The following is a 57,238-nucleotide window of genomic DNA, read 5'->3' as shown; positions in this document are numbered from 1 at the left end:
CGGCCGTTCCCACCGTGAACCGCGCGTGGGGCAGGTCACGCAGGTCCGCGTAGAGGGGGGAGATGTCGGGATCGAGGCGTTCGTCGGGCGAAAGTCCCGGAAACTGCTTGCTCCGGAACCATTCCTGGATCGGCCGGTTGATCAGCCGGTTCCGGTCGCCCGACGCGCGGCTGCTCGGCGTGCCATGGCCCAGGTCATAGCCGCCGAAGGAGAGCTGTGCGGCCAGGAACGCCTCGGCGGGTGTCACGGCGTGCCGGTCACGCAGCCGCAGGAGCGTGGTGACGGCCAGCCGCGCCCCGGCCGACTCGCCGCCGACGAGCAGCCGTTCCGTGCCGAACTCGGCGGCGGCGTTCGCCAGCAGCCAGAGGGCCGCCTGCTCGGCGTCGTCGTTCCCGGCGGGATAGGGGTGCTCCGGGGCGAGCCGGTACTCGACGCTGACCACTGCCACCCCGCAGTTGGCGGCCACGTCGCGCAGGCGCGGATCCTGCCCGTCCGCCGAGCCGATCACCCCGCCACCGCCGTGGAAGTGCAGGAACACGCCCTCCGGCGCGCGCCCGTCCGGCGGCAGGAAGACCCGGAGCGGGAGCCGGCCGCCGTCGGAGGTGGTCACGGTGCGCCAGCTCGCCTCGGGAACCCGCGGCAGGGTGGGGAACCCGCCTCCGCCCGTGCGCTGGAACTCGCGGGCCGCCACGGGGTCGTCCTGGACGTGCAGCGGCACCTGACCGTCGAGCAGCTTCTCCATGCGGTCGTTGACGGCGACGGTCTCGGCCAGCTCGTCGGGGTCCTGACCGATCAGGTGAATGGTGGGTACGTTCATGCGGCCCAGCGTGTCGCGAGGCCGCGACACCGTTGTGTCACGGTTGGCGGGTGATGTCGCTCACATCGTGGTGCCGCGTTTCCGCCGGTCCGACGGGGAACAGGTCGGGCATGGAGGTGCTGAGCAATCGAGTGCTGCTGCGTCCGAAGGATCTCGCCCGGAGCCTCGGCTTCTACCGTGAGACGCTCGGCCTGGCCGTCTATCGCGAGTTCGGCCCCGCCGACCACCCGGGCGTGGTCTTCTTCCTCGGCCAGGGGTTCCTGGAGATCTCCGGGCACTCCGACGACGGGGCCGTTTCTGGGCTGTCGCTGTGGCTGCAGGTACGCGATGTGGCGCAGGAGGAGGGACGGCTCCGGGAGGCGGGGGTCACGGTGGTGCGTGAGGCGCGGCTGGAGCCGTGGGGCCTCATCGAGCTGTGGATCGAGGACCCCGACGGGCACCGCATCGTGCTGGTCGAGGTCCCGTCCGATCATCCGCTGCGCCGTGACACCCGCTGACGGAGCCGGGCGCCGCGACCCCCGCTGACGGGGCCGGGTGCCGTGACACCCGGCGACAGGGCCGGGTGAAGGTCAGGCCATCGCGCGCTCGATGGCCTCGATGATCCGCGGCCGCAGCTCGGCGGCGCTGATGATCGCGTCCACCGAGCCGACCTCGACCGCGCGCTGGATGCTGTGCACCCGGTCGAACTCCGCGGCGACCTCGCCGAGCCTCTCCGCCCGGACGGCGGCCTGCACCTCGGCGAGCTGGGCGTTGAGCGCCGCCCGCTCGGCGCCGCTGGCCGCCGAGACCCGCGTCTGCAACTCGGTCACCCGCGGGTCGGTCGCGGTGCGGTTGTTCACCTCGCCGGAGAACACCACGGCGGCGGCCGGGGCGCCGCCGAGCACCGAGGCGAACGAGCCTTCCAGCGCCAGCACGGTCATGTTCGGGTTGAGCGCCTTGGAGAACACCACGAACGCGCCGCCGTGGTAACGGGAGATCACGCAGAACACGATCGGCCCGTCGAAGTTGACGATCGCCCGGCCGATCTCCGCGCCGTACTCCAGCTGGAGCTTGCGCATCGACTCCGGCGAGCCGTCGAACCCGGACAGGTTGGCCAGCACCACCAGCGGCCGGTTGCCCGACGCGGAGTTGATCGCCCGCGCGGTCTTCTTCGACGACCGCGGGAACAGCGTGCCCGCGGTGTAGGTGTCGGGGCCGTCGGTGGGCGGGAAGCCGCGCCGCGGCACCGAGCGCGACTCGATGCCGATCAGGCAGACCGGCCGGCCGCCGATGTGCACGTCCTGTACGGCGGACGTCTCCGCGTCGGCCATGCCCGCCCAGCGCTCCAGCACCGGGTGGTCCTGGTCGGACACGGCACGCATCACGGTGCGGATGTCGAACGGCTTCTTGCGGTCGGGGTTGTGTTCGGCGGAGAAGATCTGGCCGACGGTGGCAAAGTCGCTGCCGTCGATCATGTGCGGGAACTCGGTGATGTCGCGGTCGGCCGGGTCGATGGTGTGCGCCCGCCGCGGCGCGGTCTCGCCGGGCACGACGTAGGTGTGGTCGTAGTGCGCCATGAGCACGTCGCGGGCGGCCGGCAGGTTGGGCGCCCAGTATTGCGCCTGGCCGTTCGGCCCCATGACGCGGTCGTAACCGCCGATGCCGAAGTTGTCCTCGGCCGACACGCCGCCGGAGAAGTCGAGTGACTGCTTGCCGGTGAGCACCATCGCCGAGTCCGGCGTCATCACCAGGATGCCCTTGGTGTGCATGAGCATCGTGGCCTCGGCGTTCCAGTACGGCTGGGCGCCGACGGTGATCCCGGCGACCACGATGTTGATCTCGCCGCCGTCCTGGGTGAACGTGACGATCCGCTTGAGCGCGGCCGCGACCCAGTCCATGTTCTCGGTGCCCGAGGTCATCGAGATCCGCGCGCCGGCCGACAGCGCGTACCACTCCAGCGGGACCCGCATCCGTTCGGCGAGGTCGAGGGCGGCGATCACCCGCGAGCACTCGGGCTCCGACAGCGCGCCCAGCGCCTTCGTCGGGTCGCCGAGCAGGACCACTCGGGTGACGCCTTCGGGGTGCCGCTCGGTCGGCGTCGTGACGACGCCCGCCACGATCGCCGCGGAGTTCTTGCCCTTGGGCCGGTCGACCGGCACGAGCGCGCCGCCCTCGTCGAGGTCGTGCTCGGCGAAGCTGCCCTCCGGCCCGGCGAGCAGGCCGGTCAGCTCGTACGGGTAGACGTTTCCGCGCCGGGCCGCGCGCAGCACCTTCTGGCGGTAGTCGTCCAGCGGCTGGACCGGCTCCGTCGACGGCTTGCCGACGTCGAGGCTCGCGCCGTGGCCCGGGTCGAGGGTGATCCGCACGGCGACCTCGGCCAGCTCGCCGGCGGCGTTGCGCTGGCGGGCCACGAACTGGACCTCCTCCAGCCCCGCGCCCGCCGTGGTCGGCAGGATGCGCTGGACCAGCATGTTGAGCTCGTCGGTGGACAGCTCGGTCGACGGCCAGACGTACATCATGATCCGGTTGGTGTCGAAGCGCTTGTTCTGGGGGCGCTGCGCCTGGATGTTGCGGATCGCGTCGAGGCCCGCGGTGAGCGCGTCCTCCACGGCGGGCAGCGCGATCAGCCTGCCGTCGGCCTCGCGCAGCGGCGTCAGGTCGCGGACCTGGCCCATCGCGATGAGCCGCTCGTCGGCCGGGTTGCTCCGCGCCACGGCCTTGAACAGGTAGACCTCCTCGTCGGCCGACGGCAGCCGGGTGAGGTCGAACTCACGCAGCCGCTGCAGTTGCAGGCGCTCCGCGATCTGCGGGTGCAGGCCGCGGATCAGCCGGTCCTCGGCGAAGCCCGCGCCGTCGGGGCGGAAGGTGAAGTGGTGATGCATCACGGCGCCGCTGGTGCCGACGACGGTGGTGGTGACCCGGCTGACGCCCGCGGGCCGCGAGTGCTCGGCGAGGAGCTGCCCGATCCGCGCAGCCATGGCGTCGGCGTCCGGCTGGTCCTCCCAGGTGACGTAGAGGTCGGCGACCAACCCCCCATCGGTGGCGCTGCCGGTGGCGAACGTGCCGACGGCGCCGATGGCCGCGGGCAGGGCGGCGATGTCGACCGCCGTGGTGACCACGCGGGTCACGCCGTCCGCGCCGGTGCGCTCGGCGGTGACGAACGGGCAGCCCGCCACCTCGCGCGCGGTGACCTCGGACAGCCCGCGGTTGCCGTAGTAGCGGCGGGTCAGCACCTCCAGCAGCGGCGCGTGGTCCAGCCCGGGCCGGCCGATCCGCTGGCCGATCAGCCGGACCAGCGGCTCGGAGCTGGCCACCATGGCCTGGATCCGCTCGGCGCGGTCCGGCGCGTCGGGGTCGGCGTCCAGGTAGCGCAGGTCGTCACGTACGGCGGCGTAGACCTTGGCGCGGTTGCGGCGCAGCAGCGGCTGGGCGAACCAGCGGAACACCACGCCGCGGGCCAGGTCGGACACCGTGGGGAAGCGCACCTGCGTGGCCTCGACCAGGTGCTCCAGGCCGAGCCCGGCGCGCTCGTTGAGCGACTCGAACGGCGGCGCGCCGGCCAGCCAATGGCGCAGCAGCTCCGACACGATCGCGACGCCGGCGCTCATCTGCTGCTGGGCCAGGAAGATCCGGAAGACCGCCGCCTCCAGCTCAGGCGTGCGGTCGAGGTCGTGGACGCCGTAGTGGGCGAGGACCCTGGTGAGCTTGGCCTGGAAGCTCTGGGTGACGCCGGCGCGCTCGACGTCGAGGCTCTGCAGGTAGCTGTGGAAGAACTCGCGCGGGCTGTGCACGGGGTTGCCCGGCTCGACGTCGAGCGCGCCGCCCGGCTTGTTGCGGCTCAGCTCGGCCAGATCGGCGAACACGGTGAGCAGGTCGAGCTCGCCCTCGATCGGCTGCCTGCCCAGCTCGGCGCGGGCGTCCAGGTACGAGGTCAGCACCTGCTTGCGGTCGTCGGGCCCGCCGTCGAAGCCGAGCAGCAGGCCACGCAGGTCCTGCAGGCCGCGCTCGACCCGGTCGGCCGCGGACACGTCCGACGGCACGGCGGGCAGGTCGATCTCGACGGTGCCCGCGGCCTCCTCGTCGGGGCCTTCGTCGGCGAGGGGCTCCAGGCGCATCAGCGGCGCGCCGGTCTCGACCTGGCTGCCCACCGACACCGGGCACTCACGGACGCGGGCGCGGAACGGCGCGCGCAGCACCGTCTCCATCTTCATGCTCTCCAGCACCAGGATCGGCGCGCCCGCCTCGACCTCGTCGCCGGCCGACAGCGGCGTCGCGACCACCAGCGCCGGCGCGGGCGAGCGGACGACGCCGCCCTCGTCGCGGCTGATCCGGTGCGTCACGCCGTCGACCTCGACCAGGTGGATCGGCCCGTGCGTGGCCGACACCACCCGGAACCGGCGGCCGTTGACCACGATCTGGCCGCTGTGCTCGTCGAACCGCTCCACCTCGACGTCCGCCGGGTGCACGTCGCCGCCGCCGGAGATCCCGACGCGGAAGCGCCGGTGCCCGACGCGGGCCACGCTCACCCGGTAGCCGACGCCACGGAGCTTGAGGTCCAGCGGGCGGCCCGAGTCGTGCTGCACCTGCGGGCGGCCGCCGTGCGCGGTGGACAGCAGCCGCCGGCGGCCGACCTCCTCCTCGTCCTGGTAGGCCTCGATCGCGGCGGCGGCCAGGGCGATCGCGGAGTGGCGGTGGCTGATCAGGCGGCCCTTGGCGCGTACGCGGTCGATCCAGCCCGTGTCGGCGCTCGCGTCGATCACCTCGGGCTGGTCGAGCAGGTCGAGCACGAAGCTCTTGTTGGTGGCGCCGCCCTCGATGATCACCGTGGTGTCGGCCATCGCGCGTCGCAGCCGGCCCAGCGCCTGCTCGCGGTCGCGGCCGTAGGCGATGATCTTCGCGATCATCGAGTCGAAGTCGGCCGGGATGGTGTCGCCCTCGCTGACGCCGGTGTCGACGCGGATGCCGGGCCCGGTGGGCAGGATCAGGCGGGCGATGCGGCCAGGAGCGGGCGCGAAGTCGCGGTCGGGGTCCTCGGCGTTGAGCCGGGCCTCGACGGCGTGGCCGGCCTCGGCCGGCTGGGGGCCCTCGAGCTTCCCGCCGCCGGCCACGTGCAGCTGCAGCCGGACCAGGTCGGTGCCGGTGGTGATCTCGGTGATCGGGTGCTCGACCTGCAGCCGGGTGTTGACCTCGAGGAAGGCGAACAGCTTCTCGCCGGGGTGGTAGAGGAACTCGACGGTGCAGGCGCCGCAGTAGCCGACCGCCACGGCGAGCCGCTCGGCCGACGCCTTCAGCTCGGCCGTCTGCTCGATCCCCAGCACCGGCGAGGCGGACTCCTCGATGATCTTCTGGTTGCGCCGCTGCACCGAGCAGTCCCGCACGCCCAGCGCCCACGCGGTGCCCTGACCGTCGGCGATGACCTGGACCTCGACGTGGCGGGCGCCGGTGACCAGCCGCTCCAGGAAGACCACCCCGGAGCCGAACGCGCGCAGCGCCTCCTGGCTCGTGCGCTCGTAGGCGTCGGTCAGGTCCTCCTTCGAGGCGACCATGCGGATGCCGCGCCCGCCGCCGCCCGCGGTCGCCTTGAGCATCAGCGGGTAGCCGATCTCGTCGCCGGCGCGCAGCGCGTCCTCCAGGGTGGCGACCTCGCCGCGGCTCCACGGCGCGACGGGGACGCCGACCTTCTCGGCGATGAGCTTGGCGCCGATCTTGTCGCCCAGCTTGCGCATCGCCTCCGCGCTCGGCCCGACGAAGGTGACGCCGATCTTCTCGCACAACTCGGCGAACGCCGGGTCCTCGGCGACGAACCCCCAGCCGACCCACGCGGCGTCGGCGCCCGTCTCCACCAGTGCCCGCTCCAGGACGGCGTGGTCGAGGTACGGGCGGGCGGAGGCGGGGCCCAGCGGATAGGCGAGATCCGCTTCGCGGACGAAGGTCGCGTGGCGGTCGGCGTCGGTGTAGAGCGCCACCGTCTCGATCCGGGCCCCGGTCTCCGCGCAGAGGTCCCGGACGGCGTGGATGAGGCGCATCGCTGCCTCTCCACGGTTGACGATGGCGACACGACTGAACACCGGCTGAGCCTCCCCATACTCACGCACAAAGGCGACGCCCGAGTCCGGAGCGCCGCCTGCACCTTTCTACACCCTGCTCGATCGCCGCCCGCTACACCAATGGCCCGCATCGCTCATGGCGAAGCCGCTGCGTTGTGGAAACCCCACAAAAGGTGCCCGGCCCCCTCCCGCCCCGCCGCCGCCCTCCGAAGCCTCCGGAACCGGACGGGCACACGCCTCGGCGAATGAGCCGAAATTTCGTTGCGACAATTATCGAGGCAACCGCCACAGAAGCACCATAAAGCCACCATAAATTCCTTGGGAAAAGCAGGTGGAACGCCTGGCCAATTTTTCTCCAGAGTCCTTTTTTTGGGCATCTGACCTGGCTATACAGTGCGAAGCAAGGATGCGGAACGGTGCTCGCCGCAGACACCGAGGATGCAGCTCCGTATGCGATTTGAGCACCGTGCAGAACATCTGTCCAGGCCCTTGCCGGGCGCTTTTCGAGCACTTACTGTCCAGGTGATCAAATCACCATGAAGGAGGCCTGGTTGCGCCGATTAACGTCCACGGTCGCCGCCGCGGCGACGCCGCTCCCTCTGTTGCTCGTCGTCATCATGGCCTTGGCGGCCACGGCGGTCGCGAGCGTACCGGCTCGCGCCGCGCCGGTGGACGAACGGACCACGGCGGCGGCGCCGCCGTCGATAGAGCCGGGGTTACGCGCGCGGGCCGCCGCCGGCAAGATCAGAGTGAACGTCGTCACCAGAACGCGGGCCGATCTGCCCGACGCCGCGAGCGCCGGCCAGGTGCTGCAGTCGTTGTCCCGGTTCCCCATGGTGACCTTGCGTGTCGACGCCGCGGCGCTGGACCGGCTGGCCGCCCGGCCGGGCGTCGTGAGCGTGTCGGAGGACCGGCCGGTGCCGCCGGTGCTGGCCGAGAGCGTCCCGTTGATCGGCGGCGATCGCACCCGGGCCGCGGGCCTGACCGGCGCGGGCAGCGCGGTGGCCGTCCTGGACACCGGCGTCGCGACCGGCCACCCCTTCCTGGGCGGACGGGTGCTCGACGAGGCCTGCTTCTCCCCCATCGACGCCGACTACGGCGCCACCAGCCTGTGCCCCGACGGCACCGCCCAGCAGGAGGGGCCCGGGGCGGCCGACGCCGAACAGGGGCCCTGCGCGGACCCCGCCCTCGACTGCGATCACGGCACGCACGTGGCCGGCATCGCCGCCGGCGACGGCAAGGGCGTGACCGGAGCACCACCGGCCGGTGTCGCACCCGGAGCCGACCTGGTCGCCATTCAGGTGTTCAGCAAGTTCACGTCGGAGGACTTCTGCGGCGCGGGCGCCGCGCCGTGCGTGCTGAGCTTCACCAGCGCCCAGGTGGCGGGCCTGGAGAAGGCCCTGGAGCTGAAGGAGGCCGGTACGCCGCTGGTGGCCGCCAACCTGAGTCTGGGCGGCGGCCGGTACACCGCGACGTGTGACACCGATCCGCGCAAGCCCGCCATCGACGGCCTCCTGGCGGCCGGGGTGGCGACGGTGGTGGCGGCCGGGAACAACGGGTACGGCGACGCGGTGAGCGCACCGGCCTGCGTGTCCTCCGCCATCACGGTGGGCAGCACCACCGACGACGACACCGTGTCCACTTTCAGCAACCGCGGCCCTCTCCTGGACCTCTTCGCCCCCGGGACCTCGATCATCTCCTCCGTGCCCGGGGACAAGTGGGCGCCGCTGAGCGGCACCTCGATGGCCGCTCCCCACGTGAGCGGCGCGCTGGCCGTGCTCCGCCAGGCCTTCCCCCAGTCGAGCATCGCGGAGCTGGAATCGGCCATGAAGACCACGGGCAAGGCCATCACCTACACCGGCGCCACCACTCCGCGGCTCCGGCTGGACAGTGCCGCCCTCCCCCAGAACCCGACCCCCACGCCCACCCCCACTCCGCCGGACGATCCGAAGGGCGTCTGGCCGCCGTACTTCGTGAACCTGGACGACCACGCCATTCCCGATCGGGGCAGCGTGGACTCTCCGATCGACGTGAGCGGCATTCTCGACAAGGGGCCGGTCCAGCTGCACGTCTGGGTCTCCGTCCAGCACCCCTGGGTGGGTGATCTGAAGCTCGAACTGGTCAGCCCGGACCGGAAGGTGTTCCCGCTGCGGGAGCCGTCCCCGGACGGCAGCGACTCCATCGACGAGACGTACGACGTGGACACCAGTTCCGTGACCACGCCGAACGGCACCTGGAAGCTCCGCGCCACGGACGCCTACTCCCCCGACGCCGGCTTCATCGACGGCTGGTCGATGGACTTCCCCTTCTTCGAGAACTGGGACGACCACAACATCCCGGACAAGGGCGTCGTCACCTCGCCCATCACGGTGACGGGCTGGCTCCCGGGCAACGCGCCCTCGAAGGCGACGGTCTACGCGGAGGTCCACCACACCTGGGTGGGCGATCTGAAGATCGACCTGATCAGCCCGAACGGCAAGGTGTACAAGCTCCGCATACCAAGCCCCCAGGACAACGGCGACGTGATCTGGGAGACCTATCCGGTGGACGGCAGCGCCTCACCGGCGAACGGGACGTGGACGTTACGCGTCGAGGACGTCACCGCGGGCGACACGGGTTACCTGGACGGCTGGTGGATCAAGTTCTGAGCCGCTGATCCACAGGGGCCTGCCTGTGACGGCCGAGCGGGAAGCCCGGCTGTCACAGGCGGGCCGAGCGCGGATGACCGGCTCATCGCCGGTTCACCGTGACGCCGGTTTCGAGGTCGTGGGCGCCGTCCGGAGACCGCGGTGGCGGGGCCACCTCGACGCCGTTCACCCACACCATGGCGTCGCGAAGAGCACGGGCACCTTCGAGAATGTGACCTGAATCACACAGCCTACCGATTCACAATCATGTAACCGATTACATACGCTCGTGTAACCGATTACATGGAGGTCAGGTGGCTCGAATCAAAGATGTCGCCGCGCAGGCGGGCGTCTCCGTCGCGACGGTCTCCCGGGTGCTCAACGACAACCCCTCCGTCACCGAGGAGACGCGCAACCGGGTCCACGACGCGATGGCCGCGCTCAACTACCGGCCCAACGCCGTCGCCCGGTCGCTGCGCACCGAAGCCACCAGGACGCTCGGGCTGATCATCGGCGACATCCTCAACCCGTTCTTCGCCGAGCTGGCGCGGGCCGTGGAGGACGAGGCCCGCGCGGCCGGCTACACCGTGATCATCGGCAACGCCGACGAGCGCGCCGACCAGCAGGACCACTACGTGCGCACCCTGCTCGAACGGCGGGTCGACGGGCTGCTGATCTGCCCAACCGCCGAGGTGACGCCCCTGGTGGAGGAGGTCAGCCGCGGAGAGCGCCCGCTGGTCTTCCTCGACCGGACGCTCAGCGGCATCGAGGTGCCGTCGGTACGGGCCGACGGCAGCACCGCCATCGCCGAGCTGGTCGCCCACCTGCGCGCCCTCGGGCACCGGCGGATCGCGTTCGTGTCCGGGCCGAGCACCCTGTCCACCGGCCGCGAGCGGACCGAGGCCTTCCTGCGGGCGGCGGCCGAGCACGGCCTGGAGATCCCCCAGGAGTACGTGCGCGTCGGCGACTTCCGCGCCGGCAGCGGCCAGCGGATCACCTCCGAACTGCTCGACCTGCCCGAGCCGCCGCGGGCGATCTTCCTGGGCGACAACCTCATGGCACTCGGCGCGCTCGACGCGATCAGCGAGCGCGGCCTGGAGATCCCCCGCGACGTCGCGCTGGCCTCGTTCGACGACGTGCCGTGGTTCAACCACGTCCATCCCCGCATCACCGCGATCAGCCAGCCCACCGCCGAGCTGGGCCGGCGCGCGGTCCGGGTGATCCTCGACGTGCTGAGCGGCCGGGCCGCCGAGTCGGTGGTGCTGCCCGCCAGGCTCGTGGCGCGCGAGTCCTGCGGAGAGACCGGCACGAGGAAGGAGGGCGGCTCGTGAGCCAGGCACGGGAGATCCTGCGCGTCGAGGGGCTCGGCAAGAGATTCCCCGGCGTGGTGGCGCTCGACGGCGTCGACTTCGAGCTGCGCGCAGGCGAGGTACACGTCCTGCTCGGCGAGAACGGCGCCGGCAAGAGCACGCTCATCAAGATGCTGTCCGGCGCCTACCAGCCCGACAGCGGCCGCATCCTCGTCGACGGCGAACCGGTCGACATCCGCAACGCCTCCGACGCCCAGCGGCTCGGCATCGCCACGATCTACCAGGAGTTCAACCTGGTCCCGCAGCTGACCGTGGGCGAGAACCTCGCCCTGGGCCGGCCGCCCCGCCGCTTCGGGTTCGTCGACACGCGGCGCATGCACGAGCAGGCCCGCGGCATGCTCGACCTGGTCGGCGTCGGCGTCGACCCGCGTACCCGCGTCGCCGACCTGGGCATCGCGCAGATGCAGATGGTCGAGATCGCCAAGGCGCTCGCGCTGAACGCCCGCGTCCTCATCATGGACGAGCCCACCGCCGTGCTCACCACCACCGAGGTGCGGCGCCTGTTCGACCTGGTCGGGCAGCTGCGCGAGCGGGGCGTCGCGATCGTGTTCATCACCCACCACCTGGAGGAGATCGCCCAGATCGGCGACCGGGTGACCGTGCTGCGCGACGGCCGCTCGGTGGCCCAGGTGCCGGCCGGCACGCCCGAGGAGGAGCTGATCCGCCTCATGGTGGGCCGGCCCATCGACCAGCAGTACCCGCGCGAGGCGAGTGCGGCCGGCGAGCCGCTGCTGCAGGTGCGCGACCTGAGCCGGGCCGGCGCGTTCTCCGGCGTGTCCTTCGAGGTGCGGGCCGGCGAGGTCGTCGGCCTGGCCGGGCTGGTCGGCGCGGGCCGCACGGAGGTGGCCCGGGCGGTGTTCGGCGCCGACGCCCCCGACTCGGGCGAGGTGCTGGTACGCGGCCGGCGGCTGCCCGGCGGCGACGTGCGCGCCGCCATGGAGGCCGGGCTCGGCCTGGTCCCCGAGGACCGCAAGGGCCAGGGACTCGTCCTGGGCGCCGACATCGCCGAGAACCTGGGCCTGGTCACCCTGCGCGGCGCCAGCCACGGCGGATTCGTCGACCGGGCCGGGCAGCGCCAGGCCGCCGCGCGGGTGGCCGACCAGCTCGGCGTGCGGATGAGCCACCTCGGCCAGGAGGTGCGCACCCTGTCGGGCGGGAACCAGCAGAAGATCGTGATCGGCAAGTGGCTGCTCGCCGACGCCAACGTGCTCATTCTCGACGAGCCGACGCGCGGCATCGACGTCGGCGCCAAGGTCGAGATCTACCAGTTGATCAATTCGCTCACCGCCTCCGGCCACGCGGTCCTCATGATCTCCAGCGATCTGCCCGAGATCCTCGGGATGAGCGACCGCATCCTCGTCATGGCCAGAGGCAGGCTCGTCGGCGAGCTGGAGGCCGCCGACGCGAACCAGGACTCCGTGATGGCGCTGGCCGTCACCGAGGTGGAGGATGCTCGTGTCCACTAACGTGCTGGCCGTACGGCCGACGGCCAGGAACCTGCTGGCCGAGAACGGCTCGGTCGCGGCGCTCGTCGTGCTCGTCGTGGCCCTGTCGTTGCTGTCCGGCGACTTCCTGACCGTGACGAACCTGCTGAACGTGGGCGTCCAGGCGGCGGTCACCGCGATCCTCGCCTTCGGCTCGACGTTCGTCATCATCACCAGCGGGATCGACCTGTCCGTCGGCGCCGTGGCCGCCCTGTCGGCGATCGTGCTGGCCTGGACGGCCGCCGACAGCGGGCTGCCCTGGCCGCTGGCCACGCTCGTCGCGCTCGCCGTCGGCATCGGATGCGGGCTGGTCAACGCCGCGCTCATCGCGTACGGCAAGCTGCCGCCGTTCATCGCCACACTCGCCATGCTGGGCGTGGCGCGCGGCCTGGCCCTGGTGGTCTCCCAGGGCAGCCCCATCGAGATGCCGGAGGCGGTCTCCCACCTCGGCGACACCGTCGGGGGCTACCTGCCGGTGCCCGTGCTGGTGATGGCGCTCATGGGCGTGATCGCCGCCGTCGTGCTCAACCGCACGTACGCGGGCCGGGCGATGTACGCCATCGGCGGCAACGAGGAGGCAGCCCGGCTGTCCGGCATCGCCGTCAGCCGGCAGAAGCTCGTCACCTATGCCCTGTCCGGCGCGTTCGCCGCGGTGGCCGGCATCGTCCTGGCCAGCCGGCTCGCCTCGGCGCAGCCGCAGGCCGCCTCCGGCTACGAGCTGGACGCGATCGCCGCCGTGGTCATCGGCGGGGCGAGCCTGTCGGGCGGCAAGGGCAGGGCGCTCGGCACGCTGGTCGGCGCGCTCATCCTGGCCGTCCTGCGCAACGGGCTGAACCTGCTGTCGGTGTCGGCCTTCTGGCAGCAGGTCGTCATCGGCGTCGTGATCGCCCTGGCCGTCCTGCTCGACACCCTGCGCCGCCGAAGCGGCCGCTGACATCACCGCAAACCCAGTAAGAAAAAGTGAGGTACCACCCATGCGCATCCACGCCCTCGTAGCGGCGGGCGCCGCCCTGACCCTCGGTCTGACCGCCTGCGGCTCGTCCGGCACGTCCTCCGCCGGCTCGGCGGGAGCCGCCTCCGGCGGCGACGTCAAGATCGGCATGTCGATCTCCACCCTGAACAACCCCTACTTCGTGCAGCTGCGCGCCGGCGCCGAGGCCGAGGCCAAGAAGCTGGGCGTCACGCTGACCGTCACCGACGCGCAGAACGACGCCTCCCAGCAGGTCAACCAGGTGCAGAACTTCACCAGCCAGAGCATGAAGGCGATCATCATCAACCCGGTCGACTCCGACGCCGCCGCGCCGGCGGTCAAGATAGCGGAACGTTCCAACGTTCCGGTGATCGCCGTGGACCGTGGCGTCAACGGGGGCAAGGTCGCCCAGACCGTCGCCTCCGACAACGTGGCCGGCGGCAAGCTGGCCGCGGAGCGGCTCGCCAAGGAGATCGGCGAGAGGGGCGAGGTCGTCGTCCTCCAGGGCGTGCCCGGCACCTCCGCCTCGCGCGACCGCGGCCAGGGCTTCGCCGAGGGCATCAAGGCGTTCCCCGGCATCAAGGTCGTCGCCCAGCAGCCGGCCGACTTCGACCGCGCCAAGGGCCTGGACGTCATGACGAACCTGCTGCAGTCGCACTCCGGCGTCACCGGCGTGTTCGCGGAGAACGACGAGATGGCGCTCGGCGCGATCAAGGCGCTCGGCGCCAAGGCCGGCAAGGACGTCAAGGTGGTCGGCTTCGACGGCACCCCCGACGGGCTGAAGGCCATCGAGGCCGGCACGCTGGCGGCCAGCATCGCCCAGCAGCCGGCCCTGCTCGGCCAGCAGTCCGTCCAGAACGCGGTCAAGGCCGTCAAGAGCGAGCAGCTGGAGGCCACCGCCAACGTGCCGGTGAAGGTCGCCGCCAAGGACAACCTGTCCGAGTTCACCGGCGCATGAGCTCCTTGGGCGAACACGACGTCGTGGTCGTAGGGTCGGCCAACGCCGACCTGGTCGTCCAGGTCGACCGGCATCCCGCGCCCGGCGAGACCGTGCTCGGCTCGGAGCTGGCCGTCCATCCCGGAGGCAAGGGCGCCAACCAGGCCGTGGCCGCCGCCCGGCTCGGCGCTCGGGTGGCGCTGCTCGGCCGGGTCGGCGCCGACGGGCACGGGCGGCTGCTGCGCGAGTCGCTGGAACGCGACGGCGTGGACCTCGGCCACCTGCACGACACGGCGGCCGCCAGCGGCATCGCCATGATCGCCGTCGGGCCGCAGGGTGACAACAGCATCATCGTCGCCCCCGGCGCCAACGCCCGGCTCACCGAGGGTGACGTGCTGGACGCTGCGCCGCTGCTGCGCTCGGCCCCGGTCGTGTCCCTGCAGCTGGAGATCCCGCTGCCGGCGGTGCTCGCCGCGGCCCGGCTGGCCCGGCGCGCGGTGCTCAACCTGTCGCCGGCCGTCCCGGTGCCGGACGAGCTGCTGGCGCTGTGCGATCCGCTGGTCGTCAACGAGCACGAGGCGGCCCTGCTGCTCGGCGCGCCCGGCGCGCCGGACCGGCAGGCCAGGGAGCTGCTGGCGCGCGGCCCCCGCTCGGTCGTCATCACGCTGGGCGCCGACGGGGCCGTGGTGGCCGACATGGTGGCCGAGGACGGCGCCGTGCACGCGGTGCCCAGTCCCCGCGTGGAGGCCGTGGACACCACCGGGGCCGGTGACGCGTTCACCGGGGCGCTGGCCTGGCGGCTGGCCGCGGGCGAGCCGCTGGCGCGGGCCGCGGCGTTCGCCGCCAGGGTGGGGGCCGCGGCTGTGCGCAAAGCGGGGGCGCAGGATTCGTACCCGACGATGGCGGAGGTGGAGGACCTGTGAAGCGCGGCGGCGTCATCAACGCGGCCCTGGCGGGTGCCCTGGCGCGGCTCGGGCACACCGACGAGCTGCTCATCTGCGACAGCGGCATGCCGCTGCCGGCGGGGGCGGAGGTGGTGGACCTGGCGTTCGTGGCGGGCATCCCGTCGTTCGCCGACGTGCTCGACGGCATCCTCGCCGAGATCGTCGTCGAGGGCGCCACGGCGGCCGAGGAGGTCCGGGCGGCCAATCCCGCCTGCGCCGCGCTGCTCGGCGAGCGGCTGCCGGGGCTGGCGTACGTGCCGCACGAACGGCTCAAGCAGCTCTCCGCCGCCAGCAGGCTGGTGGTGCGCACCGGGGAGGCGCACCCGTACGCCAACGTCATCCTGCGCTGCGGCGTGGCCTTCTGAGCGGCCCCGCCCGCCCTCAGGCGACGCGGTAAGCCTGGGCGGTGCCGGTGCGCAGGGTCAGGCCGTGACCGGGGGTGCCGGTGTGCGGGCGGGCCAGGCCGCCGGTGGGGTCCGCGGCGCCGTCGAACAGGGTGGACTCGATGCGCTGGTGGTCGTGGAACCACTCGATGTGGCGCAGGTTGACGGTGGCGGCCGCGGCCGGGAGGTGCAGGTTGGGCGCGCAGTGGGCGGAGACCTGCAGGTGGTGCCCGGCGGCGATGGCGGTGGCGGCGAACCAGCCGGTGTAGCCGCCGCAGCGGGTGGCGTCGACCTGGAGGCAGTCGACGGCCCGGGCCTGGCACATGCGGTTGAAGTAGGGCGGGTCGCAGCCGTACTCCCCGGCGGTCACGTCGGCGGCGCAGTGCTCACGGACCAGCCGCAGCCCGGCCAGGTCGTCGGAGGAGACCGGCTCCTCGAACCAGGTCACCTCGTGCTCGCGCATCCGCTCGGCCACGCGGACGGCCTGCTTGGCGCCGTAGCCGCCGTTGGCGTCGACGTACAGCTCGGCCCGCTCGCCGATGACGCGGCGGGCCAGCGCCACGCGGTGCAGGTCGCGCTCGGGGCACGTCCCGGACGACTCGCCGATCTTGATCTTCACCCGGCCGATGCCCTGGTCGTGCACCCAGCCGGCGAGCTGGGCCGTGGTGGCGGCGTCGTCATACGTCGTGAAGCCGCCCGAGCCGTACAGCGGTACCTCCTCGCGCGCCGCGCCGAACAGGCGCGCGAGCGGGACGCCGAGCAGCCGCGCCTTCAGATCCCACAGCGCGACGTCCACCGCGGAGAGCGCGTATCCGGCGACGCCGGGCCGGCCGGCGTTGCGTACCTGCCGGTTCATGGCGGCCGACAGGGCGGGGATGCCGAGCGCGTCGGACCCGATGATCGTCTCGGTCAGCAGCTCCGTGACGAGGGACGCCGTGGCGGCGGGGGCGTAGGTCCACCCCGTGCCGGTCGTGTCGCCGGCCGTCACCGTGACGACCACCAGCGTGGTCGCCCGCCAGGCCAGGGTGCCGTCGCCTTCGGGCTGATCGGCCGGTATCCGGTACGCGCTCGCCGCGACCTGCTCGATGGTGCTCACCCCGTCCAGCCCTACCCCGCACGTCCCCGCCAAACGCGCGCCGCGAATTTCCCGGCCCATTGCTGAATAGTTCAGCGGGGCGTAAACAATTCGCCCGGTAATTACCGGCAGCGCTCCATCGGACCGGCGCCCGAGTTTATTGCCACGACACAACGGACAGCCATCTCTCATGTTCTGGGGGAAACGACGCGAACGGCCGTCGCGGCCATGATGTTCGCCCGAGCCGCGAATCTGTGGCGACGGCATGATTGTGCCTCTTCTCGTGACAGGGCCGGGGCGGTGTGCGTCGACGACGCGTACCGGCACTGCGAGCAGATCATGCGCGGTCAGGCCCGTAACTTCTCGTTCGGCCTGCGTCTGCTGCCCTCCCCCAAGCGCCGCGCGCTGAGCGCCGTCTACGCGCTGGCCCGCAGGATCGACGACATCGCCGACGGCGACGGGCCCGCCGGACGGCGGCTGGCCCGCCTGTCCGCGATCCGCGGGATGCTCGACGGGACCGCTCCCGCGCGGCACGACCTCGTGCTGGTGGCGCTGTTCGAGGCCGCCCGCCGCTATCCGATCCCGCTCGCGGCGTTCTCGGACCTCGTCGACGGCTGCGCCGCAGACGTGCGCGGGAGCACGTACGAGACGTTCGACGACCTGGTCGGCTACTGCCGCTGCGTCGCCGGCTCGATCGGGCGGCTCTCACTGGGCGTGTTCGGCGCGGACGACATGGAGGCGGCCACGCCGCTCGCGGACGCGCTCGGCGTGGCCCTGCAGATCACCAACATTCTGCGCGACCTGCGGGAGGACCGCATGGCCAAGCGGGTCTACCTGCCCGCCCACGACCTCGAACGGTTCGGCTGCAGCCTGGACGTCGACGCGTACGGCCGGTTCAGCGACCCGCCGGAGCGCCTGGCCGCGCTCGTCAGGTTCGAGGCGGACCGGGCGCGCGACTGGTTCGCCACCGGGATGCGCCTGCTGCCCATGCTGGACGCGCGCAGCGCCGCCTGCACGGCGACCATGGCCGGCATCTACCGGTGCCTGCTCGACCGCATCGCCGCCGATCCCGCCCGCGCGCTGGCCTCCCGGATGTCGCTGACGACGAGGGAGAAGTCCATGGTCGCGGTACGTGCCCTCGCGAGGCGTGGGAGTTGATCGCTGCCGCGCTGCTGGCGGTGCTCGCCGCGGTGTGCAACGCCGCCACGTCGGTCCTGCAGCGGCGAGCGGCGCGACCGCTGCCTCAGGAGCTGGGACTGCGGTTCGGCCTGATCCGGGCGCTGATCGGCAACCCGCTGTGGCGGTGGGGGATCGTGGCGATGATCGGGGGCTTCCTCTTCCAGGCGGCGGCGCTGTCGAAGGGAGGCATCGCCCTGGTCCAGCCGGCCCTGGTGATCGAGCTCCCGTTCACCATGATCATCATGTCCTGGGCGTTCGGCACGGTTCTGGACGGGAAATCGTGGCTGGCGATCGGCGCGCTGTCGGCCGGCCTCGCGATGTTCCTCGCCGCGGCGGTCCCCGGCCCGGGGCGGTGGTCACCGGACACGGCCGAATGGATCATCGCCGCCGCCGCGACCTCGGCCACGATCGCCGCGCTGGTGACGGTGGGGGCCATGACCAGGGGGCCCATCCGGGCCGCCACGCTGGGCGTGGCCGCGGGCATCGGCTTCGCCTTCACGGCCACGCTCATCAAGAAGTGCACGATGATCCTGGCGGACGACCCCCGCGCGCTGCCGGTCTCCTGGCCCCTGTACGCGATGCTGGCCGCGGGCCTGTGCAGCCTGTTCCTCCTCCAGAACGCCCTGCACAGCGGCACCCTCGTCGTCGCCCAGCCGGCGTTGACCATCAGCGACCCCTTGGCGGGCATCCTGTACGGCGCGCTGATGTACGGGGAGCCCATCCGCGCCGGACCGTGGCTGGTGATGGAGGCGGCGGGCGCCGGGCTCCTGGTCTACGGGGTCATCGTGCTGACCCGTTCGCCGCTCATCCAGGATCAGAGCGCGGCCCCCTCGGCGCGGAAATGAGGCCCGCCTGGACCGGCATCGAGGAGAACAGCGCGTAGGCCCGGTCCACCTGGCGCTTGCGCGATCGCGGGTCCTCGAGCAGGTCCAGCGCCGCCAGCAGCTCCGACGCGGTGCCCGTGTGGAGGCTCACCCCGGCCCCGGCCATCGCCCGCGCGCCGGCGACGCCGTGGCCGCCGATGGGCCGGTGGATGACGACCGGCAGCCCGGCGGCGAAGGCCTCGTGGCAGGTCAGGCCGGAGCCGTTGTCGACCAGGGCGTACGCGGCCGCCATGAGCTCCGGCACGTCGTCGCGCCACCCCAGCGCCGGGCCCAGCCCGGCGGCCCGCAGGCGGCGCCGCAGCTCGGCGTTGCTCCCGCACAGGACGATCGGCGTGTACCGTCCCGACCTCGCCAGGGTGCGCGCGGTCGCGACGACCTCCCCGACGCCCCACGAACCGGTTGACACCAGTACGAGCCGGTCGCCGGGGTCCACGCCGACGCGGCCGGCCACTCCCCCGGGATCGGCCACCGCCCGCGCGAACTCCGGGCGCACGACCGGGGCGCAGCAGAGCGCCGGGCGGCCGCTCCGGGCGGCGATCTCCCCGACGATGTCGGGATTCGGGCACAGATACCGGTCGTTGCCGGGGTGCAGCCACAGCCGGTGCACCGTGAACTCGACGATCAGCACCGTGCTCGGGCAGGGCAGCCCGCCGCGCTCGCGCAGCATCCCCGCGATCTGGGCCCCCAGGTGGAAGGTCGAGACGACCTCGTCGGGCGAGCGGGCGGCGACGAGGCGGCGCAGGGCGGGCAGGGCCAGCACCGTGAGCGGCGAGGTGCCCGCGGCCCGTTTGCCGACGAAGAAGACCTGGTAGATGACGTCATAGAGCCAGGGGGCGCGCAGGATCATCCAGCGGTATCCGCGGCGCAGCGCCGATCCCAGCCGGAGCGGGAGCAGCTGGAGGACATCGATGATCTCTGAATCGGCATTCTCGGCCGCGAGCCGGGCGGCCAGCTCGGCGGCGACCCGGTCATGGGCGCTGCCCATCGGCGCGCTGAGAATGAGGACCAGCCTGGACATCTCATGTCCCCCGATCGGCCGCGCCGCGCTGCCGCTCGGGCTCGCCTGCCTGGCGCTGCTGCACGCGGGTCCCGCCGTCACCTGGCTGCCGCCGGTCCGCCGGCGGATGCCCTCCGTCGCCGGCGTCGGCGACCCCGGCCATGTGGCGCTCACCTTCGACGACGGGCCCCATCCCGGCTCCACCCCGCGCTTCCTGGACGAGCTGGGCCGGCTCGGCTGCCACGCGACCTTCTTCGTCCTCGGCGAGCTGCTCGAACGCCACCAGTGGCTGGGCCGCCGCATCGTGGCCGAGGGTCACGAGCTGGCCGTGCACGGCTGGCGGCACGGCAACCCCCTGCTCGCCCCGCCGGGCAGGCTGACGGCCGAGATCGGCCGGACCGCCGACCTGGTGCGGGCGGTCGGCGGCGTGCGCGCGACGTGGTACCGCCCGCCGTACGGCGCGCTCAGCCTGGAGGCGCTGGTCTCCGCCCGCCTGCACGGGCTGCGCCCCGTGTTGTGGACCGTCTGGGGCCGGGACTGGGAGGCGGCGGCCACGCCCGGCTCGGTGCTGGCCACCGTGGCGGCCGGGCTGCGCGGCGGGGCGACCGTCCTGCTCCATGACTCCGACCACGCCTCCGTTCCTGGGTCCTGGCGACCGGCGCTCGACGCCCTCCCCGCGCTCGTGGAGCGCTGCAGGGACATGGGCCTGCGCGTGGGCCCGCTGCGCGAGCACGGCGTCGCGTTTCCATAACAGCCACTCCCCCTTTCCCTTGGAATTCAAACGGCGTTTTCCCGGCCCGGCCCGCGAGTAAATTCCGCGCAAATCGCCGGGCAATGGAATGCCGTCATGTTTGCGTTCCCCGGCGCCGGATAATTTCCTGTCGTGCGGTCAGAGAGATGCCATTCGCGGGAGCCGGCGGAAAAGGCGCGCCGGGAGAACTTCCCGGTGGCCTCCCGGCTGCTTCCGCGCCGGCACCGCGACCACCTCATGGCTCTGTACGGCTTCGCGCGCACGGTGGACGACCTCGGCGACGAGGGACGCCCCGGCGACCGCCTGAGGCTGCTGGACGAGGTCGAGGCCGACCTCGCCCGGCTGTACGACGGCCACCCGCCACGGCTCGGACCGCTCCGCACGCTGGCCCGTACCGTCCAGGAGTGCTCGATCCCCGCCGAGCCGTTCCGCCGCCTCGTCGAGGCCAACCGGCGCGACCAGACGGTCACCGGCTACGAGACGTTCGACGAGCTCCTGGGCTACTGCGAGCTGTCGGCCAACCCGGTCGGCCATCTCGTCCTGTACGTGTTCGGCGAGGTCAGCGGCCCCCGGCTGGCCCTGTCCGACAAGGTGTGCTCGGCGTTGCAGGTCATCGAGCACTGCCAGGACGTCGGCGAGGACCACCGGCGCGGCCGCGTCTACCTGCCGCAGGAGGACCTGCGCCGGGCGGGCTGCCCGATCGGCGACCTCGCGGCGGCGGCCACGTCACCGCGGTTGCGCGAGGTGGTGGCCGTGCAGGCCGGACGGGCCGCGACGATGCTGGTCGAGGGGGAGCCGATCGTCGCCTCCTTGTCCGGCTTCGCCCGTACGGCGGTGGCGGGCTACGTCGCGGGAGGCCACGCCACCCTGGCCGCGCTGAGCGGGGCCCGCTACGACGTCCTGGGCCGCGCCGTCCGGCCACGCCGCGTACGCCTGCTCGGGGCGTGGGCGCGTGTCCTCATGACCATGAGCCGGCCCGACGCGGGTCTGCGACGACTGCCGTCGGCATGAGAGGGCTGCCCCTGTGATGACGATCGCGCCGGTGGCGGTGGTCGGCGGCGGCCTGGCCGGCATCACGGCCGCCCTCGCGCTCGCGGAGGCCGGCTGCCCCGTGACGCTGTACGAGGCCCGCCCGAGGCTGGGCGGCGCCACGTACTCCTTCCGGCGCGGCGGGCTGACGGTGGACAACGGCCAGCACGTCTTCCTGCGCTGCTGCACGGCGTACCGGGGACTCCTGGAACGGCTCGGCGGCACCGCGCTGGTCGACCTGCAGAGCCGCTTCGACGTGCGGGTGCTCGGCGCGGCGGGCCGGTCGGGGCGGCTGCGCCGCGCCGCGTTGCCCGGCCCGCTCCACTTCGTGCCCGCGCTCGCGCGATACCGCCTGCTCGGGCCGGGCGACCGGCTCCAGGCCCTGCGCGGCTCGCTCGCGCTGAGCAGGCTCGACCCGGCCGACCCGGCTCTCGACACGGTGACGTTCGGGAGCTGGCTGGCGGCGCACGGCCAGCGGGACCCGGTACGGCAGGCGCTCTGGGACCTGCTCGCTGTCGCGGCCCTGAACACGGGGGTCGAGGAGGCCGCGCTCGGCCCGGCGGTGAAGGTGTTCAAGACGGCCATGCTCGGTCGGCCGGACGCCGCCGACCTGGGCATCCCCCTGGTGCCGCTCGGCGAGCTGCACGACACCGCCGCCAGGGCCGCCATCGCGGGACGCGGCGGCGCGGTGCGGCTGTCGGCGAAGGTCACGGCCATCGAGCCGGGCCCGGCCGTCGTCGTGGACGGCGTCCGGGTCCAGGCGTCGGCGGTCGTCCTGGCGACGCGCCACGAGCAGGCCGCGAAGCTGGTCCCCGCCGAGGCGGCGCCCGCCCGGGACGGATGGGGCGCCCTGGACGCGAGCCCCATCATCAACGTCCACGCGGTCTACGACCGGCCGGTCATGCGGGGGCCGTTCGTCGCGGTCACCGGCTCGCCCGTGCAGTGGGTGTTCGACAAGACCCGGGTCGCCGGGCTCGGCGAGGGGCAGTACCTGACGGTGTCGGTGTCGGTCGCGGACACGTGGATCGACCGGCCGACCGCGGACCTGCGCGAGACCTTCGTCCCGGCGCTGCGCTCGGTGTTCCCGGCCGCGCGCGAGGCCAGGATGGCCGACTTCTTCGTCACCAGGGAACGGCGCGCGACGTTCCGCCAGGGCCCCGGCAGCGGGGCGCTCCGACCGGGGAGCGCCACCCGGTGGCCCGGCCTCTATCTCGCCGGCGCCTGGACCGACACCGGCTGGCCGGACACGATGGAGGGCGCCGTACGCAGCGGGCTGCACGCCGCACGCCTGGTCAGACAGCATGTGCGAGATCAGGAGAGCGTGTCATGACCCTGACCCTGCCGCCGGCGGAGGCCGCCCGCGAGCTCGTCGAGCCGGTGCTGCGCGAGGCCGTCGGCCGCCTCGACCCGCGTATCGCCCGCGTCGCCCGCTACCACTTCGGCTGGACCGACGGCGACGGCCGGCCCCGCGCGGCCGGCGGCAAGGCGCTGCGGCCCACGCTCGCGGTGCTGTCGGCCCGGGCCGCGGGAGCGGACATCGAACGGTGCCTGCCCGCCGCCGCCGCGGTGGAGCTGGTGCACGCGTTCTCCCTCCTGCACGACGACGTCATGGACGACGACCCGGTGCGCCGGCACCGTCCGGCCGCCTGGACGGTCTTCGGCCGCTCCCAGGCGATCCTCTGCGGCAACGCGCTGTTCGCCCTGGCCCTGGAGCTGCTGCTGGAACAGGGCGGCCCCGGCTACGCGGCGGCCGCCCGCGCGCTCAACCACGCCACGCTCTCGCTCATCGCGGGTCAGGCCCTGGATCTGGAGTTCCAGGACCGCGGCGACGTGACGCGGGAGGAGTGCCTGCTGATGTCGCGGCACAAGACCGCCTCGCTGCTCGCCTGCGCCTGCTCGATCGGCGTCACGGCGGCAGAAGGTCCGGCCTCGCTGGCCGACGCTCTGGACGCGTTCGGCACCGAGGCCGGGCTGGCCTTCCAGCTGACCGACGACCTGCTCGGCATCTGGGGGCGACCCGAGGTGACGGGCAAACCGGTGCTGGCCGACCTGCGGGCCCGCAAGAAGAGCCTGCCCGTGGTCGCCGCGCTCACCAGCCGTACGGAGGACGGACGCCGCTTCGCCGAGCTGCTGGCCAGGCCCGGGGAGCTGACGGAGGCCGACCTGCGCGACGCCGCCGACCTGGTCGAGCAGGCGGGCGGCCGGGCCTGGGCCGAGCTGGAGGCCGGGCGGCGCTTCGACGCCGCGACCCGGTGCCTCGACGCCGCGGACCTGCCCGCGGACGTGCGCGCCGAATTCCTGCACATCGCCCGATTCATCACATCCAGGGACCACTGACATGACCACCCTCGAGACGACGCCGAGCCTGCTCACCGACGCCGAGCACGCCCTCCGGGCCGCCTGCGATCACCTGATCGGCCTGCGGTCCCCGGAGGGCTGGTGGAAGGGCGAGCTGCAGACGAACGTGAGCATGGACGCGGAGGATCTGCTGCTGCGGCAGTTCCTCGGCATCCGCACCGAGGAGGACACGGCGGAGGCCGCCCGGTGGATCCGTTCGGAGCAGCGGGCCGACGGCACCTGGGCCAACTTCCACGAGGGGCCCGCGGAGCTGTCCACCACGGTCGAGGCGTACACCGCGCTGCGGCTCGCGGGCGATCCGCCTGACGCGGAGCACATGCGGGCCGCGTCGCAGCAGGTCCGGGCCATGGGCGGGATCGAGGCGAGCCGGGTGTTCACGCGGGTCTGGCTGGCCCTGTTCGGGGAGTGGTCGTGGCGGGACCTGCCGGTCATGCCGCCCGAGATGATCTTCCTGCCCTCGTGGTTCCCGCTCAACGTCTACGACTGGGCCTGCTGGGCCAGGCAGACGATCGTGCCTCTGACCGTCGTGACCGCGTACCGGCCGGTGCGCCGGCTCCCGTTCGAGCTGCCCGAGCTGCGGACCGGCCGGGCGCCGCACCGTGCCGGGGGCGGGGGCTGGGAGGCGGTGTTCGGCGCGCTGGACCGGGCGTTGCACCGGTACGAGCGGCGCCCGTCGCGGGCCCTGCGGCGGGCCGCGCTGAGGCGCGCCGTGGACTGGGTGGTCGCCCGCCAGGAGGCCGACGGCTCCTGGGGCGGGATCCAGCCGCCGTGGGTGTACTCGATCATCGCGCTCCACCTCTCCGGCTACGACCTGGACCATCCGGTGATGCGCAAGGCGATCGGGGGGCTCGACCGGTTCACCGTCCGCGACGAGAAGGGGCGCCGGTTGGAGGCGTGCCAGTCCCCCGTGTGGGACACGGCGCTGGCGGTCAACGCGCTGCTCGACGCGGGCACCCCCGCCGACCATCCGGCCGTCACCGGGGCCGCCGACTGGCTGCTGCGCGAGGAGGTCACGAGGTCGGGAGACTGGGCGGTGCGCAGGCCGGGCCTGCCGCCCGGCGGCTGGGCGTTCGAGTTCGACAACGACGGCTATCCCGACATCGACGACACCGCGGAGGTCGTGCTCGCGCTGCGCCGGCTGGACCGCCCCGGCGCGCGACCGGCGATCGAGCGCGGGGTCCGCTGGATGGCCGGCATGGCGAGCGCCGACGGCGGCTTCGCGGCGTTCGACGCCGACAACGACCGCGCGCTCTGCACCAAGCTGCCCTTCTGCGACTTCGGCGCGGTGATCGACCCGCCGTCCGCCGACGTCACCGCGCACGTCGTCGAAGCCCTGGCCAAGGAGCGGCCCCGCTCCCCCGTCCTGCGCAGGGCCGTGATCTGGCTGCTCAAGGCGCAGGAGGAGGACGGATCGTGGTTCGGCCGCTGGGGCGCGAACCACGTCTACGGCACCGGGGCCGCCGTGCCCGCCCTCGTCGCCGCGGGGGTCCGTCCGGGGCATCCCTCCGTACGCCGCGCCGTCGCCTGGCTGGAACGCCACCAGAACGACGACGGCGGCTGGGGCGAGGACCTGCGCTCCTACCGCGACCCGGCCTGGATCGGCCGCGGGGCCTCGACCGCCTCGCAGACCGCCTGGGCCCTGCTGGCCCTGCTCGCCGCCGGCGAACGCTCCCCGGCGGTGGAAAGAGGCGTGCGCTGGCTGGTCGAGCGGCAGCGGCCGGACGGCACCTGGGACGAGCCGTACTTCACCGGCACGGGCTTCCCCGGTGACTTCTACATCAACTACCACCTCTACCGGCTCGTCTTCCCGATCAGCGCCCTCGGGCGCTACCTGCGCCGCGACCTGGAGCTCTCATGACCGGACTGCTGATCTGCGCCGCGCTCGGGATCGAGGCCCGCGCGGTCAGGCGCGGCCTGCCGGCCCACCTCGCCAGGGTCGTCGTCACCGGGATCGGCCCGCGGCGGGCGGCCCGCGCGGCCGCGGGCCTGGCCTGGCGGGAGGCGGTGGCCGTGGTCGGTTTCGGCGGCGCGGCCGGCAGGAGCCTGCGGCCCGGCGACGTCCTGGTGGCGAGCGAGGTCCGGTTCAGGGGACGCGTCCATCCCTGCCCGTCCGCTCCCCTCCTCGCCGCCGAGCTGGCCGACGCCGGCCTGCCCGCCCAGGTCGGGCCGCTGGTCACCGCCGATCACGTGGTCCGCGGCGCGGAGCGGCACCGCCTGGCCGCGGAGGGTGCGTACGGCGTGGACATGGAGACCGGCCCGCTGGCCCGCGCCGCCGCGGGGCGCCCGCTGGCCGCCGTGCGGGTCATCGTCGACACGCCGGAGGCGCCGCTGCTGAGCCTGGCCACGCTCACCCGCGGCGTGGCCGCCCGCCGCACGCTCGCCGCCGTCGGCCCCGTCCTGGTGCGCTGGGCGGCGCTGCTACCCGAGGAAGTGCTGTCATGACCATCCCGATCCGGCAGAGCCTGCGCGTCGGCGGCTACATCCTGGGCCAGCGGCTGCGGGGACGGACCAAGTTCCCGCTGCTGGTGGAGCTGGAGCCGCTGTTCGCGTGCAACCTCAAATGCGCCGGCTGCGGCAAGATCCAGCATCCCGCCGACGTGCTGAAGCAGCGCATGCCGGTGGAGCAGGCCGTCGCCGCCATCCAGGAGTGCGGCGCCCCCATGGTGTCCATCGCCGGCGGGGAGCCGCTCATGCACCCGCAGATCGGCGAGCTGGTCCGCCGGCTCGTCGGCATGAAGAAGTACGTGTTCCTGTGCACGAACGCGCTGCTGATCCCCAAGAAGATCGACGAGTTCGAGCCCTCGCGGTACTTCGCCTGGACGGTGCACATCGACGGCGTGCGCGAGCGCCACGACGCCGCGGTGTGCAAGGAGGGCGTCTTCGACGAGGCGGTCGCCGCCGTGCGCGAGTGCCGGCGGCGCGGCTTCCGGGTCACCACCAACACGACGTTCTTCTCCACGGACAGCCCGCGGACCGTCATCGAGGTGCTCGACTACCTCAACGACGAGCTCGCCGTCGACCAGATGATGATCTCTCCCGCGTACGCGTACGAGAAGGCGCCCGTACAGGACCGTTTCATGGGCGTGCGGGAGACGCGCGCGCTGTTCCGCGATGCCTTCGCCGGCGGGAGACGGCGGCGCTGGCGGTTCAACCACTCGCCGCTGTTCCTGGACTTCCTGGAGGGGCGGATCGAGCTGCCGTGCACCGCCTGGGCCATCCCGTCGTACTCGCTGTTCGGCTGGCAGCGACCGTGCTACCTCATGGCCGACGGGTACGCGCGGACCTACCGCGAGCTGATCGAGGACACCGACTGGACGGCCTACGGCCGGGGCCGCGACCCCCGGTGCGACAACTGCATGGCGCACTGCGGATACGAGCCGACCGCCGTCCTGGCCACGATCGGGTCGCTGAAGGAGTCACTGCGCGCCATCAGGAGCGGCTGACCCCTCCATGCGCCCGAAGCGCCGCGCGAGCACCCGGAACGCGCCGGGCGCCGCGCCGCGCAGCCTGGCCGGCACCCGCAGCCAGCCCGGCACGAACGACTCCGGCCGCCCGTCCCTGATCGCCGCCACGATCGCCCGCGCCACCCGCTCCGGCGCGATCGGCGCCGGCCGGCCGCGCGTGTACGGGACGCCGCGCCGTACGAAGAAGGGGGTGTCCACCACCCCGGGCAGCAGGACGGACACGCCGACGCCCGGCACGTGATGCAGCTCATGGCGCAGGCTCTCCGCGAAGGCCATCAGCCCCGCCTTGGTCGCCGAGTACACGGCCTCCTGCGCCACGCCCACCGCCCCGGTGATGGAGGCCACGAACACGAGGTGCCCGCGGCCCGCCGCCACCATCCCCGGCAGCAGCAGCCGCGTGAGCGCGATCGGGGCGGCGAGGTTGACCGCCAGCAGCTGCTCGACGCTGCCGGCCGGCATCCGTACGAACGGCCCCGCCCACCCCACGCCGGCGTTGTTCACCAGGACGTCGACGTGCCCGCTCCGCTCGGCCAGCTCCTCGGCCTGGGTGGTGACGTCGCACACCAGCACGCGCCCGCCGGTGGCCGAGGCGACGGCCGCCAGCCGCTCGCGGTCGCGCCCGGCCAGCGTCAGCCGCGCACCGGTGCCCGCCAGCGCCCGCGCGGTGGCCGCGCCGATGCCCGAGGAGGCGCCGGTGACGAGGACGTGGGCATCGGCGAGCCTCATCGCGTCACCTGTTTTCCGTAACTGTGCGTATCAGGACGTACAGTCGTGTGCTTTCCACTCCCACGCCGTCCCAACCGGCCACGGGGCAGGTCACGTACGCGTCGCGGCGGCGACGATCGTCGCCGCGAGCGCCGTTCGGTGGTCCTTCGCCCAGGGCGGCCCCAGCGCCGCGCGCGGACCGTACAGGACCTCGCCGGCCCGCTCGGCCAGGATCCCGGCCGCCTGGTCCGCCACGTCCTTGGCGTCGTAGACGTGGACGGCCCAGCCGCGCTCGTGGGCGAGTTCGGCCAGGATCTGGCGGTACATGACGGAGTCCGCCCGGGCCTCGTACGGCACGCGCCGCTGGACGGCGATGTCGTCGGGGAAGTCGAGCGGCCAGGCCCGGAGCGAGAGCGAGACGATCGGTCCGGGCAGCGCGGACGCGAGCTCGTCCAGCGAGGCCGACGTCGCCCGGGCCGCCGACGCCCGCACGCGGGCCACCAGTTCGGAGGCCGCGGCATCGTCGAGACGTCTGCCGTCGTGGTGGATGGGCGCCGCCGGCACGCCGGGCTCGATCAGCTCGATCCGCCGGCGGTCCACCACCTGGTGGTCGGCCGATGCCGTGACCGCCACGGCCCAACCGAAATGATGGGCTATCCCCACGCGCATGGCTCCGATTATGCTCCCGCCCGCCCCTTTCGGCCCGGGACGCGGGGCCGCGGGCCGCTCCTTGGGCGACGGCACGGTATGCAGAATGGACGATGGCGTGCCGCGGCCGTGTTTCCGCCGGTGATTTCCGACCACGCCCCGGACGGTGCCGCCGTCGGCCCGGCCGCCGCGTCCCACCCTCGCCCCGGCCCGCGCCGGACGCGGTCGCGGGGCCACGGGGAGGACGGACGAATCATGCGGGACGGCGGGCGGTTCGTGCCCGTGAGCGTCGAGACGCTGATCAGCGGCACCGCCGGGCGGCGGCGGAACCCGCGCGAGTCGCGTGCCGGCCCGCCGCGAGAGATATCGCCGCGGCGAATTTCAGCGCAGGCGTACGACGGGCGGAAAATTTAACGGCAGATTTACCCGCGGTTGGAATTCACCGTCGAGGCAGTTCGGCGAAGTCGTGAGAATTGTTGGTGTCGTCGTGTACACCGAGCGTGGTAATCGCTGCTTTCCTCATATTTCCAAGATAAATGCCAAAGCCCTGTCAGGCAATAAGCCGGCCTACCGAAATATGGCCAATTATTCATTCTGAATCGACGGACAATGCCGCGCTGATTTCCCGGTCGCCGACGCGGATCTGGACGGCCGCCAAGGCGGTGAGCGCCTGCTCCTCGAGCTGGCGGAACCCCCGGCGGCGCGCGTCGTTGAGCGCCTCGTGGCCGTGGGCGGACGCCTGTTCCAGGTTCCCCAGATCGCAATGGGCGCCGGCCAGCCCGATGAGGGACTCCAGCCGGGGCTGCCAGTTGCCGACCTCGCGGGCGATGGCCAGCGCTCTGCCGTGCTCCTCGGCGGCCTGCTCCGGGCGCCCGAGATACGTGCGTACGGTGGCCCGGGTGTTGAGCGTGTCGGCCTCGGCCCGGCGGTCGCCGATCGCGACGGACAGCTCCACCGCGCGGTCGGCGAACTCCAGGGCGCTGTCGTACCGGCCGGCGTCACGGTGGACCGCGGCCAGCGTGTTCAGGACGAGGACCTCGCCGTAGCGGTTGCCCGACTGGCGGAAGATGGGCAGGGCGCGGTCGAGGTAGTCCAGCGCGCGGTCGAGTTCGCCGAGATCGTGGTAGATCTCGCCCATGTTCTCCAGCGCGATCGCCTCGCCGTTGCGGTAGGCGGCCTGCTGGTAACGCGCCAGGGCCTCGTGCTGGAGCTCGGCCGCCCGCGCCAGTTGCCCCTGGCTCCGGTAGACCATGCTGAGGTTGGCCAGGCTGGTGGCGTGGATGGTGCGCTGGCCCGTCTGCCGGGCGATGGCGATGGCCTGGCTGTAGTGGTCGGCGGCCTCCTGCAGGGAGCCCAGTTTCCAGTGCACGTTGCCGAGGTTGTTGAGCACCGCGCACTCGCACTCGCGCCACCCGGAGCGCTGGGCGAGCTTCAGCGCCTGCGCGTAGTGGCTCAGCGACTGCGGATGCATGCCCCGGCTCTGGTAGACCTGCGCCATGCTGAGCTCGGTGGCGGCCTGGGCGGTGAGATCTCCGTCCAGGCCGGCGGCCGAGCGGGCGGCCTCGGCGACGGCCTGCCAGTCGTTCGGGTCGCGCCGCAGCGACAGGTAGCCGCGCAGCGTGTCGGCCAGCCGCCAGGCCACCTCCCGGGGTCCGTGCGCGGCGGCGTACGTGATGGCCGCGATGAGGCCGGAGCGCTCCGCGTCGAGCCACGCCAGCGCGCTCGCGGGCCCCTCGAACGTCAGCGGGGACTGCCGGCGCGGCGGTCCCGCCAGCTGCAGGGCCTGCGGGTAGAGCAGGCGTTTGGCCTCGTCGGCGACCCGGAGATAGAAGTCGAACAGGCGCGCGAGCGCGCTCGTCCGCTCGGCCCCGTTCGCGTTGTCCCGGGCGTAGAGCCTGATCAGGTCGTGGAACCCGTACCGGCCCGGAGCGGTCTGCAGGATCAGGTGCGTGCGCTCCAGGCGGTCCAGGGCCCGCCGCACCTGGTCGGCAGGGGCGGCGGCCAGCGCCGCGGCGGCCTGCGGGGTGAGGTCGGGGCACGGGCTCAGGCCCAGCAGCCGGAAGAGGCGCTGGTCCGGCTCGTCGAGGGCGGCGTACGACAGGTCGAACGCGGCCCGCACGGCGGCCCGGCCGTCCCCGTCGACCTGCAGGGCGTTCAGGCGGTCGCTTCCCGCGAGCTCCGTGACGCCGTCGATGATGGCGCGCGTCGGCTGCCGGGACAGGTTGATCGCGGCGATCCGCAGCGCGAGCGGCAGGTAGTCGCACAGCAGCGCCAGCCTGGCGGCGGCGTCCGCCTCCTGACGTACGCGGTCGGCCCCGAGGATCCGGGCCAGCAGGGTCCGCGCCTCGACCGGGTCCAGCACGGCCAGCGGGAGCGGCCGGGCGCCGTCGAGGGCGACGAGCCCGTTCAGCCGGTCCCGGCTGGTCACCAGGGCCAGGCAGTCGGTGGCGCCGGGGAGCAGCGGGCGGACCTGCTCCGGCGTCGCCGCGTTGTCGAGCAGGACGAGGACGCGTTTGCTGGCCAGGAGGGTCCGGTACAGGGCGGCCGCCTCGTCCGCGTCCGCGGGCACCTGCTCGGGGGTGACCCCGAGGGAGCGCAGCAGGCGGGCCAGCGCCTGCTCCGGCCGCATCGGCGGCCCGGTGGCGAAGCCGCGCAGGTCGACGTAGAGCTGGCCGTCGGGGAAACGATCGCGGATCCGGTGCGCCCAGTACAGGGCCAGGGCGGTCTTGCCGACCCCGGCGGCGCCGGTGATCGCGATCGTGACCGGCGTGCTCGTGTGGTCCTGAACGTGCTCGTCCAGCCACCTGAGCTGCCCGGCCCGGCCGGTGAAGTCGGAGACGGAGCGCGGCAGCTGCGCCGGCACGGCGGGCGGCGCGGGTCCGGCCGCCAGGACGCGATCGGGCTGCGGCAGCAGCACCGGGTCGTTGCGCAGGATGGCCACCTCGAGCCGCTGGAGTTCGAGGCTGGGGTCGATGCCGAGCTCGTCGGCCAGGCGGCGGCGGGCTCTTCTGGCCTGCTCCAGGGCCGTGTGCGTCTGCCCGCTGCGGTACAGGGCGATCATCAGCTGGCACGTCAGCCGTTCGCGGAACGGATGGCATCGGGTCAGCTCGGTCAGCTCGTCCAGCAGCTGGCGGTGGCGGCCGAGCCGTAACCCGGCGTCGATCTTGTCCTCCAGCGCCACCAGCCGCGACTCCTCCAGGCCGCTGCCCAGGCGCTCCTGGGTCTCCGGAGGCGCCGCCCCGGCCAGCACGGGACCGCGCCACAGGCTGAGGCCCTGGTCGAGCAGCGCCACCCGGCGCTCGTCGTCGGGTTCCGCCCGGGCCCGCTGCACCAGGCCGCGGAAGCGATGGGCGTCGATCCGCTCCGGGTCGGTGCGCAGGACGTATCCCGCGCCCTGGGCCGTCAGCGTGGCCTCGGCCTGGGCGGGGTCGGCGCGGGCCAGGATCGAGCGCAGCTGGGAGACCGACACCCGGATCGCGTGCTGTGCCGTACGCGGGCGGGACCCCGGCCAGTTCAGCTCGACCAGCCGCTCCACCGTGACGGGATGGTTGGCCTCCAGAGCCAGAACCGCGAATGTCAGCCGCTGTTTGCGTGGGCCCAGTACGACGCGCTGCCCGTCCGAGTAGGCTTCGACGGCGCCGAGCAAGCGGAACTCCAACATGAGTCACACTCCGGTTTGGATTTCGCTCTCATGGTCTGTCAGGCGTTGGGGTTTCTCAAGACCTCGAAATCAGTCTCCGACGGCGCTTTGATCGGACTCTGAAGTAACTATGAACGCCCTCTCCCACTATTTACTCGGAGCCAGAACAATGACGCTGAGGGTGGGCAATGGCTGATTTTCCGGCTGTCGCGGAGGCGCCGCCGCCGCGGACCTTTCGGCTGGCGCACGCTTCACGGGGCGCGGTCATGGACTCGGCCCGGCTGGCGCTGCCCTGCGCGATCACCCGTGAGTGGGCCTGGGGGTCGGCCACCGGCTCCGGCGTGCGGGTCTGCCTGATCGACAGCGGGGTCGACGCGCCCCACCCGGTCTTCACCAGGCCCATCACCCCGCTCGCGGTGACGGGTGACGGCCTGGAGGTCGTGCCCGACGAGGTCGGCGACCAGGCGGGCCACGGGACGGCCTGCGCGGGCGTCATCCGGGCCATGGCCCCGGACTGCGAGCTGACCAGCGTCCGCGTGCTCGGCAGCGGGCTTCATGGCCGCGGCGAGGTGCTGCTGGCGGCGCTGGAGTGGGCCATCGAGCAGCGCTTCTCCCTGGTCAACCTGAGCCTGTCGACGCGTCGCGCCGAGCACAAGGAGGCCCTGCACGATCTCGTGGACAGGGCGTTCTTCGCCGGGGTCACCATCGTGGCCTCCGCCCACAACCGGCCGGTGCGCAGCTATCCGTGGCACTTCCCGAGCGTGATCTCGGTGGGTTCGCACACCTTGGCGCTCGCCGAGCACATCGAGTGCAACCCGGAGCCCCCGGCCGAGTTCTTCGCGCGCGGGATCGGGGTGGAGGTGCCGCTGCCCGGCGGCGGGACCTCGCGCCTGACCGGCAACAGCTTCGCCACACCGCACATCACCGGGCTGTGCGCGCGCGTACTGCAGCGGCACCCGGGCCTTGCCACCGGCCAGCTCAAGCACGTGCTGGCGGCCGTCGCGAACAACCGGACCTGAGGAGGCCACCATGGGCGTGGGCATCCCTGATTCCCTGACCTCCTCGCTGGGGAGGCTGTTGCGCCCCACCGAGCACGACGAGTTGCTGAGGTCGGCCGTACGGCTCGCCCGGCTGACGTTCTCGGCGTCGGCCGCGTCGGTGTTCCTGTACGACGAGGAGCGCGACCGGCTGGTGTTCGAGGCGTCGTCCGGGGAGGGCGAGGACCGGCTGCTCGGGGTGGCCATCCCGACCGGGCGCGGCGTCGCCGGGTGGGTGTTCCAGACCGGCGAGACCGTGCTGCTCAGCGACGTCCAGGAGGATCCGCGCTTCGACCGGGAGTTCGCGCAGAGCACCGGGTACGTGCCGAAGGTCCTGATGGCGGCCCCGCTGGAGCTGGAGGACCGCACGATCGGCGTGATGGAGGTGCTCGACCCGGCGCTGCAGCGGTTCGGGGAGATGGCGGCCATCGACCTGTTCACCGAGCTGGCCGCCCAGACGGCGATCACGCTCACGCTCATGGCCGCCGCCCGCTCGCTGACCCGGAGCGCCAGGGAGGGCCTCACCCCCTGGAGCCGTCTGGAGATCGCGCTCAGCCGTACGGAGGCCTCCGACACCGCGGTGGACGAGCTGCTCAACGCGCTGAGCAAGTTCGTCACCGCCACCACGGGCCACGGAGCGACCTGATGCATCTGGCCGAGATGGCGGTGCTGCGCGCCGTGCCCGCCGCGGGCGTCTTCCTCGCCCTCACCCGCCGCTGCCCGCTGTCGTGCGCGCACTGCTCGACGGAGTCCGCCATGGACGGCGCGGAGCACGCGGAACGGCCCTTCCGGCGGCTGGTCGCGTCCTTCACCAGGCAGGAGCATCCGGAGTTCATCGCCATGTCCGGGGGTGAGGCGCTCCTGCGGCCGCGGCTGGTGCGCGACCTCGCCGACTCGGCGCGGCTCTCGGGGACGAGGTCGTACCTGCTGTCCGGGCTGTACTTCGCCCGCGACGGGCACGCGGTGCCGCCCGCCCTGCGGGCGGCCATCTCGGCGGTCGATCACTTCGCGGTCAGCCTCGACCGCTTCCACGAGCGGGAGGTGAGCAGGCGCGCGGCCTTCCGGGTGCTGCACGAGATCCGTTCCTGGGGGCCGCAGGTGAGCGTGCAGATCACCGGGGACGGCGGCGCGGACCCCTACGTCGCGGACCTGGTGCGCGAGGTGCGGGAGGAGTTCGCCGACCAGGTGCCCATGCTCGTGGTGCCGCTCCGGCCGGTCGGGCGCGCGAAGACCCTGGACGGCCCGCGCGCCGGCCCGAAAACCCTGCCCGCCGTGCCCGCGCCCGCGCCGTGCGAGATGGCGGCCTGGCCGCTGGTCACCTACGACGGGACGGTCCTCACCTGCTGCAACGACGACCTCGCCGCGGCCGCCCGCCCGCCGCACCTGGTGCTCGGGCACGCCGATGAGGACCCCTGGCCGGTGCTGCGCCGGCGCCACCTGGACCGGCCGCTGGCGCGGGCCGTGCGGATGTTCGGGCCGCGCTACGCGAAGGCGCGGTTCGGATCGGGCGCCGCCGCTCCCGGCTACTGCGACGTCTGCGTCACCCTGCATCAGGACCGCGGGCTGGGCGAACGGGTCGCCGGGTATCTGGACTCGCCTGCCGGTCCGGCGATGGAGAGCGCCGTACGCGGTCTCGTGGAACGGCACGGCCCGTACGGCTTCGCCCGCCGCCACGGCATCACGCGCTACAGCGAGCTGGTGACGCTCGGCTGGGAGGGTCGGGAGCGGTGATGCGCCGGTTGAGGCTAGCGGACATCGAGCGGCTGCGACGTACGCGTGGCCGCACCGTGCTGCTCTACCTCACCGATCGGTGCCCGGTCGGGTGCGCGCACTGTTCCGTCGCCGCGCTCCCGGCCGGCCCGCGCATCACCGACCACCGCCTCTTCGCGGACATCCTGGCGGGGATCTGCGCCGAACCCGGCATCGAGGCCGTCGCGATCTCCGGCGGCGAGCCGTTCGCCGAGCGTCGCGGGCTGATCCTCGCCGTGGACGCGTTCGCGGACGCGGGCAAGGACGTCGTGCTCTTCTCCAGCGGCCACTGGGCGTCGGGGCCCCGATGCCCGCGGTGGATCACGCGGGTGCTGGAACGGTCCTCGACCGTGATCCTCAGCACGGACAGCTTCCACCAGGCCGCCGTCGACCGGCGGCGGTTCGCCCGCGCCGTCGCGCACGCGGCGCGGGCCGGCTGCCACATCGTCCTCCAGCTCCTGGACGAGCCCGGCGCGGTGCCGTTGGCCGAGGGGGTCCTCCGTGACACGCTGGGGGACGACTGGTCCCGGCGCGCGGAGATCACGCTGATCACCCCGCTGCGGGCGGGCCGGGGCAGCGGCGTCTTCGCCATCGGGCGCCGCCACGGCGTCGCCGAGCTGGGCGCGTGCCCGCTGACCGCGTCGCCGACCGTCCGCTACGACGGCGTGATCACGGGCTGCTGCAACGAGAGCGTCATCACGGGCGGCGGCCCTCAGGGACTGCGGCGACGGGCGACCGGCGCGGCCGAGGTGCGCGCCGCGCTGGCCGCGTTCCGCGACGACCCGCTGCTGCGCGCCGTCGGTTCGGTCCGGCCGGACGACCTGGTACGGCTGCCGCCGTTCGCCGCGCTCGCCCGCGCCCGCTACCCGGACGTCTGCGGCCTGTGCTGGCGCCTGCACGAGACCGCCGGCGACGACGGGGCCCGGTTGCTGACCGCCCTCATGGGCCGGGGAGGCGGGACATGACCACCAGCCTGCGTCTAATGGCCAAGATCGACCTCGTCATGCCCGCGCTGCTGGCCAGGACGGAGCGGATGTGGCGGCATCCCGCACCGCGCGAGCTCTACCTGGAATGGCTCAGGGCCCTGCACGGCATGCTGCGCGCGACCGTACCGCTCATCCTCGACGCCACCACGGCGTGCCTGGCCCGCGACGACGAGATCGCGCGGGGCGTCGCCGCCTATCTGGCCCGGCACGTGCACGAGGAGTACGGCCACGACCAGGACGTGGTGAACGACTACGCCCGCGCGGGAGGCGACGCCGAGACCCTGTTCACGGACCCGCCGCCACCCTGCGTCGCCGCGGTGGTCGGCAGCCAGTACTACTGGATCAGGCACGCCCACCCGGTGGCGCTGCTCGGGCACGTCGCCGTCCTGGAGGGCTACCCTCCCCCACCCGATCTGGCGCCCCTGCTCTCCCGGCGCACGGGCCTGCCGCTGGACGCGTTCCGCACGCTGGTGACCCATGCCGTCCTGGACGGCACGCACCGCGAGGAGCTGTGGCGCGCGATCGACGGGCTCCCGCTCACCCCCGAGGCGGAGTCGCTGATCGGCCTGAGCGCACTCAACACGGCATACGGCCTGGCGCAGCTCGTCGACGCCGTCCAACTGCGCGCGAACGCCGCAGGAAAGGAGAGGTCATGGCGACCATCGACCAATTGGAAGCCGCCGGCTTCGACCTGACGACCGCGTCAGAGGAGCAGATCGCGGTGCTGCAGTCGCTCAGCGACGAGGAACTCCAGGTGCTCGCCTCCATCAAGGCGCGCATGGAGGAGGCCGCGGACGTAGAAGCGCATGCGTACGCGAGCGGCGGCTGGTGCTGGTGACCGGTGATGCGACCCTGCGCTCAATGCGGCGGTGAAAACCCCGCCGCCGCCCGCTTCTGCATGTCATGCGGCGGCGCCCTGTCCCCCGCGTCCGCCCCCCGCACCACCCTGCGGTTCGTGACCGTGCTCTTCGGCGACGTGGCCGGCTCGACGGAGCTCGCGCGCGGCCTCAGCCCCGAGGTCTGGCAGGGCACGCTGGCCACGTACTTCGCCGACGTGAGCCGGGCGGCGACCGAGCAGGGTGGCCGGGTGGAGAAGTTCATCGGCGACGCCGTGGTCGCGGTCTTCGGGGTGGAGGCCACCCACGAGGACGACGCGGTCCGCGCGGTGGAGTGTGCCCGGGTCTCCCTGGAGAGGATCGCGCGCCAGGCCGCCGACCTGCGCCGTACGCGAGGGGTGGACTTCTCGGTCCGCTTCGGGATCGCCTCGGGACAGGTCGCCCTCTCCGAGCGGGACTCCTCGTTCGCGATCGGCGAGGTCATGAACCGCGCCGCCCGGCTCCAGGCCGCCGCGCCGGCCGACGGCATCGTCATGGACGTGCGGACCTGGCTGCTCGTACGGGGAGCCGTACCCACCAGGTCCATCGAGCCGATCGCGGCCAAGGGCTTCAGCCGGCCGCTGCGGGCCTGGCAGATCGCCGACACCCCTGGAGGACAAGCCGACGAGCCGCGCACCCCGATGGTGGACCGCCGTTCCGAGCTGGACGAGCTCGTCGCCGCGCTGCGGGACGGTCTGCGCCGGCCGGGCGTCCCCGCCGTGGTGCTGTCCGGCGAGCCGGGCGTCGGGAAGTCCCGGCTGGTGGCCGAGGCGGCGCGGCGGATGGCGCCGGACGCGCGGTTCCTGGCCCTGCGCTGCCGGCGCGACGGCCGGCGGCTGGGCTACTGGCCCCTCTACCAGCTGGCCGAGGCCCTGGGGGGAGACGTGCCGAGGGGGCAGGGGCCCCAGGGCAAGGAGGAGATCTTCTGGACGCTGCGGGAGCTGCTGCGGGAGGCGGCGGAGCGGCGTCCGGTCGTCCTCGCCCTCGACGACTGCCAGTGGATGTCCCCGGCGGTGCGGGAGTTCGCGGAGGGCCTGGACGATCCGGACCTGGACGTCCGGGCCGTGCTGATGCTCAGCGGCCGGGTGGACGAGCCGCCGCTGACCCGGGGGCCGGTGACCACGCTGCGCGTCCCGCCCCTCGGCCCGGCGGACGCCCAGGAGCTGGCGGAGACCGTCGCCGCCCGGCTCGGGCCGGTCCCGCTGAGCGACGACCTCGCCCGCCGCAGCGCCGGCAACCCGCTCTACCTCGAACAGCTCGTCCACCTGCAGGTGGACGCCGAGGGCCGGACCGATCTCATCGCGCCGAGCGCGGAGGCGGCGGTGGGCGCCCGCCTCGACCAGCTGGGCGTGGACGCCCAGCGGCTGCTCGCCATCGCCGGCGCGCTCGGCGGCGGCTGCGTCGCCGGGGATCTGGAGAAGGTCGCCGCGGCCCTGGACCCGCCGCTCGACCAGACCTTCGACGAGACGCTCGCCCAGCTGCTCGGCGACGGGCTGCTGGTCACCCGGGCGAGCCCGGCCGGCGAGCTGGAGGTCGAGTCGCCGGTCGTCGCCGAGGTCGCGTACGGCAGGCTGCCGCTCGCCGACCGCGCCCACGTGCACGCCCAGGTCGCGGACCTGGCCGAGGCCCGCGTCGACCGCCATCCGTCGGAGATCGAGCTGTGCGCCCTGCACGCCGGGCGCGCGCACGCGGCCTGGCTCGAACTGCGCCCGGGCGGGCCGGAGGAGCGGCACGCCGCGGCCCGCGCGGCGCGTGCTCTGTGCTCCGCCGCCCAGTTCGCGGTCTCGCGCGGCGACCTGTCGATGGCGCTGCAGACCGCGAGCCAGGTCTCCCGGCTCGACTCCGGCCTGCCCGGCCTCGAACTGGAGATCGCGGCCGTCGAGACGTACGCCACGGCCGCCGCCGGGCGGGCGGACGAGACCCTGGCCCGGATCGCGGAGGCCAGGAAACGCTGGGACACCGACGACAATCTGGCGGCCGCGGTGCAGCTCACCCTCAACGAGGCGGTGGCCCGCTCCACGATGACCGGGCGATGGCACCGGTCCCTGATCGGCCAGGCGCGCGAGCTGGCGTACCGGGCCGACGACCCGGCCGCGTACGCCAGGGTGCTGCTGCTCGAAGGCATCGGGCACATGGAGGACGGCGACTACGTGACGGCCGAAGCCGTGCTGCACGAGGCGTTCGGCCACGCGCGGCGGGCGCGCTGGTGCTTCGGCGCCACCGAGATCCACGGGAACCTGGCGCTCTGCCTCGCCTACGGCGACACCCCCGCCCCGGCGGCCACGGCGATCTGCGCGCAGTTGCACGCCGAGCTCAAGGACGCCCACACGGTACGCGCGGCCGTCGGCTGCCCGGCGGCCCTGCTCGCGGACATGACGTGCGACTCGGCCGCCGCCACGAACCTGCTCGACGAGGGCCGGTCCATCCTGGCCGGGATCGGGCACCAGCCCGGCCTGGCCGGGTTGGACATGTTCCGCGCGACCCTCGCGGAACGGCACGGCGACCACGACGGCGCCGGGCAGGCCCTGGAGCGCGCCATCCGGCGGTTCGACGCGATCGGGTTCAGCGCGGGCGCGCAGTCGGCCAGGCTCTGGCACGCGACGTTCGGCGGGTACGGCCCTCGCGGCGCAGGCACGCCTGTCGTACAGAACGGGGAGGGCCCGCCCGACACAAGCCCGCCCAGTGCGCAGAGCGCCGGCAGCTGGGACGTCGAGGTCCTGATCGAGCAGGCCGCCGCGGCCGCCGCGCTCCGCGAGGGCCGCCCGGACGCGGCGGCCGAACACGTGGCCCGCGCCGGCGCCCGCCTCGACGGGGTGCGCGGCGCGGGCGCCCGGATCACGCCCCTGCTCGTGTCGCTGCGGCTGGCGGTCGGCTGCCGGGACCGCGGGCTCGTCGAACGGGTGGCCGGCCTCACAAGGGCGGACGCCGAGGTGAAACGCGACGTCAGAGCCCTGCGAACGATCGGCGCGCTCGTATGAGCCGACTATGAACCGACTCTGAAGCCCCTCCCTGACGATCGTAGAGACGGCACCGAGGAGGTGGGCGAATGAAGCGGGCGGCGGAATCCGAGATACTGCCGGGGACGGTCCTGGAGGACACGGCGGAGCGCTGGCTCCAGTTCGGTCTCACGCCGATTCGGGAGCGGTCCGGCGACCTCTACGCGGAGCTGGCCGGGACCGCCCGGCAGGCCGTCCGCGACGGGCTGGCCCGCGACTTCTTCTTCATGCACAAGCCCCCCGGCCTGCGCATCCGGTTCCGGCCGGCGTCGCCCGAGCTCGACCCGCTGGTGAGCGACCGGCTGACCGCCTGGCGGCGGGACGGCGTGCTCGGCGACTGGCGTCCCGGCGTGTACGAGCCGGAGACGTACCTGTTCGGCGGGCCGGAGTCGATGCGCAGCGTCCATCGGGTCTTCACCGCCGACTCGCTGGCCTGGCTCGACTACCACCGGCTCCGCCTGGCCGGTCACGACCCCGGGCCCTCGTGGGCGATGTCGCTGCTGCTGCTCCGGTCGCTGTTCGGCGCGCTGCAGATCGTGGGCTGGGAGGATCTCGGGGTCTGGGAGCGCGTACGACGGCACCGTCCCCTCGCCGCGACCGCCGTCGCGGATCCGCGGTTCGCGCGGCTGGCCGCCGCGCTGCGAAAGGTCTGGCCGTCGCCCGACGCGCTGGCCGCCAAGCTGTCCCCCGAGGCGGCGGACCTCGCCGAAGACCACCGGCAGGTCGTCCGGCAGGAGGGCGAGCGCTGGTTCCGCGACTACTTCGAGAGCGGATCGGCCGCCATGGGACCGCGCGCGGTGGCGTCGTACCTGGTCATCTTCCACTGGAACCGGGCGAAGCTGCCGTCGGTGCGGCAGGCCCTGATCGCCGAGGCACTGCTGGCCCGTGAAGAGGGTGACGCGCGGTGACCACGATGAGCGAATCGGCCGTGCTCCGCGTCGCGGGGCTGCCCATCCGGCTCTGGCTGGCGGCCTCCTCCCCTGACCTGTTCGCGTGCGTACGCGCGCTGAACCACGTCCATGACGACTACCTCCGGGAGGCGTCCGACCTCGCCGGACGGCTCGGGGACGAGGTGGTGCCGAGGCCGGAGCTGCCGGCCGCGGCCCGGCGGGCGGTCCTCGCCGTACGGCGCCGCCTGCACCAGGGCCAGGCCCTCACCGGCGACCAGGCCCGCCGCCTGCGCGAGATCGTGACGGCCCCGGGCCTGACCGCCCACCTGGACCGCGTGGCCTCGCTGTCCGCCGAGCTCCTGCGGCTGGAGGAGCAGGCCGGGGCCCAGGTCGAGAAGGAGCACGACCGCCTGCTGGCGGCACCGTGGCACCTGCTCGGCTCCGTGCCCGGCGGCCGGGCCTGCCTGACCCCCGACGTGCTCGCGGACATCGAGCGGCGGCTGGCCCAAGGCGAGCCGTGGACCTCCAAGAAGCTGCGCAGGCGCAGCGACTACCTCTGGCGGATGATCGCCCGCGGCGCGGTCAAGACCACGCCGCGGACCTGGCTGGGCCAGGTGTCACTGGTGCCCGTGGCGGAACAGTCGCCCGGCCTCTCGGTGAACGGCCAGGTCGCCGTCGACTGGACGGAGAACGTGCACGCCAGGAGGCTGGAGCTGGCACGATCGGCCGCGGACCGGCTGCGCCGGGATCACCGGCTGTCGATGACGCCCCTGCACCGGGTGGAGGGCGACCGCCTCGCGGTCTGGACGGTCGATCAGGCCTCCGCCACGCCCGACCTGCTCGCCTACCGGCTGCGGCGGAGCCCCGCGCTCGACCGCATCGTCGAGGCCCTGCGATCCGGCGTCCGCCCGGTGTCCGCGCTGGAGCCCGGCTCGCCCCCGGGTCTCGTCGGCAAGCTCGTCCGGCTCGGCGTGCTCGAGGTCTCGGCGCCGCTGAGACAGCGACGCGGCCGATGGGAGAAGACCTCCGGCTCGACCGCCTCCGACGCCGGTGCCGGGTTCGTCGACGTGTACCGGCGCGCCGACGGCGCCTTCACCGCCGACCTGGCGGCCCTGCAGCGGGCCTTCGAGCAGTACCGCAGGCTCGGCCTGCTGATCGGCGAGGACGAGCCCAGGCCGGAGAGCAGGCTCCGGGAACGGATCGGCCCGCGACCGCGCCCCGTCATGGACGTGTTCGCCGAGGAACTGGCGGCCCGGACCGAGGAGGGAGAGCTGAACCACCGGGCTCTCCCGCAGAACGCCTGGCCACCGGCGCACCGCCCCGGCTCCGGCTACGCGCGGCTCCTGGACCTGATGGCCGCGTCGCCGGACACGGCACCCGTCATCGACATCACCCCGGCGATGCTCGACGCCGTCGGGGCGCCGGACGCCCCGATCACCTGGCCGGTCGACTGCGTGGTCCGCCCGCTCCCCGGCGGCGGATGGGTGCTGGACAACGCCGGCCCGGCCGCGGTCCTCGACGCGCGCTTCGTCGAGACGCTGCGGCGGCTGCACGGGACGGTGCCGGCCGCCGACGCCTACCGGGCGTTTCTCGCCGAGCTCGACCGAATCAGTGGCGTACCGTCAGTGGAGCTGCTGATTCCGCCGCTGGTACCGCAGGCCGCCAACGCGATCCGCAGGCCGAGGTACACCTCCCTCTGGACCGGCGACCCCGACCCCGGCCATTACGGCACGACGTGGCGTACCGGGGCGGCGCGGTACCTGCCGCTGGGAGAGCTCACCGCGCATCGTGAAGCGGATCGGGTCGTGATCTCCCACGCCGGCAAGCCCGTACGGATCTGCACCCATGCGACGCGCAGCCCCCTGACGCCGTGGAGCGTGCTGACCCGGATCCTGTGCGCCGACTCCCAGCAGCATGCCCCCCGGTACCGCCGGTTGCGCTGCTCGCTCACCGCGTTCCCCGGACGCTCCTTCGTCCCCCGGATCACCGTGGCCGGATCGCTGGTGGTCTCCGCCGCGCAGTGGCGGATCCCCGCCGATCGGCTGGACCTCTCCGGAGGCGGGGACCTGGCCGGGCTCCGGGCGCTCAGCAGGCTGCGGGACCGGCTCGGGCTGCCCCGGTGGGTGTTCGTCGCCGGCCCGTCCGGATACCGGCCGCTGGCCTGCGACCTGGAAAGCCTGCGGGCGGTCCGGGTGTTCGAGCAGGCCCTCAAGGAGCTCGCGGCCGGGGACGAGCTCACCGTCACGGAGATGTTGCCCGCGGCCGACGAGCTGAGCGTGTCGGACCACGGTACCGAGCGCGTGGCCGCCGAGGTCGCCGTTCGATTGCCCCACGCGGTGCCGCCCACAGCGCTGGCGGCCGCCGCGGCCCAGATTTCGGCCGGAACGACGTGACCGGCCGGATGCCCGAAACACCCCGTCAAGGCAAGACAGAAAGGTGGCCAGCCATGTCCGAGAACACCACCCCCGAGCCCCAGGACATCCCCGAGCCCCAGGACGACGTCGAGGAACTGGTCGACGAGCTCGAGGTCCACAGCATTTCGGACCCCGCGTTCACCGACCCGTGCAGCGGAATGTGCACCGGGACCTGCTGAACCGCGATCGCCAGGGGCGCCGCGAACAGGCGGCGTCCTTGGCGATCCACATGTGAGCCGGCATCCGCTGAAAGGGCATCGTCGTGACATCGACCCACGTGCTCGAACGAGCCGCCGTGCAGGCGGTCGCCGAGACACTCCTCCGGGAATACGCCGTGCCGGCCGAGCCGGCGCAGAACAGGCCGGACTCCGGACCGGCCATCCTCGCCGCGCTGGCCGCCGGTGAGACTCGTCCGCCGGACGAGTCAGCCGCCTCCCGCGCCGTGGTCACGTGGCTGCGCGACTTCCGCAGCCCTCACTACCACCCGGGCCTTTTCGGCGGCGGCGCGTCGTCCAGGATGTTCGGCCTGCGGATCGCCGCCACGGCGTGGCCGCGGCTGAACGAGCCGCTGGCGAAACAGCGGGCCAGGCTCATCGAGTACGTGGCCGCCCCGCGCTGGCGGACCACGAAGGTCGGCTGGGAGGACTACGACCTCATCGTGGGCCCGGCAGGCGTCCTCGTGGCGTTCGCCATCGATCCCGGCATCGACGCCGCGGGCCGGGCACCGCTGATCGCCCGGCTGGCGCTGCTCTGCGAGGACGAGGCACTGTCCAGGTTGCGGGTGGGCCAGTACCAGGGCGAGAAGCTGCGCGGCTGGAACGTCGACCGCATCAATCTGGGCCTGGCCCACGGGCTGCCCGGCATCGTGACCGCTCTACGCGCCGCCGCCGACGCCGACGGGCTGAGCGAGGAGCTGAACGACCTGCTGCGCCGGCTCGCGGGCCGGCTGGTGGCCGAATCCTACGTAGACGACAGAGGTGTGATCACCTGGCCGTTCGGGACCACCCGGCTGGACGGCCATCGCGCGCCCAAGGGAGACGGGCGGCGGCAGGCGTGGTGCTACGGCTGTCCCGGCAACGCCTGGACACTGTGGGAAGCCGCACGCGTGCTCGGCGACGACGACCTGGCCGCCTTCGCCCTCGAGTCGGCGCGATCGTTCCTGGCGGCGTACGACGATGACCTTTATCTGGACGACCTGGGCATCTGCCACGGGGCCGCCGGACTGATGCTCGTGTTCGACTCCTTCGCCCGATGCGCCGGGCTGCCGGAGGCGGCGAAACTCGCGGATCACCTGACGGACCACCTCATGGGCCGCCTCGACGAGCCCGCCGCGCTCGCGGAGACCGGCTGGTCGTTACTGATGGGCGCACCCGGGATGCTGTCCGCGCTGCTGACGAGGAGCGGAGGTGACCGGCGATGGCTGGCCGCACTGGGACTGAGGTGACCCGCGGTCGCGGCGCGAGCGGCGTGCTGGAGGTGCTCCGCCTCCTGCCGCGCGTGTCGCTCCCGCTGACCGCTGCCCTGACCGCCGTCGTGCTCCTGCAGGCCCTGCTGAGCAGCGGATTCATGCTGGCCGGCGCCGCCGTCGTCGGAGACGTGGCAAGCCGTGCGGCCGGTGACGCGGGCCTCGCGCTGGATCTGGCCGTCTTCATCGCCGTCTTCGTGGCGCGGCTGGCCCTCACGCCCGTCCTGGGGATGATCTCCGGCGAGCTGGCGCGGCGGCTCAACGCGACTCTCGGCCAGACGACCCTCGAAGGAGCGCTCCGGCCGGTCGGCATCGGCCATCTCAGCGATCCCGCGATCGCCGACCGCATCCAGCTCGCGCAGGGACTGGCGACGGGCTATCCGCCCGGCGACGCCGTGACGTCTCTCACGAGGCTCGCGACCAGCCGGTTGGGCGGGCTCGCCGCGGCGATCCTGCTCGCCACCGTCGAATGGTGGCTGCCGCTGCCGCTGGCCGCCGCGTGGATCACGCTGTCCCGATGGCGGCTGCGCGAGGTCAGGAAGGCCGTGGACGCCGAGGAAGAGTCGATGCCCGCGCTCCGGCAGGCCGCCTACGCCCGGGATCTCGCGATCGGCGACGCCGCGGCCAAGGAGGTCAGGGTCTTCGGCTTCCAGGACTGGCTGCACGACCGCTTCACCCGGGCCTGGCTCGTCGGCATGGACGCGCTGGCCGGGTCGGGCCGGCTGCCCAGCAGGACGGTGGGCCCGGTCGTGCTGGCGCTCTCCCATGCCGCCGTGTTCGCGTACCTGGCCTTCGCCGTGGCGGGCGGGCGGCTCGACGTGGAGTCGATCACCGTCGCCCTGCAGGCCATCGCGGCCATGGCCGCGCTGGGCTGGATCGGGGACATCCAGTGGATCCTGGCCCAGGCGAGCGCCACCGTGCCGCACGCCCTGGCGGTCGGCCGGCTCGGGGTGGAGGCCGAGCTCAGCCGGCCGGACACCGTCGCGCCGGACGAGCGGTGGCCCGCGCAGGGGATCCGGTTCGAGGACGTACGGTTCGGCTACCCCGACCGTCCGGTACTGAAGGGCCTCGACCTGAGCATCCCGGCAGGTTCGTCACTGGCGATCGTCGGGATGAACGGCGCGGGCAAGAGCACGCTGATCAAGTTGCTGGCCCGGCTCTACGACCCCGTCTCCGGCCGGATCACGGTCGACGGCGTGGACCTGCGTACCCTCGACCCGCTCGCCTGGCGCCGCCAGCTGGCGATCGTCTTCCAGGACTTCGTCCGCTACGAGCTGTCCTTGCGGGACAACGTCGGATTCGGACGGCTCGACGCCGACCGCTCCAACGGCGCGTTCGACCGTGCCGCCAAGCTCTCCGGCCTCAACGACTTCCTGCCCAGGCTCCCGGCGGGGTGGGACACCCCGCTCAGCCGCAGGTTCGAGGGCGGCACCGACCTGTCCGGCGGCCAGTGGCAGCGCGTCGCGCTGGCCCGCGCGCTGTTCGCGGTCGAGCACGGCGCCCGCGTGCTCGTCCTCGACGAGCCGACCGCCAACCTCGACGTGCGCGCCGAGGCCGAGATCTACCAGCACTTCCTCGAGATCACCCGCGGGCTCACCACGATCCTGGTGTCCCACCGGTTCGCCACGGTACGGCTGGCGGACCGGATCTGCGTGATCGACGGCGGCGAGGTCATCGAGTACGGCTCGCACGAGGAGCTGATGGCGCTCGACGGGCGGTACGCCCACCTGTTCACCCTGCAGAGCGCGCCGTTCAGGGAGGCCCGCCATGTCTGACCGAACCTCCCCGCGCGTCGCCGTCCGGGCCATGGCCCTGCTGATCGGGGCCGCCTTCAAGGCCGACGCCCCCAGGGCCGCCCTCGTCCTCGGGCTCGCGCCCGTGGTCGGCGCGGTCGCCGCCGTGACGGCGGTCGGCCTGCAGCGCATGGTGAACTCCGCGGTCGAGGCGGACCTGCCCGGCATGCTGACCGCCGCCCTCATCCTGGCGGGCGCGCTCGTCGCCGGCCAGCTCGCGGGCACGGTCGCCGCGGACCTGCGCATCCGGCTCCAGCAGCGGGTCGGGCTTCTGCTCGACCAGCGCATCATGGCGATGACCAGCGGCCTGCCGCACCTGGACCACCACGAGTACCCTCCCTACCAGGACCAGCTCGAACTGCTCCGCAGCCACCGCACCTCGCTCGGCTCGGCCTTCGGGGCCCTGGTGGAGAACCTGCGGGCGATCGTCGCCTTCGGCTCCACCGTCGCGCTGCTGATGAGCGTCCGCCCGGAGTTCCTCCTCCTGCTGCTCCTGGCCCTGCCCACGGTGCTCGCCGTACGGCGCGGCGAGCAGGCCACCGCCAGAGCGGAGGAGACGACCGTGGCCCCGGCGCGGCTGCGGCAGGGGCTGTTCACGACCGCCTGCTCCCCGAGCGCGGCCAAGGAACTGCGGGTCTTCGGCCTGCAGGAGGAGATCGCCGGCCGCCACCGCGCCCTGTGGGAGCAGGTCGACAGGCCCCGGCGGCAGGCGGAGGCCCGTACGGCCGTGTGGACCTCCGTCGGCTGGCTGATCTTCGGCGCGGGCTTCGCCGGCGCGCTCTACCTCGTCGTCACGGCGGCGGTGGGGGGTCAGGCGAGCCCCGGTGACGTCGTCCTCACCATCGCGCTGGGCGGTCAGCTGACCGGCAGCGTCTCCGGGTTGATCCAGATGCTCGCCTGGATGCAGAAGACGCTGCGCGCCATGGGCTACTACCTGTGGCTGGACGACCACGCCAGGGCCCGCATCCGGCCGCGGGAGGCGGGCGCCCCCGCGCCCTCCGCCGGCTCCGACCTCGTCCTGGAGAACGTCTCCTTCAGCTACCCGGACGCCGCCCGGCCGGTCTTGCGGGACGTGTCGCTGCGGCTTCCCGCCGGCCGCACCGTGGCAGTCGTCGGCGAGAACGGCGCCGGGAAGACGACGCTGGTCAAGCTGCTGTGCCGGCTGTACGACCCCACCGCGGGCCGGATCACGTACGGCGGGAGCGACCTGGCCGGCTACGACGTCCAGGCCTGGCGCGACCGGGTGACGGCCTGCTTCCAGGACTTCTGCCGCCTGGAGTTCCTGCTGCAGGAGTCGGCCGGCATCGGCGACCTGCCCCGCATCGACGACGAGCCCGCCGTCAGGGACGCCCTCGACCGCGCGGGCGGGTCCGGACTGCCCGGCCTGCTCCCCCATGGCCTGCGGACCCAGCTCGGCCCCACGTTCCCGGGCGGCACCGACCTGTCGGGCGGGCAGTGGCAGAAGGTCGCGCTGACCCGTTCGATGATGCGGGACGCGCCGATCCTCCGCGTCCTCGACGAGCCGGCCGCCAGCCTCGACCCGGCGAGCGAGTACGAGATCTTCCGGCGCTTCCAGATCGCCGCGAACCAGACGGAGAACGGCACGATCACGGTCTTCGTCTCCCACAGGTTCGCCACCGTGCGCACCGCCGACCTCATCGTGGTCCTGGACGGCGGCACGATCCGCGAGCTGGGCAGCCATGCGGAGCTCATGGCCCTGGACGGCCTGTACGCCACGCTCTACCGGCTGCACGCCAAGGGGTACGAGGAGACGAAGCCTTCGTGGACCGACGCCCTGGACAAGGACTTCGAGGACGCGCCACCGGTGGCGGCCGAACTCTAGGAGTAGCGCTCGCACACCGTGAACGCCACACTCCTGGTGGCCTTCGACGGTGTCAGCAGGTGGAAGACGATCGTGTGCCGGCCCGGTTCGAAGGCTCCGAAGGGGTTGCGCCGGTTCTTGGTCGTGCCGGTCACCCAGTCCGTCTTCCAGCCCTCGTCCTGGCCGTCCACCACCCAGCGGTAGCCGTACTCCATCTGCCTGCCTGACGGGCCCCTGAGCGAGGCGACCGGGAAGAGGCTGGGCGACCAGCAGCCCTTCTCGGTCCGCAGGCCGTCCAGCGTCAGCGACACCAGGCGTACGGTCCCCGCCGGCGCGGCCGTGGTCTTCGTGGCCTTCGTGGGCGTGGCCTTCGTGGGCGTGGGGGTCGGCCGGGCGCGGGAGACGGTGGGGGTGGAGCCGGCCGTCCTGGTGGGACGCGCCTTCCTGACCGGCGCGCTGGGCGTCTTGGCGGGGGTCCTGGCAGGTTTCTCGGCCGACGCGCCGGGTGTGCCGGTGGCTCCCTGGCCCGCGGCCGAGGGTGGGGGCGCGGGTGTCGTCGCCACGCTGGGGGCGGCCGTCGTCGCCGGTGCGGGCATCCACATGATCGCCCCGGCCACCAGGGCCCCGGCCACCGCCAGTGCCCCGGCGCCCGCCAGCAGCGCCTTTCCGCGCGGGCGGCGGGCCACGGTGCCGTCCCGGTGGCTCGCGACCTCGCCCGTCGGGCCGGTGGGCGGGGCGCCGATGAGCCGGAGCAGGACGTCCTGCATGGCGGGCCGGGCCGCGGGGTCCTTGGCCAGGCAGGCCAGCACGATCGGGCGCAGCGGACCCGGCAGGTCGCCCAGGTACGGCTGGTCGTGCAGGATGCGCCGGATCACCGCGGGCAGCGAGTCGTTGCCGAACGGAGGCGTCCCGGTGGCGGCGAACACCATCACCGACGCCCACGCGAACACGTCCACCGCGGGACCGAGCGGGGCGCCCGCGAGCTGCTCGGGCGCCATGTACGCGGGCGTGCCGACGATGCTGCTCGTCACGGTCAGCGAATGGCCGGCCGCGCGGGCGATCCCGAAGTCGATGACCCGCGGCCCGTCCCGGCCGAGCAGCACGTTCGCGGGCTTGAAGTCGCGATGCACCACCCCGGCCCGGTGGATCGCCGCCAGCGCGGTCGCGGTCGCCACCGCGAGCCGCTGCAGGTCGGCGCCGAAGTGGCGACCGGCCTGATGGAGCGAGGGCCCCTCGACGTACTCGGTCACGATGTACGGCCGCCCGCCCAGCGAGGCGTCGAGCACCTGGGCGATGCAGAACGGCTCCACCCGGCGCGCCGCGTCGATCTCCTTGGCGAAGCGGTGGTCGTCGGCCAGTCCGTCCACCAGCACCTTCACCGCGACCCGCCGCCCGTCGGGCCCCTGCCCGAGGTAGACCACGCCCTGGCCGCCCACGCCCAGCCGCCCGAGCAGCCGGTAGGGGCCCACGGCCGGGGGATCCTCCGGCAGGAGCGGGTTCATCACTCCGTCCCGACCGGGCAGATGGTGAACGAGAGCGCCCTGGACGCCGTCGCGGGCGAGGTGACGCGGAGGGTGATCTTGTGAGGGCCGTTCGACGTCACGAGCGGGCCGACGACCTGCATGGTGTGGGATTCGGCGATGACGGACTCGGAGCGCTCGACCACGCGTCCGTCCAGGATCCATTCGTAGTGGAACCTGGTGGCCAGCTTGGTCCCCTCGACCAGGCCGAAGGTGTTGGTCTGGCCGATCTGGCAGTCCTGGGTGTTGGCCTTCCTGGCGCCCATGGCCCGGATCCACACCACCCGGAAGGAGCCACCGCCCGACGAGGGCTTCGCCGACGCGGTCGTCGGCTTGGGAGCGGGCTGCGTCGGCTTCACGGTCTTCTTCACGGTCGGGGTCACCGGCTCCGACGGGCTCCTGCTCCTTTTCGGACGCTGGCGCGCTTTGGTCGAAGTCGAAGTCGGAGTCGAAGTCGAAGCGGGAGCCGGGGTCGAGGTCCGGGCCGGCGTCCCGGCGGAGGTCAACGCCAGTGCCTGCGTACTCGGCCGCTGTGGCTGGAACCGGACGTTCGTGGCCGCCCAGGCGACGGCGCCCGCGACCGCCAGCGCCCCCACCCCGGAGACGACCGCGATGACCGCCGTCCCCTTCCCGCGCCGCCGCCGTCCCGGGACCGTGGACACGCCGCTGCCGCCGCCGGCCCCGGCCGGAGGCCCGGGGGCCTGCCCGCCCAGGAGCCACAGCAACACGTCCTGCATGCTCGGCCGGTGGGCCGGATCCTTGGCCAGGCACGCCAGGAGGATCGTGCGCAGCGGTTGCGGCAGGTCGCCGACCTGCGGCTCGTTGTGCAGGATGCGGTTGATCACCGCGGGCAGCGAGTCCTCGCCGAACGGAGGCGTCCCGGTGGCGGCGAACACCATCACCGACGCCCACGCGAACACGTCCACGGCCGGCCCGATCCGCTCACCGGCGAGCTGCTCGGGCGCCATGTACGCGGGCGTCCCCACGATGCTGCTGGTGGCCGTCGCCCCCGCTTCGACGGACCGGGCGATCCCGAAGTCGATCACCCGCGGCCCGCCCTGCCCGAGCAGCACGTTGGCGGGCTTGAAGTCGCGGTGGACGATGCCCGCCTGGTGGATGGCAGCCAGGGCGGTCGCGGTCGCCACCGCGAGCCGCTGCAGGTCGGCACCGACGTGACGACCTGCCTGCTGGAGCGAGGGCCCTTCGACGTACTCGGTCACGATGTACGGCCGCGGGCCCAGCGAGGCGTCGAGCACCTGGGCGATGCAGAACGGCTCCACCCGGCGCGCCGCGTCGATCTCCTTGGCGAACCGCTCGTCGGCGAGCCCTTCGCGCAGCACTTTGATCGCGACCGGGCGACCGTCGGGCCCCTGGCTCAGGTAGACCACCCCTTGGCCGCCCGCACCCAGCCGCCCGAACAGCCGGTAGGGCCCCACGGCCGTGGGATCGCCCTCCCGCAGAGGCTCGACGCGCGACATGGGGCTCCTGTGACGACTGTAGGGGATCTTCGGCACCATAGCGGGAAATGTCAGACGCAGTGAGCCAGTCAGGTAAACCCGCGCGAGATCAGGCCACAGCGCCCGGCCCGCCGTCGGCACCATGATCCTCGGATGCCTGCGCCCTTACAGCTCACGAACGCCGGATGACCCGGCCGCTCCCGCAGCATCCTGGCTAGGTGCCGGTCGAGGCGGGGGTGGGGGCGGTGGAGGAGCGGCGCAGGTCCGGGGTGGACGCGCCCACCGCGGCGACGGCGGCGAGGCAGAGCAGGCCGCCGCTGATCAGGGCCGCCGCCCCCGAGGTGGCGTCCGCGACAAGGCCTCCGCGCATGTTGCCGAGGTCGGGGCCGGCCTGCCCGACGATCTGTTCGGCGGCGCTGACCCGGCCGAGCAGCTCGTTCGGGGTGTGCAGCTGGACGATCGTGCTCCGGGACACCACGGAGACGGTGTCGGCGGCGCCGGCCAGGACGAGGAAGGCCAGCCCGGCCCACGGGTCGGTCGACACGCCGAACAGCGCGAGCGCCCCGCCCCACGTGGCCGATCCGGCGAGCATGACCACGCCGGGCCGGGGCAGCCGGGTGAAGGTCCCGGAGAAGACGGAGGCCACGACGCCACCGACGGCTATGGCCGTGAGGAACAGCCCGAGCGTGCGCGGGTCGCCGCCGAACCGCTCCGCGTTGATCAAGGGGAACAGGCTGATCGGCATGGACAGCACCGTGGTGGCGAGGTCGGTGAGCAGGGCTCCGCGAACGACGGGAGTGCGGGACAGGAAGGCCAGGCCGTCCAGCACGCCGCGCAGTCCGGGGCGGGCGGGCGCACCCTCGGGACTCATCCGCGGCAGACCGATCACGCCGTAGAAGGCGGCGACGAAGGTGAGCGTGTCGATCAGGTAGCAGCCGCCGACGCCCAGCGCGCCCACGATCAGCCCGCCCAGCGCGGGGCCCGTCAGCATGGCGCCCTGGAAGGAGATACGTCTCAGCGCCAGCCCGGCGGCCAGCTGGTGCTTGGGCAGGAGGTGCGCGATGAACGTACGCGAGGCCGGGCCTCCGACAGCGCCGAAGCAGGAATGCGCGACCACCAGCCCCAGGATCCCGGCGGGCGGGAGGGGCCCGAAGAAGCCCTGGAGCGTGAGAAGGAGCGAGCACGCGGCATGCCCGATGGTCGTGATCAGGCAGAGCCTCCGGCGATCCACCCGGTCGACGAGCGATCCGGCGAACAGCCCGAGCACCACGAGCGGGATCGCCTGCGCCAGGCCGACGGCGCCGGTCCACGCGGTGCTGCCGGTCATCTCCCAGACCTGGAACATCACCGCGACGATCGTCATCTGGCTGCCGAAACCGGACAGGGCCTGGCCGATCCATAACCGCCGGAACCGCGGCGACGACCGGAGCGGGGTCACGTCGAGCAGCGTGCTCCTCAGCCCCACTCGGGGTCCTGTGCCAGCTTCTCGGCGATCCGGTCGTGGAAGCTCCTGCGTTCGAGAGCCTGCTCGATGTCGGTGACCACCTGGGAGAGCGGATAGGGGAGCTCGGCCTCGAGGTCGGCGAGGGCGGCTTCGGTGGCCCGCCACTCCGCCGCCAGGCGGCCGATGACGCCGCGGGCGCGGTCGGTGAGCGTCACCTTCTTGCTGCGCGCGTCGTCGCCCGCGACGGTCTCGACCCAGCCGGCCTCGCGCATCGCGGCCACCTTCTGGCTGAGCGCGGAATGCGTCCGGTTGACCGACTCGGCCAGTTCGGTGATGGTCATCGGTCCGCGGGCGTGCAGCCGGAGCAGCTCCATCACGTAGCTCGGCTTGAGCCCCTCGATCCGCTCCTCGGCGTAGGTCCGGGCGATGTCGGCGTCCATCGACGCCTGGAGCAGCCGCAGCGGGCGCCAGAGGCTCTGCCGGCTGGGGTCGAGCTCATGGGGATCGGCCATGAGCAAATCGTAACAGCACTTATATAAGTACTGTTAGATGTCAGGCATGGCGCCGCGCCCGTTCGTACGCGCACCTGGCCGACCGGCCTCGCCGGAGGCGGCGGCGAGCGGTGGCCGGACCGCAGCAAGGTGGCACGAACACGGGCGTGGTGCGAGGCGGACGCCGTCGGCGGGACAGATACCGCCCCACGTTCCGCCGCAGGATGACGGTGCCGGCCAGCACCACCAAGGCGATGAGGAAGGCGCTTTCGGCCACTTTTCTCGCCTCCTTACAGCGACTGCTCTTCGCACGACACTCGGCGCAGAAGCTATATATCCGCCACAGGGCCGCTACAGAGCTTCAGGCTCCCGGCCAGTTTCTGAGCAGGACGTCCAGCGCGTCCAGGGCCCTGGACCACGACACGTCCGCGCTGCGGGGGTTGGTGGCGAACCGGCCCGTCGTCTCCAGGGACACGTATCCATGGAAAGTGCCGCCCAGCAGCCGTATCGCGTCCGTCTGGTCGGGGTCCGACAGGTCGTAGCCGCGCAGGAGCGCCCGCGCCAGCTCCGAGTGCCGGCCCGCCGCGCTGGTGGCCGCCGTCACCGGGTCGAGTTCGAGCTGCGTCGCGGCGTACCTGCCCGGGTGCTCCTTCGCGTAGTCCCGGTAGGCGTTGGCGAAGGCCACCAGCGCCTCCTTGCCCGCCCGGCCGGCCAGCGCGGCGGCGACCCTGTCGGCGAGCTCCCCCATGGCCAGCTCCCGCACCCTGAACCGCAGGTCCTGCGCGTCCTTGACGTGCGCGTACAGGGCCGCGGGCTTGACACCGAACCCGCGCGCGAGCGCCGAGACGGTCACGTTCTGGAAGCCGATCTCGTCGGCCAGGTCCGCCGCCGCGCTGGTCAGCCGCTCCGGGGTCACTCCCGCCCGCGCCATGCGCCCACCTTTCTTACACCCTTTAAGTATTTGCATAATAGCCTTAAGGAGAGCTAGCCTCGCCGCTCATGAGACCAGTCACCGAGCGGGATATCCGCGCATCGTTCATCAACTGCTCCAAGGGCGAGACCCAGCGCCTCAGCATGCCCAGGGACTTCACGCAGAGCCCCTGGGAAGACCTCGACTTCCTCGGGTGGCGAGATCCGGGCGCGCCCGAACGCGCCTACCTGGTGGCCGAACGCGAGAGCTCCTTCGTCGGGATCGCGCTCCGGGTGACGTCCGGCTCGTCGCGCGGGTTCACCTCGCGCAGCATGTGCTCGCTGTGCCTGACCATGCACACCAGTGGCGGCGTCGCGCTGATGACCGCGCGCCGGACCGGCGAGGCCGGCCGTCAGGGCAACTCGGTCGGGCAGTATCTGTGCACCGACCTCGACTGCTCCCTGTACGTACGCGGCAAGAAGAAGGCCGCCGGCGACGGGGCCATCGACGAGTCACTCAGCCTGCCGGAGAAGGTCGCCCGCACCCGGGCCAACCTGTTCGCCTTCCTGGCCAAGGTGTGACCGGCGGCGGTCGGTGTGCGTGGTGTGGACGGCGGGCCAGCCCTCGGAGGGGGCGGGCTCCCGGCACAGGCCGTTGAGGGTGGCGCGGATGACGCGTTCGGCCTGGAGGTCGAAGGCCCGGGCGTCGTCGACGCGGATCAGGCCGTCGATGAGCAGGACCGCGAGGCCGTGGATCGGCGCCCAGACGACGAACTCGGCCCCCGGGCGCGACGCCGCCGGGAGGGCGCCGAGGTCGGCGAGGCGGTCGAGCTCGGCCGTCAGGACGTCGTGCGGGTGGCGCGAGACGCGCGAGTCCGGGCCGGTGGCGCCGGCCCCGAAGACGAGGCGGGCCACGGCCGGATCCTGGACCGCCCAGTGCAGGTAGCCGCGACCGAGGGCGATCAGGCGCCGCAGAGGATCGGCGGTCTCGCCGACGGGCGCCCGCGGGCCGGCACCTGCACCGCTCAGCTCGCCGGCCTGTTCGCAGGCGTCCGCCAGGCGGTCGCCGAGGTGGGAGAGGATCCGTTCGGACAGCGCGCGGACGAGCGTGTCGCGCGAGGCGAAGTGGTGGTAGGCGGCGCTGGGGCTGACGCCGACCCGGGCGGAGGCCTCGCGTAGCGACCAGCCGTCGGCCCCGCGCTCGCGCACGAGCTCCTCGGCGGCGTCCAGGAGTGCCGCGCGCAGGTCGCCGTGGTGGTAACGCCCCTTCGCCATGAGTCGATCTTAACACCGATCAGATCCGTGTTACGCTGCGCGAAAAGCCATCTCAACACTGTTCAGATTGGAGTGGGTCATGTGCCCCACCGCGTCTTCGCCGTCCGCCGGACAGAGCGTCGTGCCGGATGTCCGGCAGAGCCCGCCGCCGATCGTGCGGGGCGAGCCGGTCGAGGTGGCCGACGGCGTGTACGTCATCCCGGACGGCCGCGTCGAGCTCGTCCCCAACGTGGGCATCGTCGTGGGCGAGCGGGCCGCGCTGGTGATCGACACCGGCATGGGACCCCGCAACGGCGCCCACGTCCTGGAACAGGCCCGCCTCCTGGCCGGCGACCGGCGCCTGTACCTGACCATCACCCACTTCCACCCCGAGCACGGCTTCGGCGCGCAGGCCTTCCAGGGGGCCGCGACCATCGTCTACAACGCCGCCCAGCGCGCCGACCTGCGCCGCAAGGGCGCGGCCTACCTCGACATGTTCAAGGGGCTGAGCCCCGCCGTCGCGGCCGAGCTCCAGGACGTCACCCTCGTCGAACCCGACCTCGTCTACGACGGCGAGGCGGAGCTCGACCTCGGCGGCCGGACCGCGGTCCTGCGCACCGCCGGCCCGGCGCACACCGCCTCCGACCAGATCATCCTCGTCGACGACCGCATCCTCTTCGGCGGCGACCTGTTCGAGACCCGCATCTTCCCGATCACCCCGTACCTCCCGCCCCATGACGTCGACGTCGACGGCGCCCGCTGGATCGACGTCCTCGACCGGCTCATCGCCCTCTCCCCCGAGGTCGTCGTCCCCGGCCACGGCGAGGTGACCGACGCCTCCCTGCTCCACGACGTCCGCGACTACCTCGCCTACGTCCGCGCCGAGGCCGCCCGCCTGCGTTCCTCCGGCGCCTCCGAGGAGGAGACCGCGGCGGCGATCGACCAGGCCGCCCGCGCCCGCTGGACCACCTGGGAACGTCCCGAGTGGATCGGCTTCGCCGCCCGCGCCTTCTACCACGAGGCCGCCTCATAGCGCCTGGACCTGCGGCGACGCCGGGCACGGAGCACAGGCCATACCGGCCGGGGTAGCGCAGGCCGCACCTCGGTCGGGGCGCGAGATCGACGCGCTGCGCAGCCCCTCCGTGCGCGCTGTCGCCGATCTGGCGGTGCAGTCGCGGTTCTCGCACTACTTCGTCGCGGGCACGGCGCTGTGCGTCGTCCACCGGTACGGCCCGATCATCGCGGCCCGCCTCGGCAACGCCGTCCACCGCGGCGTCGAGTTTCACCGGCAGGGTCGCCGCCCGCCAACCACACCGAGATCGCGCCAGGCGTCGTGGTGACCGTCGTCATCGCGACGCCCCTGATCCCGCTGCGCGTCACGCGCGGCCCGGGCCGGCCCTGGTTCGCGATCGCCGATTCGCACCCTTGTCGAACGCCCGCCGACCCCGGCGCCGAAGCGGGCCTTGACCCCCGGGGGCAATGGCGTGTCAATCCCCCGCGGATAATGGTCGGCGGGACCGCCATAAAATCACTACATTACCGCCATACGAATTCAGCAGGACATCGGTCCATCTTCATCAGAGACCCGATAAGGCCGCCATAAATTCACCAGGAAAGCCGCTCTGGCCTGGGATTACGTGAGCGCTGGCGGTGTCTGGAAATGCGGATTCGTCTAACGCGTCACCGCTTACCGAAGGGCGCGAAGGGTGCGACTCCGAATGCGATTTGAGCACCGATCCGAATGGCTGTCCAGACCCTTGTGGAGTGAATTCCGATCATCTACTGTCCAGGTGATCAAATCACTCACCCGCGCACTCGGGAGGCCCAATTGCGCCGATTAACGACCGC

General features: G+C 73.0%; 47 protein-coding genes (2 of these 47 only partly in view). 34 read left to right on the top strand and 13 right to left on the bottom strand.

Annotated elements, in window-relative coordinates; all coding sequences use genetic code 11:
* On the bottom strand, positions 1-817 hold the 5' portion of the coding sequence (locus ACWEPL_RS14425; RefSeq protein ID WP_452436402.1) for an alpha/beta hydrolase. The gene continues 173 nt to the left of window position 1, outside the view; 817 of the gene's 990 nt are visible here — the first part of the coding sequence; its start codon is at positions 815-817; its stop codon lies beyond the left edge, outside the window.
* A 110-nt stretch (positions 818-927) separates the two neighbouring features.
* Between ACWEPL_RS14425 and ACWEPL_RS14420 the strand changes: the two genes are divergently transcribed.
* Positions 928-1,314, top strand: coding sequence for a VOC family protein (locus tag ACWEPL_RS14420; protein WP_350732953.1), 387 nt, complete (start codon positions 928-930; stop codon positions 1,312-1,314).
* A 72-nt stretch (positions 1,315-1,386) separates the two neighbouring features.
* Here ACWEPL_RS14420 and ACWEPL_RS14415 read toward each other — a convergent pair whose 3' ends face one another.
* Complete coding sequence (locus ACWEPL_RS14415) at positions 1,387-6,864, bottom strand: ATP-binding protein (protein WP_452436401.1); 5,478 nt, start codon at positions 6,862-6,864, stop codon at positions 1,387-1,389.
* A gap of 530 nt (positions 6,865-7,394) precedes the next feature.
* Here ACWEPL_RS14415 and ACWEPL_RS14410 point away from each other — a divergent pair.
* The 7 genes from ACWEPL_RS14410 to rbsD all read left to right on the top strand — a co-directional run bounded on the left by ACWEPL_RS14410 (position 7,395) and on the right by rbsD (position 15,540).
* Positions 7,395-9,491 carry a S8 family serine peptidase gene (locus ACWEPL_RS14410; RefSeq protein ID WP_452436400.1) on the top strand — a complete coding sequence of 699 codons (2,097 nt, stop codon included), beginning with the start codon at positions 7,395-7,397 and terminating at the stop codon, positions 9,489-9,491.
* A gap of 293 nt (positions 9,492-9,784) precedes the next feature.
* Positions 9,785-10,801: a LacI family DNA-binding transcriptional regulator gene (locus tag ACWEPL_RS14405; protein ID WP_363982621.1), complete on the top strand. Its 1,017-nt coding sequence runs from the start codon at positions 9,785-9,787 to the stop codon at positions 10,799-10,801.
* On the top strand, positions 10,798-12,306 hold the full coding sequence (locus ACWEPL_RS14400) for a sugar ABC transporter ATP-binding protein (protein WP_452436399.1): 1,509 nt from the start codon (positions 10,798-10,800) through the stop codon (positions 12,304-12,306). Before ACWEPL_RS14405 ends, ACWEPL_RS14400 begins: the two co-directional genes overlap by 4 nt.
* Entirely contained in the window at positions 12,290-13,258 is a 969-nt protein-coding gene (locus ACWEPL_RS14395; RefSeq protein ID WP_363982627.1) for an ABC transporter permease, read from the top strand. Before ACWEPL_RS14400 ends, ACWEPL_RS14395 begins: the two co-directional genes overlap by 17 nt.
* Before the next feature lie 40 nt (positions 13,259-13,298).
* Entirely contained in the window at positions 13,299-14,252 is a 954-nt protein-coding gene (locus ACWEPL_RS14390; RefSeq protein WP_452436398.1) for a D-ribose ABC transporter substrate-binding protein, read from the top strand.
* Positions 14,249-15,154, top strand: coding sequence for a ribokinase (locus ACWEPL_RS14385; protein WP_452436397.1), 906 nt, complete (start codon positions 14,249-14,251; stop codon positions 15,152-15,154). The genes ACWEPL_RS14390 and ACWEPL_RS14385 overlap by 4 nt, the downstream gene beginning before the upstream one ends.
* Positions 15,151-15,540 carry a D-ribose pyranase gene (gene rbsD / locus ACWEPL_RS14380; RefSeq protein ID WP_350732963.1) on the top strand — a complete coding sequence of 130 codons (390 nt, stop codon included), beginning with the start codon at positions 15,151-15,153 and terminating at the stop codon, positions 15,538-15,540. Before ACWEPL_RS14385 ends, rbsD begins: the two co-directional genes overlap by 4 nt.
* Positions 15,541-15,556: 16 nt before the next feature.
* On the opposite strand, the gene ACWEPL_RS14375 is transcribed toward rbsD, so the two are convergent.
* Positions 15,557-16,654: an enolase C-terminal domain-like protein gene (locus ACWEPL_RS14375; protein ID WP_452436396.1), complete on the bottom strand. Its 1,098-nt coding sequence runs from the start codon at positions 16,652-16,654 to the stop codon at positions 15,557-15,559.
* Between the two features lie 279 nt (positions 16,655-16,933).
* Between ACWEPL_RS14375 and ACWEPL_RS14370 the strand changes: the two genes are divergently transcribed.
* Positions 16,934-17,791: a phytoene/squalene synthase family protein gene (locus ACWEPL_RS14370; protein ID WP_452436395.1), complete on the top strand. Its 858-nt coding sequence runs from the start codon at positions 16,934-16,936 to the stop codon at positions 17,789-17,791.
* Positions 17,788-18,657, top strand: a complete 870-nt coding sequence (locus ACWEPL_RS14365; protein ID WP_350732969.1) for a DMT family transporter — start codon at positions 17,788-17,790, stop codon at positions 18,655-18,657. Before ACWEPL_RS14370 ends, ACWEPL_RS14365 begins: the two co-directional genes overlap by 4 nt.
* Here ACWEPL_RS14365 and ACWEPL_RS14360 read toward each other — a convergent pair.
* The gene (locus tag ACWEPL_RS14360; RefSeq protein ID WP_452436394.1) at positions 18,617-19,714 is read right to left on the bottom strand and encodes an MGDG synthase family glycosyltransferase; all 1,098 of its coding nucleotides are present in this window, start codon (positions 19,712-19,714) and stop codon (positions 18,617-18,619) included. The two genes, ACWEPL_RS14365 and ACWEPL_RS14360, sit on opposite strands and share 41 nt — an antisense overlap.
* Between ACWEPL_RS14360 and ACWEPL_RS14355 the strand changes: the two genes are divergently transcribed.
* The 7 genes from ACWEPL_RS14355 to hpnH all read left to right on the top strand — a co-directional run bounded on the left by ACWEPL_RS14355 (position 19,695) and on the right by hpnH (position 27,274).
* The gene (locus tag ACWEPL_RS14355) at positions 19,695-20,444 is read left to right on the top strand and encodes a polysaccharide deacetylase family protein (RefSeq protein ID WP_350732972.1); all 750 of its coding nucleotides are present in this window, start codon (positions 19,695-19,697) and stop codon (positions 20,442-20,444) included. The two genes, ACWEPL_RS14360 and ACWEPL_RS14355, sit on opposite strands and share 20 nt — an antisense overlap.
* Before the next feature lie 132 nt (positions 20,445-20,576).
* Positions 20,577-21,455 carry a squalene synthase HpnC gene (gene hpnC, locus ACWEPL_RS14350; RefSeq protein WP_452436393.1) on the top strand — a complete coding sequence of 293 codons (879 nt, stop codon included), beginning with the start codon at positions 20,577-20,579 and terminating at the stop codon, positions 21,453-21,455.
* A 16-nt stretch (positions 21,456-21,471) separates the two neighbouring features.
* On the top strand, positions 21,472-22,803 hold the full coding sequence (gene hpnE / locus ACWEPL_RS14345) for a hydroxysqualene dehydroxylase HpnE (protein WP_452436392.1): 1,332 nt from the start codon (positions 21,472-21,474) through the stop codon (positions 22,801-22,803).
* Positions 22,800-23,810, top strand: a complete 1,011-nt coding sequence (locus ACWEPL_RS14340; RefSeq protein ID WP_452436391.1) for a polyprenyl synthetase family protein — start codon at positions 22,800-22,802, stop codon at positions 23,808-23,810. The genes hpnE and ACWEPL_RS14340 overlap by 4 nt, the downstream gene beginning before the upstream one ends.
* 1 nt (position 23,811) lies before the next feature.
* Complete coding sequence (shc, locus tag ACWEPL_RS14335) at positions 23,812-25,689, top strand: squalene--hopene cyclase (protein ID WP_452436390.1); 1,878 nt, start codon at positions 23,812-23,814, stop codon at positions 25,687-25,689.
* Positions 25,686-26,273, top strand: a complete 588-nt coding sequence (locus tag ACWEPL_RS14330; protein ID WP_452436389.1) for a phosphorylase family protein — start codon at positions 25,686-25,688, stop codon at positions 26,271-26,273. The genes shc and ACWEPL_RS14330 overlap by 4 nt, the downstream gene beginning before the upstream one ends.
* A complete protein-coding gene (gene hpnH / locus ACWEPL_RS14325; protein ID WP_452436388.1) occupies positions 26,270-27,274 on the top strand; it encodes an adenosyl-hopene transferase HpnH in 1,005 nt (334 codons plus the stop codon). The genes ACWEPL_RS14330 and hpnH overlap by 4 nt, the downstream gene beginning before the upstream one ends.
* On the opposite strand, the gene ACWEPL_RS14320 is transcribed toward hpnH, so the two are convergent.
* From ACWEPL_RS14320 to ACWEPL_RS14310, 3 genes are all read right to left on the bottom strand, one after another.
* Positions 27,248-28,021: an SDR family NAD(P)-dependent oxidoreductase gene (locus ACWEPL_RS14320; protein WP_452436387.1), complete on the bottom strand. Its 774-nt coding sequence runs from the start codon at positions 28,019-28,021 to the stop codon at positions 27,248-27,250. The genes hpnH and ACWEPL_RS14320 overlap by 27 nt on opposite strands.
* A 90-nt stretch (positions 28,022-28,111) precedes the next feature.
* Entirely contained in the window at positions 28,112-28,669 is a 558-nt protein-coding gene (locus ACWEPL_RS14315; protein WP_452436386.1) for a hypothetical protein, read from the bottom strand.
* A 568-nt stretch (positions 28,670-29,237) separates the two neighbouring features.
* Positions 29,238-32,309, bottom strand: coding sequence for a BTAD domain-containing putative transcriptional regulator (locus ACWEPL_RS14310; RefSeq protein WP_452436385.1), 3,072 nt, complete (start codon positions 32,307-32,309; stop codon positions 29,238-29,240).
* A 167-nt stretch (positions 32,310-32,476) separates the two neighbouring features.
* Between ACWEPL_RS14310 and ACWEPL_RS14305 the strand changes: the two genes are divergently transcribed.
* The 13 genes from ACWEPL_RS14305 to ACWEPL_RS14245 all read left to right on the top strand — a co-directional run bounded on the left by ACWEPL_RS14305 (position 32,477) and on the right by ACWEPL_RS14245 (position 48,336).
* Positions 32,477-33,307 carry a S8 family serine peptidase gene (locus tag ACWEPL_RS14305; protein ID WP_355208583.1) on the top strand — a complete coding sequence of 277 codons (831 nt, stop codon included), beginning with the start codon at positions 32,477-32,479 and terminating at the stop codon, positions 33,305-33,307.
* A 10-nt stretch (positions 33,308-33,317) separates the two neighbouring features.
* A complete protein-coding gene (locus ACWEPL_RS14300) occupies positions 33,318-33,971 on the top strand; it encodes a GAF domain-containing protein (protein ID WP_363982680.1) in 654 nt (217 codons plus the stop codon).
* The gene (locus ACWEPL_RS14295) at positions 33,971-35,056 is read left to right on the top strand and encodes a hypothetical protein (protein WP_452436384.1); all 1,086 of its coding nucleotides are present in this window, start codon (positions 33,971-33,973) and stop codon (positions 35,054-35,056) included. Before ACWEPL_RS14300 ends, ACWEPL_RS14295 begins: the two co-directional genes overlap by 1 nt.
* Positions 35,056-36,039 (top strand): hypothetical protein, encoded by a 984-nt coding sequence (locus tag ACWEPL_RS14290; protein WP_452436383.1) that lies wholly within the window; start codon positions 35,056-35,058, stop codon positions 36,037-36,039. The genes ACWEPL_RS14295 and ACWEPL_RS14290 overlap by 1 nt, the downstream gene beginning before the upstream one ends.
* Before the next feature lie 17 nt (positions 36,040-36,056).
* Positions 36,057-36,755, top strand: coding sequence for an iron-containing redox enzyme family protein (locus tag ACWEPL_RS14285; protein WP_452436382.1), 699 nt, complete (start codon positions 36,057-36,059; stop codon positions 36,753-36,755).
* Positions 36,713-36,898, top strand: a complete 186-nt coding sequence (locus ACWEPL_RS14280; protein WP_355208569.1) for an aroma-sacti cluster domain-containing protein — start codon at positions 36,713-36,715, stop codon at positions 36,896-36,898. Before ACWEPL_RS14285 ends, ACWEPL_RS14280 begins: the two co-directional genes overlap by 43 nt.
* Positions 36,899-37,015: 117 nt before the next feature.
* Complete coding sequence (locus ACWEPL_RS14275; RefSeq protein WP_452436381.1) at positions 37,016-39,913, top strand: AAA family ATPase; 2,898 nt, start codon at positions 37,016-37,018, stop codon at positions 39,911-39,913.
* Between the two features lie 68 nt (positions 39,914-39,981).
* Positions 39,982-40,839, top strand: coding sequence for a thiopeptide-type bacteriocin biosynthesis protein (locus tag ACWEPL_RS14270; RefSeq protein ID WP_452436380.1), 858 nt, complete (start codon positions 39,982-39,984; stop codon positions 40,837-40,839).
* Positions 40,840-40,844: 5 nt separating this feature from the next.
* Positions 40,845-43,214 carry a lantibiotic dehydratase gene (locus ACWEPL_RS14265; RefSeq protein WP_452436379.1) on the top strand — a complete coding sequence of 790 codons (2,370 nt, stop codon included), beginning with the start codon at positions 40,845-40,847 and terminating at the stop codon, positions 43,212-43,214.
* A 53-nt stretch (positions 43,215-43,267) separates the two neighbouring features.
* Positions 43,268-43,414: a hypothetical protein gene (locus ACWEPL_RS14260; RefSeq protein WP_363982701.1), complete on the top strand. Its 147-nt coding sequence runs from the start codon at positions 43,268-43,270 to the stop codon at positions 43,412-43,414.
* A gap of 83 nt (positions 43,415-43,497) precedes the next feature.
* A complete protein-coding gene (locus ACWEPL_RS14255; RefSeq protein ID WP_363982704.1) occupies positions 43,498-44,679 on the top strand; it encodes a lanthionine synthetase LanC family protein in 1,182 nt (393 codons plus the stop codon).
* Positions 44,652-46,475: an ABC transporter ATP-binding protein gene (locus ACWEPL_RS14250; RefSeq protein WP_452436378.1), complete on the top strand. Its 1,824-nt coding sequence runs from the start codon at positions 44,652-44,654 to the stop codon at positions 46,473-46,475. Before ACWEPL_RS14255 ends, ACWEPL_RS14250 begins: the two co-directional genes overlap by 28 nt.
* On the top strand, positions 46,468-48,336 hold the full coding sequence (locus ACWEPL_RS14245) for an ABC transporter ATP-binding protein (RefSeq protein ID WP_452436377.1): 1,869 nt from the start codon (positions 46,468-46,470) through the stop codon (positions 48,334-48,336). Before ACWEPL_RS14250 ends, ACWEPL_RS14245 begins: the two co-directional genes overlap by 8 nt.
* Here ACWEPL_RS14245 and ACWEPL_RS14240 read toward each other — a convergent pair.
* The 5 genes from ACWEPL_RS14240 to ACWEPL_RS14220 all read right to left on the bottom strand — a co-directional run bounded on the left by ACWEPL_RS14240 (position 48,333) and on the right by ACWEPL_RS14220 (position 54,158).
* Positions 48,333-49,817 carry a protein kinase domain-containing protein gene (locus ACWEPL_RS14240; RefSeq protein ID WP_452436376.1) on the bottom strand — a complete coding sequence of 495 codons (1,485 nt, stop codon included), beginning with the start codon at positions 49,815-49,817 and terminating at the stop codon, positions 48,333-48,335. The genes ACWEPL_RS14245 and ACWEPL_RS14240 overlap by 4 nt on opposite strands.
* Positions 49,817-51,313, bottom strand: a complete 1,497-nt coding sequence (locus tag ACWEPL_RS14235) for a serine/threonine-protein kinase (RefSeq protein WP_452436375.1) — start codon at positions 51,311-51,313, stop codon at positions 49,817-49,819. The genes ACWEPL_RS14240 and ACWEPL_RS14235 overlap by 1 nt, the downstream gene beginning before the upstream one ends.
* 193 nt (positions 51,314-51,506) lie before the next feature.
* Entirely contained in the window at positions 51,507-52,757 is a 1,251-nt protein-coding gene (locus ACWEPL_RS14230; RefSeq protein ID WP_452436374.1) for an MFS transporter, read from the bottom strand.
* The gene (locus ACWEPL_RS14225) at positions 52,748-53,248 is read right to left on the bottom strand and encodes a MarR family winged helix-turn-helix transcriptional regulator (protein WP_452436373.1); all 501 of its coding nucleotides are present in this window, start codon (positions 53,246-53,248) and stop codon (positions 52,748-52,750) included. The genes ACWEPL_RS14230 and ACWEPL_RS14225 overlap by 10 nt, the downstream gene beginning before the upstream one ends.
* 340 nt (positions 53,249-53,588) lie before the next feature.
* Positions 53,589-54,158 carry a TetR/AcrR family transcriptional regulator gene (locus ACWEPL_RS14220; protein ID WP_363982725.1) on the bottom strand — a complete coding sequence of 190 codons (570 nt, stop codon included), beginning with the start codon at positions 54,156-54,158 and terminating at the stop codon, positions 53,589-53,591.
* 68 nt (positions 54,159-54,226) lie between these two features.
* On the opposite strand from ACWEPL_RS14220, the gene ACWEPL_RS14215 reads away from it, so the two are divergent.
* A complete protein-coding gene (locus ACWEPL_RS14215) occupies positions 54,227-54,718 on the top strand; it encodes an FBP domain-containing protein (RefSeq protein ID WP_452436372.1) in 492 nt (163 codons plus the stop codon).
* Here ACWEPL_RS14215 and ACWEPL_RS14210 read toward each other — a convergent pair.
* Positions 54,650-55,411 (bottom strand): TetR/AcrR family transcriptional regulator, encoded by a 762-nt coding sequence (locus ACWEPL_RS14210; protein ID WP_452436371.1) that lies wholly within the window; start codon positions 55,409-55,411, stop codon positions 54,650-54,652. The two genes, ACWEPL_RS14215 and ACWEPL_RS14210, sit on opposite strands and share 69 nt — an antisense overlap.
* Before the next feature lie 79 nt (positions 55,412-55,490).
* On the opposite strand from ACWEPL_RS14210, the gene ACWEPL_RS14205 reads away from it, so the two are divergent.
* The 3 genes from ACWEPL_RS14205 to ACWEPL_RS14195 form a co-directional block, all read left to right on the top strand.
* Positions 55,491-56,423, top strand: a complete 933-nt coding sequence (locus tag ACWEPL_RS14205) for an MBL fold metallo-hydrolase (RefSeq protein WP_452436370.1) — start codon at positions 55,491-55,493, stop codon at positions 56,421-56,423.
* 109 nt (positions 56,424-56,532) lie between these two features.
* Positions 56,533-56,730 carry a hypothetical protein gene (locus ACWEPL_RS14200; protein ID WP_452436369.1) on the top strand — a complete coding sequence of 66 codons (198 nt, stop codon included), beginning with the start codon at positions 56,533-56,535 and terminating at the stop codon, positions 56,728-56,730.
* A 488-nt stretch (positions 56,731-57,218) separates the two neighbouring features.
* On the top strand, positions 57,219-57,238 hold the beginning of the coding sequence (locus tag ACWEPL_RS14195; protein ID WP_363982737.1) for a phospholipase A2. Its footprint extends 1,606 nt past the window's final position; 20 of the gene's 1,626 nt are visible here — the first part of the coding sequence; its start codon is at positions 57,219-57,221; its stop codon lies beyond the right edge, outside the window.

It is taken from the genome of Nonomuraea sp. NPDC004186 (assembly GCF_053603495.1).
The sequence above is the reverse complement of the archived record's forward strand: the minus strand, read 5'-3'. Positions and strand labels throughout refer to the sequence as shown.

Excerpts from the sequence above, each read along its gene's own strand:
- ACWEPL_RS14225 (WP_452436373.1), bottom strand. The coding sequence starts at position 53,248 with ATGGCCGATCCCCATGAGCTCGACCCCAGCCGGCAGAGCCTCTGGCGC.
- ACWEPL_RS14315 (WP_452436386.1), bottom strand. The coding sequence starts at position 28,669 with ATGCGCGTGGGGATAGCCCATCATTTCGGTTGGGCCGTGGCGGTCACG.
- ACWEPL_RS14250 (WP_452436378.1), top strand. The coding sequence starts at position 44,652 with ATGGCTGGCCGCACTGGGACTGAGGTGACCCGCGGTCGCGGCGCGAGC.
- ACWEPL_RS14295 (WP_452436384.1), top strand. The coding sequence starts at position 33,971 with ATGCATCTGGCCGAGATGGCGGTGCTGCGCGCCGTGCCCGCCGCGGGC.
- ACWEPL_RS14205 (WP_452436370.1), top strand. The coding sequence starts at position 55,491 with ATGTGCCCCACCGCGTCTTCGCCGTCCGCCGGACAGAGCGTCGTGCCG.
- ACWEPL_RS14320 (WP_452436387.1), bottom strand. The coding sequence starts at position 28,021 with ATGAGGCTCGCCGATGCCCACGTCCTCGTCACCGGCGCCTCCTCGGGC.
- ACWEPL_RS14265 (WP_452436379.1), top strand. The coding sequence starts at position 40,845 with ATGAGCGAATCGGCCGTGCTCCGCGTCGCGGGGCTGCCCATCCGGCTC.
- ACWEPL_RS14235 (WP_452436375.1), bottom strand. The coding sequence starts at position 51,313 with ATGTCGCGCGTCGAGCCTCTGCGGGAGGGCGATCCCACGGCCGTGGGG.
- ACWEPL_RS14300 (WP_363982680.1), top strand. The coding sequence starts at position 33,318 with ATGGGCGTGGGCATCCCTGATTCCCTGACCTCCTCGCTGGGGAGGCTG.
- hpnE (WP_452436392.1), top strand. The coding sequence starts at position 21,472 with ATGACGATCGCGCCGGTGGCGGTGGTCGGCGGCGGCCTGGCCGGCATC.
- ACWEPL_RS14390 (WP_452436398.1), top strand. The coding sequence starts at position 13,299 with ATGCGCATCCACGCCCTCGTAGCGGCGGGCGCCGCCCTGACCCTCGGT.
- ACWEPL_RS14270 (WP_452436380.1), top strand. The coding sequence starts at position 39,982 with ATGAAGCGGGCGGCGGAATCCGAGATACTGCCGGGGACGGTCCTGGAG.
- ACWEPL_RS14290 (WP_452436383.1), top strand. The coding sequence starts at position 35,056 with ATGCGCCGGTTGAGGCTAGCGGACATCGAGCGGCTGCGACGTACGCGT.
- ACWEPL_RS14220 (WP_363982725.1), bottom strand. The coding sequence starts at position 54,158 with ATGGCGCGGGCGGGAGTGACCCCGGAGCGGCTGACCAGCGCGGCGGCG.
- ACWEPL_RS14340 (WP_452436391.1), top strand. The coding sequence starts at position 22,800 with ATGACCCTGACCCTGCCGCCGGCGGAGGCCGCCCGCGAGCTCGTCGAG.
- ACWEPL_RS14280 (WP_355208569.1), top strand. The coding sequence starts at position 36,713 with ATGGCGACCATCGACCAATTGGAAGCCGCCGGCTTCGACCTGACGACC.
- ACWEPL_RS14330 (WP_452436389.1), top strand. The coding sequence starts at position 25,686 with ATGACCGGACTGCTGATCTGCGCCGCGCTCGGGATCGAGGCCCGCGCG.
- ACWEPL_RS14260 (WP_363982701.1), top strand. The coding sequence starts at position 43,268 with ATGTCCGAGAACACCACCCCCGAGCCCCAGGACATCCCCGAGCCCCAG.
- ACWEPL_RS14355 (WP_350732972.1), top strand. The coding sequence starts at position 19,695 with ATGAGGACCAGCCTGGACATCTCATGTCCCCCGATCGGCCGCGCCGCG.
- ACWEPL_RS14395 (WP_363982627.1), top strand. The coding sequence starts at position 12,290 with ATGCTCGTGTCCACTAACGTGCTGGCCGTACGGCCGACGGCCAGGAAC.
- ACWEPL_RS14245 (WP_452436377.1), top strand. The coding sequence starts at position 46,468 with ATGTCTGACCGAACCTCCCCGCGCGTCGCCGTCCGGGCCATGGCCCTG.
- ACWEPL_RS14215 (WP_452436372.1), top strand. The coding sequence starts at position 54,227 with ATGAGACCAGTCACCGAGCGGGATATCCGCGCATCGTTCATCAACTGC.
- ACWEPL_RS14420 (WP_350732953.1), top strand. The coding sequence starts at position 928 with ATGGAGGTGCTGAGCAATCGAGTGCTGCTGCGTCCGAAGGATCTCGCC.
- hpnH (WP_452436388.1), top strand. The coding sequence starts at position 26,270 with ATGACCATCCCGATCCGGCAGAGCCTGCGCGTCGGCGGCTACATCCTG.
- ACWEPL_RS14240 (WP_452436376.1), bottom strand. The coding sequence starts at position 49,817 with ATGAACCCGCTCCTGCCGGAGGATCCCCCGGCCGTGGGCCCCTACCGG.
- ACWEPL_RS14285 (WP_452436382.1), top strand. The coding sequence starts at position 36,057 with ATGGCCAAGATCGACCTCGTCATGCCCGCGCTGCTGGCCAGGACGGAG.
- shc (WP_452436390.1), top strand. The coding sequence starts at position 23,812 with ATGACCACCCTCGAGACGACGCCGAGCCTGCTCACCGACGCCGAGCAC.
- ACWEPL_RS14210 (WP_452436371.1), bottom strand. The coding sequence starts at position 55,411 with ATGGCGAAGGGGCGTTACCACCACGGCGACCTGCGCGCGGCACTCCTG.
- ACWEPL_RS14305 (WP_355208583.1), top strand. The coding sequence starts at position 32,477 with ATGGCTGATTTTCCGGCTGTCGCGGAGGCGCCGCCGCCGCGGACCTTT.
- ACWEPL_RS14360 (WP_452436394.1), bottom strand. The coding sequence starts at position 19,714 with ATGTCCAGGCTGGTCCTCATTCTCAGCGCGCCGATGGGCAGCGCCCAT.
- ACWEPL_RS14385 (WP_452436397.1), top strand. The coding sequence starts at position 14,249 with ATGAGCTCCTTGGGCGAACACGACGTCGTGGTCGTAGGGTCGGCCAAC.
- ACWEPL_RS14310 (WP_452436385.1), bottom strand. The coding sequence starts at position 32,309 with ATGTTGGAGTTCCGCTTGCTCGGCGCCGTCGAAGCCTACTCGGACGGG.